55 protein-coding genes and 1 tRNA gene (1 of these 56 running past the window's edge) are annotated in these 56,450 nt (G+C 56.4%); 33 read left to right on the plus strand and 23 right to left on the minus strand.

Annotated elements, in window-relative coordinates; all coding sequences use genetic code 11:
• Positions 1–226 precede the first annotated feature (226 nt).
• A complete protein-coding gene (locus PQU98_RS15260) occupies positions 227–472 on the minus strand; it encodes a hypothetical protein (RefSeq protein WP_272745825.1) in 246 nt (81 codons plus the stop codon).
• 88 nt (positions 473–560) lie between these two features.
• Entirely contained in the window at positions 561–3,836 is a 3,276-nt protein-coding gene (locus tag PQU98_RS15265) for a tetratricopeptide repeat protein (protein WP_272745826.1), read from the minus strand.
• A gap of 545 nt (positions 3,837–4,381) precedes the next feature.
• Here PQU98_RS15265 and PQU98_RS17115 point away from each other — a divergent pair.
• Positions 4,382–4,597 carry a GH39 family glycosyl hydrolase gene (locus PQU98_RS17115; RefSeq protein ID WP_368408165.1) on the plus strand — a complete coding sequence of 72 codons (216 nt, stop codon included), beginning with the start codon at positions 4,382–4,384 and terminating at the stop codon, positions 4,595–4,597.
• Between the two features lie 16 nt (positions 4,598–4,613).
• Here PQU98_RS17115 and PQU98_RS15270 read toward each other — a convergent pair whose 3' ends face one another.
• Positions 4,614–7,319, minus strand: coding sequence for a cation-transporting P-type ATPase (locus PQU98_RS15270; RefSeq protein WP_272745827.1), 2,706 nt, complete (start codon positions 7,317–7,319; stop codon positions 4,614–4,616).
• Between the two features lie 239 nt (positions 7,320–7,558).
• On the opposite strand from PQU98_RS15270, the gene PQU98_RS15275 reads away from it, so the two are divergent.
• From PQU98_RS15275 to fabI, 4 genes are read left to right on the plus strand one after another with little or no spacing between them, the layout of a single operon-like run.
• Positions 7,559–8,383, plus strand: coding sequence for a universal stress protein (locus PQU98_RS15275; RefSeq protein WP_272745828.1), 825 nt, complete (start codon positions 7,559–7,561; stop codon positions 8,381–8,383).
• Positions 8,380–9,318, plus strand: coding sequence for a bifunctional enoyl-CoA hydratase/phosphate acetyltransferase (locus tag PQU98_RS15280; protein WP_272745829.1), 939 nt, complete (start codon positions 8,380–8,382; stop codon positions 9,316–9,318). The genes PQU98_RS15275 and PQU98_RS15280 overlap by 4 nt, the downstream gene beginning before the upstream one ends.
• Positions 9,315–10,436, plus strand: a complete 1,122-nt coding sequence (locus PQU98_RS15285) for an acetate/propionate family kinase (RefSeq protein WP_272745830.1) — start codon at positions 9,315–9,317, stop codon at positions 10,434–10,436. The genes PQU98_RS15280 and PQU98_RS15285 overlap by 4 nt, the downstream gene beginning before the upstream one ends.
• A complete protein-coding gene (fabI, locus tag PQU98_RS15290) occupies positions 10,433–11,179 on the plus strand; it encodes an enoyl-ACP reductase FabI (protein ID WP_272745831.1) in 747 nt (248 codons plus the stop codon). The genes PQU98_RS15285 and fabI overlap by 4 nt, the downstream gene beginning before the upstream one ends.
• Here fabI and PQU98_RS15295 read toward each other — a convergent pair whose 3' ends face one another.
• From PQU98_RS15295 to PQU98_RS15305, 3 genes are all read right to left on the minus strand, one after another.
• The gene (locus PQU98_RS15295; protein WP_272745832.1) at positions 11,180–11,851 is read right to left on the minus strand and encodes a hypothetical protein; all 672 of its coding nucleotides are present in this window, start codon (positions 11,849–11,851) and stop codon (positions 11,180–11,182) included. It abuts the gene before it with no gap.
• Positions 11,852–11,879: 28 nt separating this feature from the next.
• Positions 11,880–12,854 (minus strand): L,D-transpeptidase, encoded by a 975-nt coding sequence (locus PQU98_RS15300; RefSeq protein ID WP_272745833.1) that lies wholly within the window; start codon positions 12,852–12,854, stop codon positions 11,880–11,882.
• A gap of 163 nt (positions 12,855–13,017) precedes the next feature.
• Positions 13,018–13,611 (minus strand): murein L,D-transpeptidase catalytic domain family protein, encoded by a 594-nt coding sequence (locus PQU98_RS15305; protein ID WP_272745834.1) that lies wholly within the window; start codon positions 13,609–13,611, stop codon positions 13,018–13,020.
• Between the two features lie 403 nt (positions 13,612–14,014).
• Between PQU98_RS15305 and PQU98_RS15310 the strand changes: the two genes are divergently transcribed.
• From PQU98_RS15310 to PQU98_RS15325, 4 genes are read left to right on the plus strand one after another with little or no spacing between them, the layout of a single operon-like run.
• Positions 14,015–14,485, plus strand: coding sequence for a Csu type fimbrial protein (locus PQU98_RS15310; protein ID WP_272745835.1), 471 nt, complete (start codon positions 14,015–14,017; stop codon positions 14,483–14,485).
• Between the two features lie 22 nt (positions 14,486–14,507).
• Positions 14,508–15,233, plus strand: a complete 726-nt coding sequence (locus tag PQU98_RS15315; protein WP_272745836.1) for a fimbrial biogenesis chaperone — start codon at positions 14,508–14,510, stop codon at positions 15,231–15,233.
• 40 nt (positions 15,234–15,273) lie between these two features.
• Positions 15,274–17,628 (plus strand): fimbria/pilus outer membrane usher protein, encoded by a 2,355-nt coding sequence (locus PQU98_RS15320; protein ID WP_272745837.1) that lies wholly within the window; start codon positions 15,274–15,276, stop codon positions 17,626–17,628.
• Positions 17,616–18,089, plus strand: coding sequence for a Csu type fimbrial protein (locus PQU98_RS15325; RefSeq protein ID WP_272745838.1), 474 nt, complete (start codon positions 17,616–17,618; stop codon positions 18,087–18,089). Before PQU98_RS15320 ends, PQU98_RS15325 begins: the two co-directional genes overlap by 13 nt.
• Before the next feature lie 162 nt (positions 18,090–18,251).
• Here PQU98_RS15325 and PQU98_RS15330 read toward each other — a convergent pair whose 3' ends face one another.
• On the minus strand, positions 18,252–18,980 hold the full coding sequence (locus PQU98_RS15330) for a response regulator (RefSeq protein ID WP_272745839.1): 729 nt from the start codon (positions 18,978–18,980) through the stop codon (positions 18,252–18,254).
• Between the two features lie 348 nt (positions 18,981–19,328).
• Between PQU98_RS15330 and PQU98_RS15335 the strand changes: the two genes are divergently transcribed.
• From PQU98_RS15335 to PQU98_RS15360, 6 genes are all read left to right on the plus strand, one after another.
• Complete coding sequence (locus PQU98_RS15335) at positions 19,329–19,745, plus strand: response regulator (protein WP_272745840.1); 417 nt, start codon at positions 19,329–19,331, stop codon at positions 19,743–19,745.
• Positions 19,746–19,754: 9 nt separating this feature from the next.
• The gene (locus PQU98_RS15340) at positions 19,755–20,603 is read left to right on the plus strand and encodes a response regulator (protein ID WP_272745841.1); all 849 of its coding nucleotides are present in this window, start codon (positions 19,755–19,757) and stop codon (positions 20,601–20,603) included.
• A gap of 31 nt (positions 20,604–20,634) precedes the next feature.
• Positions 20,635–24,117, plus strand: a complete 3,483-nt coding sequence (locus tag PQU98_RS15345) for a PAS domain S-box protein (protein WP_272745842.1) — start codon at positions 20,635–20,637, stop codon at positions 24,115–24,117.
• Positions 24,114–24,503, plus strand: a complete 390-nt coding sequence (locus PQU98_RS15350) for a response regulator (protein ID WP_272745843.1) — start codon at positions 24,114–24,116, stop codon at positions 24,501–24,503. Before PQU98_RS15345 ends, PQU98_RS15350 begins: the two co-directional genes overlap by 4 nt.
• Positions 24,493–24,825 (plus strand): Hpt domain-containing protein, encoded by a 333-nt coding sequence (locus tag PQU98_RS15355; RefSeq protein WP_272745844.1) that lies wholly within the window; start codon positions 24,493–24,495, stop codon positions 24,823–24,825. Before PQU98_RS15350 ends, PQU98_RS15355 begins: the two co-directional genes overlap by 11 nt.
• Before the next feature lie 174 nt (positions 24,826–24,999).
• Positions 25,000–26,025: an alpha/beta hydrolase gene (locus PQU98_RS15360; RefSeq protein ID WP_272745845.1), complete on the plus strand. Its 1,026-nt coding sequence runs from the start codon at positions 25,000–25,002 to the stop codon at positions 26,023–26,025.
• A gap of 141 nt (positions 26,026–26,166) precedes the next feature.
• Here the strand turns inward: PQU98_RS15360 and PQU98_RS15365 are convergent, their stop codons facing one another.
• The 6 genes from PQU98_RS15365 to kdpF form a co-directional block, all read right to left on the minus strand.
• Positions 26,167–26,856: a response regulator gene (locus PQU98_RS15365; protein WP_272745846.1), complete on the minus strand. Its 690-nt coding sequence runs from the start codon at positions 26,854–26,856 to the stop codon at positions 26,167–26,169.
• A gap of 5 nt (positions 26,857–26,861) precedes the next feature.
• Entirely contained in the window at positions 26,862–29,573 is a 2,712-nt protein-coding gene (locus PQU98_RS15370; RefSeq protein ID WP_272745847.1) for a DUF4118 domain-containing protein, read from the minus strand.
• The gene (kdpC, locus tag PQU98_RS15375; RefSeq protein ID WP_272745848.1) at positions 29,574–30,137 is read right to left on the minus strand and encodes a potassium-transporting ATPase subunit KdpC; all 564 of its coding nucleotides are present in this window, start codon (positions 30,135–30,137) and stop codon (positions 29,574–29,576) included. It abuts the gene before it with no gap.
• Between the two features lie 182 nt (positions 30,138–30,319).
• Complete coding sequence (gene kdpB / locus PQU98_RS15380; RefSeq protein ID WP_272745849.1) at positions 30,320–32,386, minus strand: potassium-transporting ATPase subunit KdpB; 2,067 nt, start codon at positions 32,384–32,386, stop codon at positions 30,320–30,322.
• Between the two features lie 152 nt (positions 32,387–32,538).
• The gene (kdpA, locus tag PQU98_RS15385; protein ID WP_272745850.1) at positions 32,539–34,248 is read right to left on the minus strand and encodes a potassium-transporting ATPase subunit KdpA; all 1,710 of its coding nucleotides are present in this window, start codon (positions 34,246–34,248) and stop codon (positions 32,539–32,541) included.
• Between the two features lie 90 nt (positions 34,249–34,338).
• Entirely contained in the window at positions 34,339–34,431 is a 93-nt protein-coding gene (gene kdpF, locus PQU98_RS15390; RefSeq protein WP_272745851.1) for a K(+)-transporting ATPase subunit F, read from the minus strand.
• Positions 34,432–34,920: 489 nt separating this feature from the next.
• Between kdpF and PQU98_RS15395 the strand changes: the two genes are divergently transcribed.
• Positions 34,921–35,115 carry a hypothetical protein gene (locus PQU98_RS15395; protein WP_272745852.1) on the plus strand — a complete coding sequence of 65 codons (195 nt, stop codon included), beginning with the start codon at positions 34,921–34,923 and terminating at the stop codon, positions 35,113–35,115.
• A 10-nt stretch (positions 35,116–35,125) separates the two neighbouring features.
• Here the strand turns inward: PQU98_RS15395 and PQU98_RS15400 are convergent.
• Positions 35,126–35,201, minus strand: a tRNA-Lys gene (locus tag PQU98_RS15400).
• A gap of 132 nt (positions 35,202–35,333) precedes the next feature.
• Between PQU98_RS15400 and PQU98_RS15405 the strand changes: the two genes are divergently transcribed.
• The 4 genes from PQU98_RS15405 to PQU98_RS15420 all read left to right on the plus strand — a co-directional run bounded on the left by PQU98_RS15405 (position 35,334) and on the right by PQU98_RS15420 (position 37,655).
• A complete protein-coding gene (locus PQU98_RS15405; RefSeq protein WP_272745853.1) occupies positions 35,334–35,687 on the plus strand; it encodes an Hpt domain-containing protein in 354 nt (117 codons plus the stop codon).
• Positions 35,688–35,772: 85 nt separating this feature from the next.
• Entirely contained in the window at positions 35,773–36,096 is a 324-nt protein-coding gene (locus tag PQU98_RS15410; RefSeq protein ID WP_272745854.1) for a 2Fe-2S iron-sulfur cluster-binding protein, read from the plus strand.
• Between the two features lie 63 nt (positions 36,097–36,159).
• Positions 36,160–37,191: a phospholipase C/P1 nuclease family protein gene (locus PQU98_RS15415; RefSeq protein ID WP_272745855.1), complete on the plus strand. Its 1,032-nt coding sequence runs from the start codon at positions 36,160–36,162 to the stop codon at positions 37,189–37,191.
• Positions 37,192–37,196: 5 nt separating this feature from the next.
• Complete coding sequence (locus PQU98_RS15420) at positions 37,197–37,655, plus strand: NUDIX domain-containing protein (RefSeq protein ID WP_272745856.1); 459 nt, start codon at positions 37,197–37,199, stop codon at positions 37,653–37,655.
• Between the two features lie 105 nt (positions 37,656–37,760).
• Here PQU98_RS15420 and PQU98_RS15425 read toward each other — a convergent pair whose 3' ends face one another.
• Positions 37,761–38,294 carry a GNAT family N-acetyltransferase gene (locus tag PQU98_RS15425; protein ID WP_272745857.1) on the minus strand — a complete coding sequence of 178 codons (534 nt, stop codon included), beginning with the start codon at positions 38,292–38,294 and terminating at the stop codon, positions 37,761–37,763.
• 23 nt (positions 38,295–38,317) lie between these two features.
• Entirely contained in the window at positions 38,318–39,190 is an 873-nt protein-coding gene (locus PQU98_RS15430) for an SDR family oxidoreductase (protein ID WP_272745858.1), read from the minus strand.
• Positions 39,191–39,292: 102 nt separating this feature from the next.
• Between PQU98_RS15430 and PQU98_RS15435 the strand changes: the two genes are divergently transcribed.
• Complete coding sequence (locus PQU98_RS15435) at positions 39,293–39,727, plus strand: winged helix-turn-helix transcriptional regulator (RefSeq protein ID WP_272745859.1); 435 nt, start codon at positions 39,293–39,295, stop codon at positions 39,725–39,727.
• Here the strand turns inward: PQU98_RS15435 and PQU98_RS15440 are convergent.
• Complete coding sequence (locus PQU98_RS15440; RefSeq protein ID WP_272745860.1) at positions 39,718–40,170, minus strand: hypothetical protein; 453 nt, start codon at positions 40,168–40,170, stop codon at positions 39,718–39,720. The genes PQU98_RS15435 and PQU98_RS15440 overlap by 10 nt on opposite strands.
• Here PQU98_RS15440 and PQU98_RS15445 point away from each other — a divergent pair.
• The gene (locus PQU98_RS15445) at positions 40,169–40,711 is read left to right on the plus strand and encodes a hypothetical protein (protein WP_272745861.1); all 543 of its coding nucleotides are present in this window, start codon (positions 40,169–40,171) and stop codon (positions 40,709–40,711) included. The two genes, PQU98_RS15440 and PQU98_RS15445, sit on opposite strands and share 2 nt — an antisense overlap.
• 23 nt (positions 40,712–40,734) lie before the next feature.
• On the opposite strand, the gene PQU98_RS15450 is transcribed toward PQU98_RS15445, so the two are convergent.
• Genes PQU98_RS15450 through PQU98_RS15465 form a run of 4 tightly spaced genes read right to left on the minus strand, consistent with a single transcriptional unit; the run spans position 40,735 to position 44,478 of the window.
• Positions 40,735–42,012: an MFS transporter gene (locus PQU98_RS15450; protein WP_272745862.1), complete on the minus strand. Its 1,278-nt coding sequence runs from the start codon at positions 42,010–42,012 to the stop codon at positions 40,735–40,737.
• 30 nt (positions 42,013–42,042) lie between these two features.
• Positions 42,043–42,681, minus strand: coding sequence for a 2-dehydro-3-deoxy-6-phosphogalactonate aldolase (locus PQU98_RS15455; protein WP_272745863.1), 639 nt, complete (start codon positions 42,679–42,681; stop codon positions 42,043–42,045).
• 9 nt (positions 42,682–42,690) lie between these two features.
• Positions 42,691–43,587 carry a 2-dehydro-3-deoxygalactonokinase gene (locus PQU98_RS15460; protein WP_272745864.1) on the minus strand — a complete coding sequence of 299 codons (897 nt, stop codon included), beginning with the start codon at positions 43,585–43,587 and terminating at the stop codon, positions 42,691–42,693.
• Positions 43,588–43,605: 18 nt separating this feature from the next.
• Entirely contained in the window at positions 43,606–44,478 is an 873-nt protein-coding gene (locus tag PQU98_RS15465) for an SMP-30/gluconolactonase/LRE family protein (RefSeq protein ID WP_272745865.1), read from the minus strand.
• Between the two features lie 212 nt (positions 44,479–44,690).
• On the opposite strand from PQU98_RS15465, the gene PQU98_RS15470 reads away from it, so the two are divergent.
• From PQU98_RS15470 to PQU98_RS15485, 4 genes are all read left to right on the plus strand, one after another.
• Positions 44,691–45,911 (plus strand): acetyl-CoA C-acetyltransferase, encoded by a 1,221-nt coding sequence (locus PQU98_RS15470; protein ID WP_272745866.1) that lies wholly within the window; start codon positions 44,691–44,693, stop codon positions 45,909–45,911.
• A gap of 171 nt (positions 45,912–46,082) precedes the next feature.
• A complete protein-coding gene (locus PQU98_RS15475; protein WP_272745867.1) occupies positions 46,083–48,290 on the plus strand; it encodes a 3-hydroxyacyl-CoA dehydrogenase NAD-binding domain-containing protein in 2,208 nt (735 codons plus the stop codon).
• 141 nt (positions 48,291–48,431) lie between these two features.
• Entirely contained in the window at positions 48,432–48,797 is a 366-nt protein-coding gene (locus PQU98_RS15480; RefSeq protein WP_272745868.1) for an endonuclease domain-containing protein, read from the plus strand.
• 163 nt (positions 48,798–48,960) lie between these two features.
• On the plus strand, positions 48,961–49,332 hold the full coding sequence (locus PQU98_RS15485) for a hypothetical protein (RefSeq protein WP_272745869.1): 372 nt from the start codon (positions 48,961–48,963) through the stop codon (positions 49,330–49,332).
• A 91-nt stretch (positions 49,333–49,423) separates the two neighbouring features.
• Here the strand turns inward: PQU98_RS15485 and PQU98_RS15490 are convergent, their stop codons facing one another.
• A complete protein-coding gene (locus tag PQU98_RS15490) occupies positions 49,424–49,696 on the minus strand; it encodes a BolA family protein (protein WP_272745870.1) in 273 nt (90 codons plus the stop codon).
• Positions 49,697–49,766: 70 nt separating this feature from the next.
• Between PQU98_RS15490 and PQU98_RS15495 the strand changes: the two genes are divergently transcribed.
• The gene (locus tag PQU98_RS15495) at positions 49,767–50,435 is read left to right on the plus strand and encodes a J domain-containing protein (protein WP_272745871.1); all 669 of its coding nucleotides are present in this window, start codon (positions 49,767–49,769) and stop codon (positions 50,433–50,435) included.
• A 206-nt stretch (positions 50,436–50,641) separates the two neighbouring features.
• Complete coding sequence (locus PQU98_RS15500; RefSeq protein WP_272745872.1) at positions 50,642–51,091, plus strand: GFA family protein; 450 nt, start codon at positions 50,642–50,644, stop codon at positions 51,089–51,091.
• Positions 51,092–51,097: 6 nt separating this feature from the next.
• Here PQU98_RS15500 and PQU98_RS15505 read toward each other — a convergent pair whose 3' ends face one another.
• A complete protein-coding gene (locus PQU98_RS15505) occupies positions 51,098–53,134 on the minus strand; it encodes a hypothetical protein (protein WP_272745873.1) in 2,037 nt (678 codons plus the stop codon).
• Positions 53,135–53,400: 266 nt separating this feature from the next.
• Here PQU98_RS15505 and PQU98_RS15510 point away from each other — a divergent pair, with 266 nt between their 5' ends.
• The 5 genes from PQU98_RS15510 to PQU98_RS15530 form a co-directional block, all read left to right on the plus strand.
• Entirely contained in the window at positions 53,401–53,661 is a 261-nt protein-coding gene (locus tag PQU98_RS15510; protein WP_272745874.1) for a hypothetical protein, read from the plus strand.
• 60 nt (positions 53,662–53,721) lie between these two features.
• Positions 53,722–54,273, plus strand: a complete 552-nt coding sequence (gene ruvC, locus PQU98_RS15515) for a crossover junction endodeoxyribonuclease RuvC (RefSeq protein ID WP_272745875.1) — start codon at positions 53,722–53,724, stop codon at positions 54,271–54,273.
• Positions 54,270–54,884: a Holliday junction branch migration protein RuvA gene (gene ruvA, locus PQU98_RS15520; protein WP_272745876.1), complete on the plus strand. Its 615-nt coding sequence runs from the start codon at positions 54,270–54,272 to the stop codon at positions 54,882–54,884. The genes ruvC and ruvA overlap by 4 nt, the downstream gene beginning before the upstream one ends.
• A 15-nt stretch (positions 54,885–54,899) precedes the next feature.
• A complete protein-coding gene (gene ruvB / locus PQU98_RS15525; RefSeq protein ID WP_272745877.1) occupies positions 54,900–55,949 on the plus strand; it encodes a Holliday junction branch migration DNA helicase RuvB in 1,050 nt (349 codons plus the stop codon).
• 224 nt (positions 55,950–56,173) lie between these two features.
• Positions 56,174–56,450, plus strand: the 5' portion of a protein-coding gene (locus PQU98_RS15530) for a YbgC/FadM family acyl-CoA thioesterase (protein ID WP_272745878.1). 260 nt of this gene lie beyond the right edge of the window; only the first 277 of its 537 coding nucleotides appear in the window; the start codon lies at positions 56,174–56,176; the stop codon falls past the right edge of the window.

The raw sequence follows: 56,450 nt of genomic DNA on the forward strand, positions 1-56,450 counted from the left end.
CTGCGCCACCGCGTCCTGTTTGAACGCGTCCGAAAACCTATTCCCCGTCTTCATCTGTAGCTCTCCTTGCTTCCGTTTTGTAACAAGCAAAGCGTCTACAATTCTAGGGGCACCTCAAACGGGCCTATCTTGCTTCAAGGGAAGATGCGATTAAGCCAAAGCGGGCCTCTCACTGATGGACCGCGTTAACGTCGCGCCCAACATTTAGAGGTGTCAGAGGTTAGGTTCAGGACTCGTTGATCACAGCGGGCTTGAGCGTCCGGAAAGGGCGCAAACCGTCAGGATATTGTTCAGGCTGTACATAAGGTGTGCGTGAGGCGATCACATAGCCCCAGTCCCCAAATGCAGGCACAAGCGCATGGTAGGGCGTATTGATGAAACCTGAGGCGTTAAGTGTATTGGCAATACACCAAAATGACTTCGGGGCTAAAGGGGAGGTCGACTGAATGGCGGACAGAGAATTATCGCTCATGGCCTCCCTATATGTGAGGGATACAACATTGTGCACCCCTCACATATAGGGAGGTATCCGAAGGCAGGCCATAGCCGGAGATGACGGATTACGGCTTTAAGCCATATTCAGCAAAGTCCTGATCAATCAGGTGGCTTATTTTACGGGCGGCTATGAGGTCGGTATCGGCTCCGGCCTTATCGCCTTTTTGCAGTTTGGCCAGCCCCCGACCATAGAGCGATTCCGCAAGTTCCGGTTCAAGCTTCAGGGCTTCGTCGTAATCTGCGATGGCGTCATCAAGCTGACCCAGCCGCAGTTTTGTAAACCCGCGGCTGTCAAGGATGCCCACTGAGTTCGGCAGCAACTCCAGTCCGGTGTTACAGTCTTTCAGGGCGGTTTCCAGTTCGATATTATGGGTGGCCCGGCTCCAGCAGCTCAGATTGAAGGCCCATCCCAGCTTCGGATTATCACGCTTGAGGCGCTCCAGTTCGGCCAGCCCCTGTTCCTTGCGGCCTGTGGTGAGATAAAGATCTGCCAGCATGTCACGCGAATTAATGTCCTTCGGTGACAGGGTCAGGGCCTGCTCCAGAAGTGGCAAGGCCTTATCGTAAGCCTTATTGTCCATATAAAGCTCGGCCTTGGTAAGTAACGGCCAGCTTTCGCCAGGCTCAAGAGCGATTGCCGCATCGGCATCTTCAAGGGCCTTGGTCAGATCGGTTTTCGGCCGGGCCATGGCGCGGCCTGAATAGCTGTCCGGCGTCGGTTTGAGGGCGATTGCGGCATCGTAAGCGGCCACGGCTTCGATTTTTGACGCATCACAGGCCTTGGCGTCAAGATATTGGCAGTCGGCTAGAAAATTCGCCAGCTTGGTTTGCAGGTCGGTATCATCCGGATTGGCGGCGATCGCGTCCTGAATGACGGTCTTGGCCTCATCACGGTTCTGTGCCGCCAGAGCGATGGAGACGCGCAGATCAACCACATCAGACGGCTCCCCGCCCAGATCGGCCAGGGTGTCGGCATCCTGCCGCGCCTTATCCAGATCGCGTTGGGCAAGATAGGCCCGCGCCCGGTTTTCGAGCGCATATAGATCATTAGGATAGATGGTCAGCGCCTGAGTAAAGGCCTCTACGGCCTTATCGCGGTTATTGAGTTCCTGCTGGATCAGGCCGATGCCATTATAGATGTTCCACTGTTTCGGGTCCGTTTTAAGGGCCATTTCCAGATCGGTCATGGCAGCGGTAAGGTTGCCGCGCATCATGAATATGGAGGCCCGTCCCTGTAAGGCGGCAACATGGTTCGGGTCCAGACGCAGCGCCTTGTTCAGCAGGCGCAGGGCTTCGTCGGTCTTGTCCTGCTGGATATGGATATTGGCCTGTTCAATCAGGTCATCAATGGCGTCTGCATCCTTGCCGCCTGACACAGCAACGGTTGGCTTCGCGGATGTGGATTTGCGGTAGCTTTTGGGCGCGATCAGCCAGACATCCTTGTTCCACAGCTCCATCAGCAACGGGGCTGCACTTTGCGCGTCCTTATATGAAATTTCCGGCACAAGGGCGCGCTTTGACGCCTCAAGTGTCAGAACCCCGTCCTTGAGTGAGACCAGACGCTTAAATTCCGAGCCACCCAGTGTCTTGTCGACCGGGGCGCCTTCGACCGTGAACCCTTTGCCGCCTTTGGGCAGGATGATTTCCTGACGGGTGCGGTAATAGTAGGGGAAGTTAATAAAATAGGGCGCCAGCTTATGCGGGCCTTTTTCGCGTTCAACGCCGTAGGCCCAGCCGACGCTCATGATGTCGGTTTCATAGCGCCATGACTGGCCATCCTTGCTTTCGTCCCATGTCATGGCGGCTGTGCCGTCCATGGTGACCTTGGCCTCTCCCGTGGTTGGGTCGAAGGTGGCGGAAACCTTGCGCGGCTCTATCCAGTCATATTGCTCAGACCAGTAGGCTTTCAGGGCGTTATCGCGTTCGCCGGTCGGCACCGCCTTAAAGGCGGCGTCAAACTGAACCGCTAAGTCACCACGAAGGATTTTTTCAATGCGGGCGCGGGCCGGCACATCAAGACCAGAGGACGTATCAAAGCGGATAAACAAATCCTCAGTGGGCTGCTCAGGCGGCAGCATGGGTACGGCTTCCAGTCCGGTCCCTGCGGTGGTCATTGGCAAGGCCCACCGGACATAAGGTGGTTTCAGGCTGTTCAGGTCACGATCACCCAGACGGGTCCCGTCCATCCAGTATACTTTTCCATCGATTTCAGTGCGGACGATGACGTGATCGAACATTTCAATACTGGGCAGGCGTTCATCCAGCCCGTCGCCGCCACCGGAATTAACCGCCGCCGCTTCGGCCTTGATGCCGAGTTCACGAAGAATGGCCAGAAGCAGCGCGGTCTTGCCTTTGCAATCACCAAAGCGGCGTTGCCAGGTCGCATCGGCATCTGCCGGCACATAGCCACCCAGGTTCATGCCCAGAAAGACATACCGGACCTGATTTTGCACCAGATTCAGGGCCATGGCGGCCTGCACCTTAGGGTCATTGCTGGCCGCGCGGATTTTGGCGATTTCCTTGTGGACGGCGCTGTCTGCGGGCAAGGTTGCGGCTTGTGTGTACAGCGGGGCCAGCAGCGATGAAATCTCGTTCCACGTCTTAAACTGCGAAAACTCGACATAGCCCTTAAGGTTGAAACGGACCGGCGCACTGTCCTGAGTTTCGGCCTTAATGATCTTGCTGCGTTCGAGGAAATAGGTTTCGCTGGCGCCGTTCTTTACAATTTTGCCTTTGAGGTCGTCACTTTGGCGCCATTGAACCGGGGCGGATGCGTCCCAGGTCGCACGAACGCTCTGGCGTGCAGATGGCACCATGGACAAATTGGTCAGGATAGAGGCGGCGCGCCCGGCAAATACCGGATCGCGTCGTTTAATCGAGGTGCCGACCACAACAATGTCACCGACTTGCAGGCCCTCCGGCTGAAGGACGCCGGTCAGATAGCCGTCAAGCATGGCCTTGTCGAGGTTCTGTTCACGGCGCAGGGTCGTGAAGGTTTGCCCCTTGGCAAGGACATCTATAACCTGAGGCCCGCGCAGGATATGAACCTTGTTGATCGTGGCGACTTCGGTTGCCGGGTTCCAGGAGATATGAGACTGTGCGAACTGCAATCCGACGGTGGTTTGGATACGGACAGCAAACTCAGTGTAATAGGTCGCGCTGCCATCAGCATCAAACTTCAGTTGTATGCTTTGCAGCAGAATTTGCGCCGGGGCATCGGCATAGGCCGCATCAGGTTTGGCAACCTCTTCCGGCTGGACCCAGGCTTCGGCCGGGGCATAATGGAGCTTTTCATCGGCCTGTGCCTGTGCGGCAACAAAGGCTGATATCACGGCAGTCATTGCGGGGGCTAAAACAAACTCGCTGATTCTAGGATATCTGATCATATTCCCCCCAAAGGTAGCTTAGCACACCTAGTTCAACTAGGTATAACAATGGTGTGCATACACCTATAGCGCTATTAAATTCTTAAATTCTCTCGAGGGGTATGATTTTCCTCTGTACAGAACGGCACCGTCTTTTAAGCACGCCGCACAGTTTCGAAAGGCGCAGGTGCCGCGCCATAACTTCCATTTTGGGAACTCAAACTCTAACTGTAACGGGAATGCCCCCTACTTCCGCATTGGGCGCGAAGTCGTCAGAGCTGTAGCTGGAAACGATTTTAAGCCAGCCAGACTTTGAAGTGGCGATCATAGCCTTAACGACCGGGCAATAAGTGTCGTACAAGAAAAGCAGGAGTGGGAAATGGTGACCGCAACACGCCGGGACGTATTTACGTCCACGGCCGCTGCGGGTGTCTGGTGGCTGGCGAGACCTGATCGCCGCCTTCATGCAGCATCTGACTGAGCGCTACGGCAAGGCGGAGCTGCGCACCTGATATTTCGAGGTGTGGAACGAGCCCAATCACAAATCCTTTTTCGAGCGCGGGGATCAGAAGGCCTATCTCGACCTCTACAAGGTGACGTCACAGGTCGTACGCAGCTTCGATGACGGTTGTCGCATTGGGGGGCCGGCCACGGCTGGGAGCGCCGCACCTAACAATAGCCCGGCAAATTCATCGCCCGGAACCTTGACTGTACCTTCTGTTGATGCAGAAGAATAAGCATTATTAGAAATAACTAAACGGCGGTGGATTTTTGCAGTGAGAGGCGGATCTGTTTTTCCAGTTCGGTCAGGATGAAAACGCCTGCCCCTACGCCAACGACTATAACACCATCTATAAACGAGATCGGTTCTGTGCCGAAAATGGGTTGCAGAAACGGTACATAGGTAATTGCAAACTGTGCGATGGTGACAATTACGATAACGGTCCAGATCACTTTGGTGCCCTTGATGGCTTTCCAGGTCAAAGATGTCGAGTGAAGGTTGCGGATAAAGAACAGGTTGAAAATTTCCATGACCACCAGTGCGTTCATGGCCAGGGTCTGAGCCATAGCGAGATTGTAACCGCGGTTATGGGCATAGGCGGTCATGCCAAATATACCGGCACCAAACAGGATCGCAATGACAAGGGTTTGCCATACAAGACGCCCGTCCATAATCGCTTCGCCGCGCGGGCGGGGCGGGCGTTTCATGGTCTGATCCTCAGTCGGCTCAAATGCCAGTGCCAGCCCGAGCGTTATGCCGGTAATCAGGTTAATCCACAGGATCTGTATCGCTGAAATTGGCAGGGCCATACCCAGCATAAGCGCAAGCACCACGCATACAGCTTCGCCGGCATTGGTGGGCAGAGTCCACATGATAACCTTGCGGATATTGTCATAGACTGTACGGCCTTCGCGCACGGCGGCGGCAATGGTGGCAAAGTTGTCATCGGCCAGTACCAGCTTGGCGGCTTCCTTGGCCGCCTCGCTGCCCTTTTGACCCATAGCGATACCGGCGTCTGCGCGCTTCAGGGCGGGCGCATCATTCACACCGTCACCGGTCATAGCCACCATCAGGCCGCGCGATTGCAGTGCCATGACCAGTTTGAGTTTATGTTCGGGACTAGTGCGGGCGAAAATATCGCAATCTTCAGCGGCGGCCGCAAACGCAGCTTCATCCAGTCGGTCAAGATCGTTGCCTGTCAGTACGCGGGTTGTGTTTTTCAGACCGATGTCCCGTCCGATGGCGGCAGCCGTCAGAGCGTGATCGCCGGTAATCATCTTGACCCGGATGCCGGCCTCATAACATTCCGCCACGGCGGCGATGGCTTCCGGACGGGGCGGATCGATCATGCCGGTCAGGCCGATAAGTACCAGTTCGTCTTTCAGATCACTATGGGTCAGCACCGTATAATCAAGGGGTACAATCCGCATGGCAAAGGCCAGAACCCGTTGGCCGTTCGCCGCCATTTCAGCGCTCATGCGTTCCCAGTAGTCCCGTTGCAAGGACTGTGTGCGGTCATTGCCAGCCTCAAGCGCGCACATATCCAGCAGTTGCTCCGGGGCGCCCTTGACGAAAATTGCGGCATGGCCATCGTGGTCGTGATTAAGGGTCGCCATAAACCGGTGGCGGGAATCGAAGGGTATAGCATCGGTGCGGCGCCATATCTGCCGGGACTCGGTTATATTAATCCCGGCCTTGCCCGATAGGGCCAGCAGGGCCCCTTCCATGGGATCGCCCTCAACAGTCCATTGGCCGCCGGTTTCATTGAGGTCAGCATCGCTGCACAGGGCCGCAGCCAGAGCCAGTTGACTGATAGTTTTGTGGGCGTCACCTGTGGCATCAATATCCTTGGCATCAATCTGGCCATATGGGGCATAGCCTTCGCCGCTGACGGCAGATAGGCCCTGCGATGTCAGGACTGAGGTTACGACCATTTCATTGCGGGTCAGGGTGCCGGTCTTGTCCGTACAGATTACGGAAACCGAACCGATGGTCTCAATAGCCGGCAGTTGACGGACTATGGCGTTTCGCCGCGCCATAGCCTGTACGCCGACGGCCAGGGTGATAGTCATGACGGCGGGCAGTCCTTCGGGAATGGCGCTGACCGCCAGACTGACCACGATCATGAACAGATGTTCGAACTCATAGTTCATCACAAAGTAACCGTAGGCCATAAGCAGGACGGCACAGGCCAGCACCAGCAGGGTCAGCCATTTGGAAAATTGCGCCATCTGTTCAACCAGAGGCGTCGTCAGGTGGGTGACATTGGATAACATGCCGCTGATACGGCCGATTTCGGTGTGGCTGCCTGTTTCGACCACAAGCCCCTGACCCTGCCCGGCGGTTATGATAGTGCCGGAGAACAGCATGCCGCGGCGGTCTCCCAGAGGGGCATCTGCGGCTACAGGTTGTATGGTTTTCTCAACCGGCACCGATTCTCCGGTGAGCACGGCTTCCTGTGCCGACAGGCTGTGGCTGACGATCAGACGCAGATCGGCCGGCACCTTGTCGCCAGCTTCAAGCAGAACAATATCACCGGGCACCAGAGCCTCGCCATCAACGGTGATCCTGTGTCCATCGCGTATAATGGCGGCCTTTGGGGCCAGCATGGTGCGGATCGCGCTCATGGCCTGGGCGGCACGGCCCTCCTGAATGAAGCCGATAATGGCATTGGCCAGAACAACCGCCAGAATGACGACCGTATCCAGCCAGTGATCGAGCAGGGCCGTGATCGCAGCCGCCACCAGCAGCACATAGATCAGGACATTGTGGAAATGCGCCAGAAACCGTAGCCATAAGGGCGTCGGTTTGGCTTCGGGCAATTTGTTGGGCCCGTAACGGATAAGGCGTTCAGCCGCGTCTTCCGGCGATAGTCCCGTGCTGCGGCTATCCAGAGCGTGGATGCAGTCATCGGCGCTGAGGTTATGCCATGAGCGGTTTGGTGTTGCGTCGGTCATATGCCCCCCATATCCGGCATTTAAACCGAATTAATGTTGATAAAATATTCGCTTGCAATCAGGTAAAATAATCCGTTTAGTTGTAACATTCCCGCAATGACATACCAGTAATATTCCTGTGAGAGCCGGATATTTAGCGTGAGCAGGGTCTAATTGTGTGTAATCTGAAACCGTGTGGGTACCGGTATCCGGCGGCAGCATGCTCTGAGCCGGTTTTGAGGCAAAGCAATAGGCAAAATATGACCACATCCAATGAAATTCTTTTGGCCAGCGACTTCACGCCCCGATCGGATCTGCCACAAAAACAGGCGATGATGTTGGCGCAGGCAATGGGTGCGGCACTGGTGATTGCGCATGTTTTTGATAAACATACCGCAGTTGAAGCTGAGGCCGGTGAGGTTACCGACTTTCGACGATCCCTTCCTGAGAGCCTTAAGCATTGTGAGGTCATAACCGCACGCGGCCGTGCGCCGCATGAGCTGGCGCATCTGGCCGAGGCGCGCAGCAGCCGGCTGATTGTCACCGGTGTGGCGCGTCACAACAGTCTGGGCGATGAAATCCTGGGCACCATGGTGGACTATCTGGTTCGCAGGGCTCCGGTACCAGTACTGGTGGTCAAGCGCGATGAGCGTCTTTATCAGAACATAGTGGTGGCGACGGATTATTCACCGCCGTCCTTACAGGCGCTGCTTATGGCAGCGGAGATGTTCCCGCACGCTTCGTTTACGCTGGTTCATGCCTTTTCCATACCGTTTGAAAGCTGGATATCGTCGGACGAAGCTCTCGCTGAGTTTCGCAAGATGGCCGAAGATGACATGGAAAAGTTCATGTCCAGTGAGCTTATAACACAAGCGTTGAGATCGCGGCTTCGCACCGTCGTGGCTCATGGTGAATCCGGCTCTATCGTATCCTTGCAGGTGATCGTCAGTGACGCCGATCTTCTCGTTCTGGCCTCAAACGGACGCAGCGCGCTGTTTCATGCGGCTATCGGCAGTATATCGGCGGCCCTGCTGGAGCGGGCCAAATGTGATGTTCTGATGGTTCGCGCAGGTAAGCCCAAATGAGCGGCTTGATCTCAAACTATGATGCGATCCTCGAAAAGTGCCGTAATCTGGCGCCGGTAAAAACAGCGATCGTGCATCCGGTCAAATCCAATGTGATAGAGGCCGCGGCGGATGCTGTAAAGGAAGGTTTGATTGTACCGGTACTTATCGGGCCGAGGAAGCGTATTACGGCTGCTGCGGCAGAGGTGGGGGCCGATATATCCGGCTGGGAACTGATCGATGTGGAACACAGCCATGAGGCCGGAGGGAAAGCCGCAGGTTTAGCGGCGTCGGGCAAGGTCGATGCGATTATGAAAGGTGCGTTACATACAGATGAACTTCTGGGGGCCATCATCCGTTCTGATGCCGGATTGCGCACCGAACGGCGTATCAGCCATGCCTTTATGATGGAAATCGGCAGTTACCCCAAGCCCTTCATTATAACTGACGCGGCGATTAACATCGACCCGGATCTGACTGCCAAGGCCGACATTATCCAGAATGCCATTAATCTGTGGCAGGTGCTGTTCGATGGTGACGCCCGCCCAAAGGTGGCCATTCTGGCGGCCGTGGAAACGGTAAACCCTAAGATGCAGGCGACGCTTGACGCGGCAGCGCTGTGCAAGATGGCTGATCGGGGGCAGATCACGGGGGCTATTATTGACGGGCCTCTGGCCTTTGATAACGCCATAAATCTGGCGGCGGCTAAAGAAAAGGGTATTGTCTCACAGGTGGCCGGAGCGGCGGATATTCTGCTGGTGCCGGATATCGAGTCCGGCAATATGCTGGCCAAGCAACTGATCTTTCTGGGCGGGGCGGATGCCGCCGGTATTGTGCTGGGGGCACGGGTGCCGGTTATCCTGACTAGTCGCGCTGATGGTCTGAGGGCGCGGCTGTTGTCATGTGCGCTGGCTGTACTGCTGTCGCACGCACGCAAGGCCGGACGGCTTAAATGATTGAGGCCCTGCTGGTGCTCAATGCCGGATCGTCGAGCCTGAAGTTTCAGGTCTTCGGATATCAGCGACTGACCGTGCTGGCTGAGGGCAAGGTGGTGCGCATAGGGGCAGAGGCCCATCTGTCGGCACGGGCTGGCACTGACGCATTAAACCGCGATCTCACTATTGGTGCGGATCATGAAGCGGCCCTGAAGGCGGTGCTGGAATTTATCGATCTTCATGATGATAACTGGCGGGTTCGGGGCGTGGCCCACCGCATCGTCCACGGTGGCACCGCCTATACGGAGCCAGTTTTGGTATCGCCGCAGGTTATGCGTGATCTTGAGGCGCTGATCCCGCTGGCACCGCTGCACCAGCCGCATAATCTGGCGGCAATTGCGGCGTCGGAGCAGTTGGTCGGGAATGTGCCGGATGTAGCCTGCTTCGATACGGCATTTCATGCACATCACGATGAGCGCTTTAGTCGGTTTGCGATACCGCGCGACTTGCACGATCAGGGGGTGCGGCGCTACGGATTTCATGGTCTGTCCTATGCCTGGATTGCGCGGGAACTGGCACAGCATCACCCGCGTTTGCATGGTGGCAGGGTGATTGCGGCGCATCTTGGGAACGGGGCCAGCCTGTGTGCCCTGAGCGGCGGGAAAAGTGTCGACACCACCATGGGTATGACGGCTCTGGATGGCCTTCCGATGGGGACACGGGCTGGCGCGATAGATGCGGGCGCGGTCATTTACATGATGCGTGATCTGGGGATGGGGATCGAAGGGGCAGAGACCATGCTCTATGAACAGTCGGGCTTGCTGGGCCTATCGGGGCTGAGTAACGATGTCGAGGCCCTTATGACCAGCACTGCCCCGGACGCCGCCTTCGCCCTTGATTATTTTGCCCTGAAAGTGGCGCAGTTTGCGGCTGCGCTGGCGACCTCTATGGGCGGGTTGGACGGATTTGTGTTCACGGGCGGTATAGGCGAACACGCCGAACCTGTGCGCCGGGCCGTAATGAACCATTTGCGGTTTCTGGGAAATTTTGAGGTTCTGGTTATTACGGCCAATGAGGAACGGGAGATGGCCATTCAGTCCAGAGCCGTTTTGGCTCAGGCCGATCAGGAGGGATTATGAAAGGATTGATAGTCGGTCTTGCCAATGACCAGTCTCTGGCCTGGGGTTGCGTACAGGCGCTTAAGGCGCAAGGCGCGGAACTGGCCATTACCTGGCAGAATGATAAGGCGCGGCCTCATGTCGAGCCTCTGGCCAAAGCCGTGGGGGCTGAGATAGTCCTGCCGCTCGATGTTCGTGATCCCGTGCAAATGGCAGAGGTTTTCGAGGTTATAAGACAGAGCTGGGGGCAACTGGATTTCCTGCTGCATTCCATTGCCTATGCCCCAAAAGACGATCTGCATGGCCGTGTCACCGATACCTCGGTTGAAGGCTTTACCATAGCTATGGATGTTTCCTGTCACTCCCTGATCCGTCTGGCCAGACAGGCTGAACCCTTGATGACGGGCGGCGGTTCGGTGCTTACCATGAGTTTTTATGGATCGGAAAAGGTCGTGCCGGGCTATAATCTGATGGGGCCGGTCAAGGCGGCGCTGGAATCGAGCATGCGCTATCTGGCGGCGGAGCTTGGGCCCAAAGCCATTCGCGTCAATGCCTTGTCAACCGGGCCGGTCAAGACCCGCGCCGCATCGGGCCTCAGTCATTTTGACGTTCTTATGGAAAAAGCGGCAGACGCCGCACCACTGCATCAGCTTGTTACCATAGAACAGGTGGGGGAGGCGGCGGCGTTTCTTCTATCGGATAAGGCTCGGTTCATTACCGGCCAGACCATATATGTAGACAGTGGTTATAATATTTTGGGATGATCAGCGTTTGATATTGGCTTTGGATGTTGCGGCCTTTTTGGGAACAAATCCGGCCGGGGCCGCCGGTGGCGCACAGTTTTTGGTAATTCCGACCCCTTTGAGGTAGGCCCGTCGGGACTGCCCGGCCTCGATGGCTGAGTCAACCTGTTGCTGATGTTTTTCAGCGCCGGTCATTTTGCGCACCAGCCCCCGGAAAGGCAGAATTCCGGTAGTTGTGCTCCTCACGGCACCTATGGCCGCACGGTTGGCCATGGATTCCCCTTTTTCAGTGAGGCTTTGGTCATCGATAGACTTGTTGGCATCAATATCCGGCCCCAGAACCTCATCAAGGCGACTAATTTCTGCGGCAATGGTTTTGCAGGTGCGAAGCCCGGTCAGGTTATAGGGTTTTTGAGTCGCTATGATTAGAATTTCAGGTATCTCCAAGCGACGCAGATTCAGGTCTTCCAGAGGTGCGACGGCCGCCCCTTTAAAACCTTTATTTTTCTCAAGCCAATCGGGATCGTTAGTAGGCGACGCAGGGGCGCTGACACTTTGTGACGCGGTTTCATGACTTTTGGAGGCCTCAGTGGAGGTTGGCGAGGGGCTGGACTGTGCCGTGGCATAACCCGTTGATCCCAACGTAAGGACTATGCCTAAAAGACTGGAAGTGCGAAAAAACCGTAGTTCCATAAATTGATACCTACCTATAACCGGCGCTTTATGACGGCGCTTTTTCGCCACTGAGGATCGTAAGCTTTTCACCGGTTGAGCCGGAATTCAAAGGCGATTGGGTAACCAGAAGCGTGGTTCCGGGCTGAAGAATCGCGGAAACTTTTGAATAAAAGTCCTTCGGGATATTTACGTGGTTACGCACAGCCTCATCCAAAGAGGCGCCAGCCTCCGCAGTATGCCCGGCAATACCGGCATAGATCCATTCGGTTTGTCCATCCGCGGTTTTGGTGAGGGTCAGGACGTGGGTGGATTCGTTCTGGTTGGGGATCTGGATTGCAGACCTGCCGATTTCGACACCATTACGCAGAACAACCGCCTGTTGATCCGTGCGCGACAGGATAATTGTAACGGGTCCCCACGGGGCACGTTCCGGAGCCCAATAGGTTCCTGCGGGTGCCAGGGCGTCGGTCTCAGCTACGGCGGGCGCCAGAACTTCGCCAAGACCTGTTGAGACAGGATGGGCTGCATTTCCGGCCACAACCACGGTGGCCCCCAGCTCAGTTGTACGAAAGAGTTCCCGTGCAAAATTGTAAGGTAAGTGGACACAGCCATGACTTTCCGGATAACCGGGCAGACCGCCAGCGTGCAGAGCCACCCCACCCCAGGTCAACCTTTGTTGAAACGGCATAGGGGCATTATTGTAGATGTTGGACCTGTGATCGGCATCTTTTTGCAGAATGGTGAACACGCCGGTCGGTGTTTCATGGCCAGGTTTCCCGGTTGATACCGTGCTTACACCGATACGGACCCCGTTGCGATATATAGTGGCGAGTTGCTTTGATAGGTCGACATAGACCAGCAATGGGCCTTTGGGAGCTATTTCCGGCGCCCAGACCCACTGGCCGGGTTTCAATTTATCCGCCTGCCGTGCCAGTTCGACCGGAGATGATACTTTTGCGCCTTGTGCGATTGCGGAGCCTGAAAGTGCGAAAAAGGCAATAAGATAGAAAATGATCCGCATAATCCCCCTCAGGAATCCGACACAGATACACCGAATTTGGCGTAACTGCAGGTGTTTGTGTTCTAGCCATCCTATGGAGCAATGATAGCCTGACGGCTAAAATCTAGGGGACAACCGGTCAGGTTGTACAAACAAGATTATGTGAATTAGAACGTGGTAAAAATTAACCCTGTATCCGCGTCGAAAGCAGTAGCCGTCCGGCCCCAAGGCTCTCCAGTATTGATGCGTAATCATTAACTGAAAAGGCAAAACAGCCCTGACTGCGCCCAAGTTTTCCGGCGCGCGCCATGTCGTCGCTGACATACCATGCGCTATGCATGACTATTGCCCGTGAATAGGCATTGGAATTTTCATTGTCCAGCCCAACGAGGCGTCGTGAGACGCCGTGCCTGCCAATATAGGTATCGGCTGTCAGATAGGCACCTTCGGATGTGGCTTCGGAACCCGGCACATTAGAAAATGCCCGGAGATAGCCCGTATGTGAGGGGTCTGAACCTTTACCATGCGCGACCAGAAAGCTTTGTGTCTGTCCAGTCTCTATATCAATGAGGTGAAAGCGGGGGCGAGAGGAGTTCAGGCTGAAATCTGCAACGGCTATACGATCAAAGTGCTTGATGTGTGCCTGATGCTGCATCAATGCGGCTTTTGCCTGAGAGGCAATCTTGTCCATTGACGCGCGGGCCTCTGCCGGGGAGATGCCTGGCTGTGCAATGAGAACGCCCGCAGTTGCGCAAAGAATCTGACGACGGTTAAACATGAACGCATACCTGAATTTTGCGCCTTATCGCCCCTAAACATGGCTTTATCGGGGCTGGGATCTCAACCGATCATCCGTCACCTAGATGGATTGCCGCAGTTTTGCGGCCATACTGTTTCCTCTTTAACTCAACTGTTTGTGAATAAAGATTATGCGGTGTATCTGCGATTTTTTTTGAAATTAACCATTTTCGGGTTAATTTCAAAAAAATAACCGGTTTAATTGAACAGTTACTTGCCTAACAGCTGTTAATACTCTTGTTGGCGAGTAGGGAAATTAACCATTTTACCTGTGTAACGGTATTTTGATCTTCAAATATCGCGCTTGAGTGGTTATTTACGTGTGGGGTACATGTATACATTGTGCCCTGGATGCTGACGGGGCCTCGTAGAGGGAGCCTTACATGCGACGATTGCTAATTGCAGCGGTGTTTGCCAGCCTGTTACCGGCGTCCGTTTCCGCTCAGACAAAAACAGGTCAGTTCAATGTCAGGGTGCAGGTTCAGACAGTATGTTCCATTACAACCCAGGATCTGGATTTTGGTACCTACACATTGTCGGCGGCAGCGACCGCGTCAACGCCGCTTAGCCTGAAGTGTACGCCCGGAGCGACAGCGACTTTGTCGCTGGATGGCGGCTCATCCGGCAATCCTCAGCAACGCTATATGCAGGGGCCAGCCAATCTGAATTACCAGATTTATCGTGATGGGGCTTTGGCCGAGCCTATCAATACCGGCGGCGCGGCGTTTCAATTGTCACCTTCCGAAAACACAGGGCAACTGGTTACCTATACCCTTTATGGGCAGGTTCCGGCAGGGCAGTCCGTTCCGGCCGGAGGCTATGTCGATACTATTATCGTAACGGTCAGTTACTAAGCCGATCCGGCGGGAGAATGCTGTGAAAACGAAATCGCTTATATCTGCGCTGGCTCTGGTCAGTGGACTATTTTTTGTGGAAGACATGGCTGTGGCGGGCTCTCTGGAAATCGGGCCGACACGCATTCAGTTAATGGGCCAGGAACGAACCTCAACCCTAACGATCCGCAATACATCCGACTCACCAGCGAATATTCAGGTGCGTACGTTTGACTGGTCGCAAGCCGAAGGCACGGATAGCCTTAAGCCATCGGCGGCCTTGCTGGCCAGTCCTGGCCTCGCAACCCTGAAACCCGGAGAAAGTCAGGTGATCAGGGTCGTGGTGCCGTCAACTGTCAGTGCGTCCAAAGGGGAGGTATCTTACCGGTTGGTTCTGGATGAAATACCGGACAATAACCCAACTCAGGATATGGGGGTGCGTCAGGTCGTGCGCGTTCTGGTGCCTGTGTTTATTACAGCCTCATCGGCGGCGCGCCCCAAAATCGTATGGACCGCAACCCGCACCGCGGACACGATTACACTCACAGCCACAAACACCGGCACAACGCGTGAACGTCTTACCAATGTCAGGCTGACGGGTGATGATGGCGATATCGGGCAGGGTGCGATTGAGGGCTATGTTCTTAGCGGGGCCGAGCGTCGATGGTATATTCAGGTTGGTGCGGTGCCAATTAAATTCCTCAAACTGGCCGGTGAAGGTGATTTTGGCAGTGTTGAGGCCGATGTCCCGGTCATCCCAAAGTCATAATATTCAGAACCATAAACCCCGGAACTGGCGGTCGCGTCTCATGTTTGGTGGTATTGTGGCCGGTGCGATGGTGGTCTCATCACTTTTGCCGGTTTCAGCCGCTGAAAACCTAAATGATGAAACGCACTTTATGTCCGATGAAAGGGCGGGGCTATTATTGCTTGAGGTCAGCATTAATGGTGCGCCTACAGGCTATGTGGCAAATTTTCACCAGGATGCTGACCGGCTTTATCTGCCGGCGGCGCAGTTCGATGGGCTGGGGTTCAGGCTCGACAGTGCATCTGTGAGAACGGCAGGCACTGAAGCGCGGGTGTACCTCGATCAGGTTTCCGGGCTGAGTTGGATCGTCAATCAAGCGGCTCAGACAATAGATATTACCGCACCGTTTGCTGTTTTGAAACCCAATCGCATCAGAGTGGCACCACGAACACCAAAGGTCGATAGCCGCGCAGATACAGGCGTAGTGCTGAGTTATTCACTATATGGTGAATGGGGAAATGGCCGCCGCGATGCTGTCTATTCCCGCTCTCTGACAGGTCAGTATGAGGCCCGCGGGTTTACACCGCACTTTACCGCGACGACAACCGGTTACACTACATTTGTGGAGGATGAAAAACCGCGTTCCGTCCGGTTTGAGACACGGGTAGATTTTGACAATCCGGACAAAGCCTGGCGATTGCGACTTGGTGACAGCTATGCCGCAGGCCCGTCATGGGTTCAGCCGGTACGGTTTGGGGGCATCCAGTGGCGGCGCGATTATTCGATCCGGCCGGATATCGTGACTATGCCCACCCCGCAGATGGATCAGAATCTGTCGGTGCCATCTACGGTCGATATCTTCATCAACGGTATTCAGCGTTACTCACAAGGTGCTAACGCAGGGGTGCTGCAACTCACCGATCTGCCTGTGGTCACCGGTGCTAATACCGTGCGGGTGGTCGTCACTGATCAGGCTGGCCGTCGCACCGAAATGAATCTGCCGCTTTATAGCTCGACCGAACTCCTTGCACCCGGGCTGACGACGTTTTCGCTAGAAACCGGGGCGCAAAGGCAAAACTATTCGGTCGACAGCTTTAATTACGGAGCCGGTTTTTTTTCGGGCAGCCTGGCCTATGGCCTAAACGACCGCATGACGCTTACCGGTTATAGTGCCCTGGCGCATGCCTATATCACGGCAGGCGGCGGGTTTGCCGTGTCGGTCGGGAATGCCTTTCTCATCAACAATGCCGTGACCTTCAGCCGTGGACCTGAAGGGACTGGTTGGTCATGGTATATTGGCGGGGAACGCACCTCAGGTAATTTCAGCCTTGCCGCCCATTATCAGCGCTCGGATTCGGATTACCGCGATCTGAGCGGGCGCTTTGGCTACACACCTGTAACAGAACGCACGGTAATTAGTGCGGGCCTCAACATGGGGCGCGCCGGGACAACCACACTGGCCTATGCCTATCAGAAGCCGTTGGCTCAAAGGGGCGCGGGTGTCATTTCCGCCAATCACAGCGTCAGTGTTTTCCGTAACCAATTGCATCTGAACACGATGATATATTCCGATCTGCGTAAAGACAGGGCCGGTGAAAAGCGTGATTGGGGGGCGATGATCCTGCTGGCTTTCCCGTTCGGCCGTCAAGGGAGTGGCTATGTGGACCATAGCTGGCGGGAGGGGCAGAGCGCAGACAGGGTACATGTCAACGGCTACGCTCTTGATCAGAAACTACACTGGTATGTCGAGGGGGGAAATGATCCACAGCGTGAGGATTCAGTGCAGGTCGAGTGGCGGGGGAAGCATGTTGATCTGATGCTGAGGGCCGGTGAGGTGGAAAATCAGCGGGGTGGCAATCTGGAAATAGCTCAGTCCTTTGTCATTATGGGCGGACAGTTGTCTGTCGCGGGACGTATTGACGACGGTTTTGCTCTGGTCGATGTGGAGGATTCCCCCGGCGTCAGTGTGGCGCTGGAAAATCATGTGATCGGCCGCACAAATGTCAGGGGTCGCTTGTTTGTGCCGGGACTAGTCTCCTATGCGGGCAATGCCATTTCTATAGACCCACTTGATTTACCGGTGGATGCCAGCACGGGGGATACGTCTGTTCTGGTGGCACCGAGGGCTGGCGCTGGCCTGATTGCCCGTTTCGCGGTCCGGCGCGAACGGACGGCCATCGTCATGGTAAACTTACCGGATGGACGTGAGCCCCCGGCGGGGGCACGGGTCAGTCTGGAAGGAAGTGATGAAAGCTATCTTCTGGGGTATGGCGGTGAAATTTACCTTAGGGGTATCCGTGAGGGCGAGAACCGGCTGCAGCTTGACTGGTACGGCGGTCATTGTGACTTAAGCTTTACGGCAAATGTTCAGGCGGCTTCGTTGCCGCGTTTAGGGCCATATATATGCACACCGTGATCTCTCCAGGGCTGATGGCCTTAGCGGCCGGCATAATGCTGGCGAACACGGCGCAGGCCCAAAGTCAGGCCACAAGCTGTAACCTTAACTCAGCTGATATTGACTTTGGTCAATATAATTTTGTTGACGCCACGGCGCGCACCGCCATTGGCAAGGTCGTCGTCAATTGTCAGCCTGTGCCGCCTATGGGCATGGTCATTAAAGTCTCTGCCGGTTTTTCCGGGCAACCGCTTGATCGTTATATGACAAATGGCAATCATCGCTTGCGCTACAATCTCTATGCCGATCCGGCGCATCAGGTGGTGGCTGGCAATGGTTTGGGCGGCACCCAGCCCCTGTCGCGCCCTCCCAGCCGCGAACTTGGGCCGGTTACCTACCGCATATTTGGTATGATACCACCGCGTCAGGCAGTGCCCGCGGGAGGATATTATGACACGCTCATCATCGAAGTGGAATTTTAACGCGTAGTCAAAGATGTTGCGTATTATGGTGTGTTCAGACCGACAACGGAAGAACTGAGGAGGCACTGAGCCGTGCCATGCGAACGTTAGAGGATCGGTTGGAGGGCGTCTGCTTATGGGGCGGTTGACACGACAATATATATATGACTGCCAAAGTCTTGGTTACTTGAGCACTTCAGAATTGGGCCGCAACATATAACCAACGCCGTAAACAGTGCGGATCAGGTCGTCGGGTTTTCGTGTGCCAGCTTGCACCTTAGTAAGTCGGCGGCGTAACCGAGAAATGATTGTATCAAGAGCACGTGGCGTAGGAATTTCTATTACGGCCGCCATTTTTTCGAGCATAAATTCACGCCGCAGAGGACGGTCCGGATAATCGAGCAATACCTTCATGGCCGCAAATTCCGCCGCTGATAAGGTCAGTCCAACCCCATGAGGCGTGATAAGCTGACGTGTCGCACTCTCAAGACTCCAGCCGAAAAATAATTTCTTGACCCACGCCTGACGCACCGATCTTAACCGGCGCCTAAGAACAACGTTTATTCGAGCTATCAGTTCATCCGGGTTGAAAGGTTTGGCCATATAATCTTCGGCGCCGAGATCGAGGCCTTTGATGCGATCAATGTCCTCACCTCGGGCGCTTAACATGATCACCGGCGGGTGCTCATCACCCTGTAGGCGGCGGCATATCGACAGGCCATCTTCGTCAGGCATCATCGTGTCGAGAATAATCAGATCTACCCTGTGCTGTTTCAGGGCCGCGTCCATCTCGACGCCCCCCGCGGCCGTCAGCGGAAAAAAGTCGTGCTGCTCCAATATCAGCGACAGCAACTCGCGAATGTCGGGAGTATCGTCAACAATCAGGACGGTTGCATGCATTTGAGCCGACAAACTCAGCCTCAATTCATCAGACTGTTCGGAGTTTCGTGTTGCGGGATATGCACGTTACTAGAGTGCTTTCCTCAACGTGTGAAGGGCCTTTTTGACTACAGATGCGACACCACATTTGGTGGGCATTAGTCACCATATTCATCATGGCAATCAAAAAGAGCCTGTCTTTCAGGTCAGGTTGTGATTTCAAGCCGATTGTGACGTGGCCGTCGCAATTGATTGGGGCTCGATTAAGCTAAGGGCGCTAGTCTTGGCTGACTAGAGGAACTGCCCGCACCATACCGGTATGTGAGGTTCCGACTCCGATCCAGTGAATGTGGTGTAGGTGTGATGAGAGTTAATCAATCTATGGCTGAGCGCCCGCGTATTCTTGTTATCGATGACGACGAGGATGTGCAAATCCTGCTAAAAACGGGTCTGGGGGGATTAGGGTTTAAGGTTGAAACAGCCGATAGCGGCATGATGGGGTTGGCGTCGCTTTTACAGTTTCTGCCGGACATGATCCTGTTGGATATGGAAATGCCAGATATGGACGGACTGACTTTTCTAAAGCGTCGTAATGAATTTAATGCGCTGAAAGCTATTCCTGTGATTATTGTCTCCGCCAAAGGGATGAATAGCGATGTCGCCGCCAGCTTAGACGCTGGCGCAAACTATTACATCACTAAGCCTTTCGAACTCCATCATTTGAATTTAGCGATTACCCGTTTTTTAGCCCGCCGTCGGCCATCAACGCCGAACGAAACGACGCAGGTTTATTGGTAGGTTGGTATTATGAGTGAATGTGTCGCCCTCATTCTTGAAGACAGTGTTACCCAAGCGAATATCGTTAAGCGCATGATCGCGGCGCAGGGCTGGACCACAATTCATTGTGAAACCTCGAATGAGGCCGTCAACACGCTAAAGACGGTTCAGGTTGATGTGCTGTTTGTTGATGTGTTTGTAGGGTTTGAAAACAGCTTGCCGCTTTTGCCGACGTTTCGGCGCTTGGCACCCTATGCTACGATCGCCGTCATGACGGCCGGGGGCAGCCATGAGGCTTTGGAGACAACGCTTGCCAACGCCCGCCGGGCTAAGGCCGATTTTGTCTTAAGAAAACCTTTTGCTGAGGCCCAGATAAAACAGGTTTTATCGGCGCGAATGGACGCTAAGGAAGGGCCACGGCGCCGGCATCACGTGTTGATCATAGATGATAGTTTAACGGTTCGAAGCCTTGCGCGCGGTATTTATGAAGCGGCGGGGTATCGTGTGTCTCTGGCGGCGGACATGGAAGATGCGTTCAAGAATGCCGATATCGCTCACGTCGATATGGTGTTGTGCGATGTCTTCATGCCGGGCATGGGAGGGCTTAAAGGGATGCGGCATATACGTAAGGTTTGGCCGCACGTGCTGATCGTCGCTATGTCGGCGGGCGCTGGAAATTATGTCTCTCAGGAGGAAGCCCTGTCGGCGGCGCGCAAATTGGGCGCCGACGCGCAGATTCAAAAACCCTTTCCGAAAGAAGCTATTCTAGAGTTATCGCAACTGCTAATTAATGAGCATGATCAAAGGCATGCGCCCGAGTTAGAGGCACACCCCCGGTTTGGGCACGCACCACCAGATCCTCACTCCACCTACATCTGAATTACCTTGTATGGCTGAGCCCAAATTTTTTTTGAAAACCAAACTAAGTCTGCAAACCTGGCAACCGGGATATCTGTCACTGTGTGCCATCCTGGCGGTGTTGTATTTTTGCACAGGATGGCTGGGGCTATTTTTAGCGGTTCCGCCCGGCTATGCGACCTTGATCTGGCCGCCGTCCGGGATCGCGCTTGGGTTCCTCATGCTGTACGGACGTCGTATTTGGCCCGGCGTGCTATTGGGTTCATTTGCCCTGAATGCCTACAATGGTCAGGCGCTCACATCAGAGGGAATTGATCATTTAAAACTGCTGGTAGCGCTGGGCATAGCGACAGGGTCTACCCTGCAAGCGACTTTTGGGCAGTATCTGGTCGGGCGCTTCATCGGTACGCCCTTGCATCTGAACCGTCCCGCTGACCTGTTAAGGCTGTTTGGTCTGTGCGGTCCTTTGGCGTGCATTGTTGCGGCAACGATCGGTGTTGGCACTCTATATTCGGCTGGACTGGTTCCGGTTGAGAGTCTGACGTCAAATGCCTTGGCCTGGTGGGGAGGGGATCTCATTGGCGTCGTTGTGTTCTTACCTCTGGTGCTGATGCTTCCGGGCCATAGCTCGCTGATCGTCTGGCGCGGGGAGGCTATGGGCAGATTACCGGCCTTTGCCGTTCTGATGATCCTTCTGCCGCTGGGGTTGACGTTTTACGCCTGGAAGGTCGTGTCTGAAGCGGCCTATATCCAAAGGGACGCACAATTTGAAGCCTTAACCCGTGAAAGTGAGAAGGCGCTTCAAAACCGCGTTGATGCTTATGCCAATGCTCTGGTGTCTGCGTCAGGCTATATGAAGGGTTCCGATGATGTTTCGGACGCCGACTGGAAAAATTATGTCGGGTCATTGCAAATTGAAAACGCCTATCCGGGTATGAACGGTATTGGGTGGATAAAGCCGGTCAAGGCGGCGGATGTGCCGGCCTATGAGCGCCAGCAGCGACATGTGGGGCGGGCCGATTTTACCATCCATCCGCGCCCCGCTGCTGACAGCGCCTATATCATCACCTTTATCGCCCCCATAGAGGTTAATCGTCAGGCTCAAGGGCTTGATCTGGGGTTTGAGACCACCCGCAGGGTCGCAGTAGAGGCTGCTCGCGATACCGGCATGATCACTCTGACCCATAAGATTACTCTTGTGCAGGATACGCAAAAGACACCGGCTTTTCTCATTCTGTACCCGACATACAGGCCAAATGCCCGGGTATCGACAGTTGAAGAGCGTCGGGCCGCGTTGATCGGATGGACCTATGCGCCGTTCATTGCCCGTAATTTCCTAAAAGCCCTGACAGCCAGTCAGGGAGACACTTTGAATCTGAAGATATATGATGGGGAAACCGCGACATCTTCGGCCCTGATCTACGAGAGTGGCGACGTGGCGAATGCGCCGAAAGTGGCCACGTTTTCCCGTAGGAAGACAATATCGGTCGGCCAGGCGAAATGGTACATTGTGTGGGAGAGCACGCCGGCCTTTGAGCGCCAGGGAGGACAATTCAATCCCCTGTTCGTTTTGATCGTGGGCTTGATCTTTACGGCCATGTCTGCGGCCTTTGTCTCCATCGCCATATTACGTCGTGTTGATGCTCTGGTCGCCAGCGAAGCCCGCTATGATCTGGTTGTGCAGGGTATGAGCGTCGGTCTGTGGGATTGGGACATCAAAAACCATACCGTATATTGGTCAGAAACGCTAAACCATATGTTGGGCCTGAGCGGGGCTTTGTCCAAACACGGCACGGACGATTTTTTTGAACGGTTGCACCCCGATGATCGTGGCTGGGTTTCGGCGCGACTGGACAGCCATCTGGCAGCGCAAAGTCCCTATGATGTAGAATACCGCTTGCGCAATGCCGAGGGAGACTATCGCTGGATGCATGCCAAGGGGCAAGCCCGGTGGGATAAGGATGGCCAAGCGGTTCGCATGGCAGGGTCACTAGATGATATTACCGACCGGAAACTGGCTGAAAAAGCCGTTTTTGAATCAAACCGCCTGATGCAGGCTGTGTTGTCCAGTACCCGTCACATGGTCGTGGCGACGGAGCTTGATGGTACAGTTATTGTCTTCAATCAGGGGGCTGAATTGTCGCTTGGCTACGCCGCAAATGAGGTAATAGGCCTTACGACGCCCCTGCACTGGCATGATGCGGCTGAAATTGCCACTCGTGCCCATCAACTGGGTAAAGATCTTGGCGAAATTATACCTCCCAGTTTTGACGTGTTTATACGTAAGGCCGATTTGAGCGGTCTTTACGTGGATGAATGGACACTGATCCGAAAAAGCGGAGCCCGTTTTAAGGCAAGCCTGATGGTCACTTCGCTCCGTGATGCCGAAGGGCAGGTTTCCGGCTATCTGGGAGTCATGGAGGATATTACTGAGCGGAAGGCCCAACAGGAAGCCTTGCTGAAAAGTGAAGCGACTTTCCGCTCAGCTATGGAGCATGCCTCTATCGGTATGGCGCTGGTTGGCCAGGACGGGCGATGGCTGAAAGTCAACGAAGCCTTGTGTAATCTGCTGGGCTATTGCGAGCACGAATTTTTAGCGGGGGATTTCCAAACGCTTACACATCCGGATGATCTGGAGGCGGATCTGGGTAATGTGCGCCGGTTGCTGGCTGGCGAGATAGAAACCTACAGCATGGAAAAGCGTTATTTTCACAAGGCCGGCCATGTGATCTGGGGGCTGCTTAGCGTCTCACTGGTTCGCCATCCTGATGGAGAGCCGGATTATTTCGTGTCACAGATTCAAGATATCACTCAGAGACGCGAAATGGAGCGTATCAAGAGTGAGTTTGTGTCGGTCGTCAGTCACGAATTGCGAACACCCCTGACTTCGATCAAAGGATCACTCGGCCTGTTATCGGGTAAGATGGCTGCCACCCTGCCTGAAAAAGCCAACCGTTTGGTGCAACTGGCGTTACAAAACAGTGACCGGCTTTTGCTGCTCATCAATGATATACTCGACATTGACAAGCTGGCTTCGGGCCAGATGCGCTTTGATATTCAACCCCAGAGCCTGCAAGAACAAGTCGCCCTGGCTGCCGCGACAAACCAGCCATTTGCAGATCGATTCAGTGTCAGGTTCGAAGTTGGTGATATCAATGCCGCCGCTATGATTTGCGTTGATGCTGCCCGTTTCCAGCAGATTATGGCTAATCTTTTGTCCAATGCCGCCAAGTTTTCTGCGGCCGGTCAGGTAGTACAAGTCGCATGTGCGATTAGCGCGGACCGGACACGTATTGTTGTCACCGATCATGGGGTCGGCATACCAGAGGCGTTCCGAAGCCATATCTTCAACAAGTTCTCACAGGTTGACTCGTCGGCGACCCGCGCCAAGGGAGGCACCGGATTGGGATTGAACATCACGCGGCAACTGGTTGAACATATGGGCGGCGAAATCGGATTCAGCTCAATTGAAGGGCAGGGCGCTTCTTTCTGGGTTGAGTTTCCCACGGCGTTATCAGACGAGGATGGCCGATGAAGCCATTGAAACATATTTTGTGCATCGATGACGATCCTGACATTTTGGCCGTCACCCAATTAGCGCTCGAAGACGTCGGCGGGTATCGTGTTTCCTGTCTGGAAAGCGGTAGGCGGGCGATAGATGAGGCCGCGGCACTTGAACCCGACCTCATTCTCATGGATGTGATGATGCCGGAAATGGATGGTCCGTCGACCTTGACTGGGCTACGTAAGCAATCGGTCTTAGCCTCTGTTCCTATCGTCTTCATGACGGCCCGAATTCAGCTCGTCGACACCGAAGGCTATCTGAAACAAGGTGCAGACGGTGTAATCGCCAAGCCTTTCGACCCTCTGCTCATACCTGATCAAATAAATGCTATCTGGGAGCGGCGGAATGTGCCGTGATGCGTTTCATACAAATGCCACTCCAGCGGTAAAATCGCCAGAGATGGAGATATTGAAGCGTCGGTATGTGGAGAAACTATCCGCTCTTCACCGCCAAATTGCCGCGTTAGTCGAACGTCTGGAGGCCGACTTTGATTCTGTGGAGGACATAGATAACTTGAAACAACATGCTCATAAACTGGCAGGCAGCGGTCAGCTATATGGTTTTAGAGATATTAGCGAAGCGGCACGAGAGTTGGAAGAGAACCTGTGCGGTTGGGACCCAAAATGGAAAAGAACAGCTCGTAGGCTAATAACAACCCTTCGGGACAAGTCAGTCTAAAAGATGTAGTTCTGTTTAATTTCTAAATTTTTTGCCAACGGTCTCAGAGACTACGCTTAATCAGGTGTTTGTGTATTTACACTACTTTAGAGACTTTCCTCGTTGATTTGCCTGTTTTCGGAAACCACAATAAAGCACCACAAATAGGGGTGATTCACGTTTGAGCAGGGGGAAATGCGCAAAGTGAAAACGTCGGTTTTTGTCGCGCTGACATTGAGCTTCGTGGCCGCAGGCGCTCTCGCCGCGCAACCCGCGATCCCATCCGAAAATTATGCTCATCCGCAGCGCTTGATCGCCATTGACGGCAATCGCCGCATTAATTTGTTCTGCCTAGGTCAGGGCGCGCCGACTGTCCTTTTCGATTCCGGCCTCGGCGACACGACTGCGTCGTGGCGCTATGTCCAGGGCGAGGTCGCGAAGACAATGACGGCTTGCAGTTATGATCGCGCCGGCTATGGCTTTTCCGATCCTCCGCCGGGCGCGTCGGATGTGAACGCGAATGTCAGAGACATCCACCTGTTGCTTAAGGCTATGGGTACGGACGGACCGATCGTCTATGTCGGCCATTCGAGTGCGGGGCTTTACGGTGTCGGTTTGCAGGGAAAATATCCCGACGACGTCGCGGCTGAAGTCCTGGTCGATCCGTCTTATGCCGACATGGGCAGGTGGATGGCGCCGCCGGATACGACGGATCAGCTCCCGCCGCCGTGGGCTCCGTTAGAGGCCTGCCTTGCTCTGGCGAAGTCTGGCGAGTTGCAGGAACCTAAGACGGATGCCGCCAAGGCATGTGTTCGTGAAAACCGTTCGCTTGACGACGTTCTGCGGCGCACAGACAAACTGCAGCAGGCGAACCCCGTAACCATCAGCACGAAAATTTCGGAAATTCAAAGTATTACGCCGTCGGCACCAAGCTGGATATCCGTGAATACAGCCCAAATTGACGCCCTCAACCCGCAATTTGGCGATAAGCCGCTGATTATCCTGACGCACGGCAGTATGCCAGCAATGCCGGGCCAGACTCCGGACCAGCATAAGCGAGGTGAAGACAACTGGTTAACCGCGCATGCAAGGCTCGCCGCCCTGTCAACCCGTGGCAGCCATGTCGTGGTTCCCGACAGCCGTCACTATATTCAGATTAATCAGCCTAAGGCGGTCATCGATGCTATTGAAAAGGCTGTTGCCGATGTGCGTGCAAAGTAGAGCCCGTGATTAGTCGTTGCGGCTTAACACCGCCGTTGCCCACAATTTAATCGAGCAGTACGGAGTTAGGCTCTTGGCATCGATGATGTCCGGTTTCGGGTTGAAACGCACATTACGCCAAGAATGACCGGATTGGGTGCATTAGGGCAGATAGTCGCTGAATCTGTAACCGATACCGGGTTCGGTAAAGATAAAGGTCGGGGACAGCGGATCGTCTTTGAGCTTTTCACGTAAGTGCTGAGTGTGGATGCGCAAGTAATGGTTCTGGTCGCTCGAATGACGGCCCCAGACGGCTTTCAAAAGTTGCGTGTGGGTCAAGACCTTACCGCGGTGGCGGATAAATTCTGACAACAGCTTGTATTCAATCGGGGTCAGATGCACATCGTCGCCGTTTAGCCACACTCTGCGGGCGGCCAGATCGACCTTAAGGCCCGCATATTCGATGATTTCAGTAGCACCCGCAGGGCTTTGGGCCGCATGACGCAGGGCGACCGTCACCCGCGCCAGCAGTTCTCCGGCGGCAAACGGCTTGGTCAGATAATCGTCAGCACCGTTTTCCAGCGCCTCAACCTTATCGGACTCTCTGTCACGTGCCGACAGGACGATGATCGGGGTCTTTGACCAGTCGCGTACCTGACGGATAAACGCCTGACCGTCCTGATCGGGCAGGCCGAGGTCGAGAATGACCACATCGGGCCGGTTCACGGTCAGTTTTTGCAGGCCTTCCTTGGCGGTCGGCGCTTCAAGCACCTCATAGTCACGCGCCGTCAGAGTGGCCCGCAGATAGCGGCGGATATCGGCTTCATCTTCGATGATCAGAATAGTGGTCATAGAATTTATTTAGCTATGGGCAGGGTAAAGATAAAGCTGGCGCCGGTGGGGGCATTGTCTTTTGGCGGGTTATTTTTGGCGTAGATCATGCCGCCGTGGGCCTCAACGATACCTTTGCAGATGGCAAGACCTAAGCCTGTGCCCGACCCGTCGCGATCCGTCGCAGGTTTGCCGGAGTGAAATTTGTCAAAGATACGCGTCTCATCGCCGGGTTTCAGCCCTTCGCCGTCATCGCTGATGCGCACGCGCACCCGGTCGGCATCGGTCTCTAAAGTTATGGTGATCACGCCGTCTTCATTTGTATGAGCAATGGCGTTTTCGATCAGGTTGATCAGCACCTGTTCGATCAAAGCGCCGTCGATTTGCACCATCGGCAACTGACCGCTGACCGTGGTGCGGATCTGGCGCGCCCCCTTTTGTGGTTCGACGCGGGCGATTGCGGCCCCGGTGATTTCCTGGATGAGGTAGGGCTCAAGGTTTAGCCGCATCTGGCCCGATGTAATGGCGGCCATACGCAACAGATTGGTCACGAATTTCTGAAGCCGGGCCAGATGGCCCCACAGGGAGGTCAGTTCATCCACGGCTTCGCGCGGCAACCTTTTACGCATTTTGAGCAGGGATGACACCGATCCGTTCATAATGGTCAGCGGCGTTTTCAGATCATGCGACAAGGATGCCAGCAGGACATTGCGCAGTCTTTCGTTCTCAGACTCCACGCGCGACGTTTCGGCGTCCTGCGCCTGACGGGCGCGCTGAAAGGCCCCGGCGATCAGGCTGGCGACCGTCTCGAACACCAGAAGATCTGCGCCTGTAAACTGGCGGTCAGGGGTGCGAGGGGTGATCGACAGAACGCCCAGAGGGCTGTTTTCCGCCATGACCGGCAGATAAAGCGCGCTGGCGGACGGCATGGTGTCGGTGTTACGGCCGGCGATATGATGATTTTGCATCACCCACTGGCGGACTCCAACGTCTTTGGCTCCGGTTTCTTTGGCCTCGTCAAGCGGCGCACCGGCGATCTGGCGCTCTCCGGTCCACAGGCGGATATCGGCATCAAAGGCCGGTTCCAGATGGCGCACGACCACTTCGGCCATATTATCTACACCGCGCACGGCGGACAACTGCCGCGACAGGTCGTATAGTAGGCGGGTCTCAGATTCGCCCTTGCGCGCCAGCCTGGCGTGGCGCGATAACTGTGCTGTCAGCGACCCGACAATCAGCGACGTCATCAGCATGACCACAAATGTTACCGCATAGCTGACGTCATCAAAGGTGAAGGTGTAGTAGGGCTTGATGAAAAACCAGTTGAAGGCCGCGACCGACAGAACCGAGGCCAAGACCGCCGGGCCGATGCTGAAACGCGCAGCGGTGATGACCACACCGATCAGGTACAGCATGATGAGAGTGTCAGGGTCGGTCAGGCTGCGAAACGGCAAACCCAAAAGCGTGCAGGCCGCAACGATAACTGCGGCCATGAGGTGGTGGCGGGGGCGGGCCGCCCAGATCTCCCAGCCGGTGGTGTCGTCGCGCGGGTTTGCTGACGTCTCGGAATCGGCATTAAGCGTAGTGATTTCAAGACCGGCGCCACGCTCAATCAGCTTTTGCGACAGGGACGCAGCCCCCGCAAGTCTGCGCCACCACGGCTGGTCGCTATGACCCAGCACCAGCCGGGTAAAACCGTTTTGACGGGCATGATTGAGGATGGCGGTGGCGGCACGGGCAGCATTCAGGCGCACAACCCGTCCGCCCAGTTTTTCAGCCAGCCTGAGATTATGCTCGACCCGCAAACGGGCCTTAGGCGACAGGGTTTCATGCCGGTCGGTGTGCAGGTAAAGCGCTGACCACGGCGCGCGAGTGCGGTCGGCCATACGCTTGGTGTGGCGGATCAGGCGCGACGACAGGGCGTCCGGCCCGACCAGCACGAGGATCTTATCACCGGTGGCGGCTTCATCGTGGCCTTGTGCCGCGTTCAACGCATCGTTCTGGGCGTCGACCCGCTCGGTCGTGCGGCGCAGGGCCAGTTCGCGCAGGCGACCGAGATTGCTCTTTTTGAAGAAATTCTCGGCGGCCCGGCGGTTGGCGCCTTCGGCCACATAGACCTTGCCGTCATGGAGCCGTTTGAGCAGATCATCGGGCGACAGGTCGATCAGGGCAATCTCATCGGCGGCATCGAACGCCGCATCGGGCACGGTTTCCTTAACCCACACGCCGGTCAGGCGGGCGACCATATCATTGAGGCTTTCCAGATGCTGAACATTGAGGGTCGTATAGACATCAATGCCGTGGTCGAGCAGTTCTTCGATGTCCTGCCAGCGCTTGGGGTGGCGGGAGCCTCCACCTTTATCTGAAACGGCATTGGTATGGGCATATTCATCGACCAGAATGAGGTCGGGGTGTTGGGCCAGCGCCGCATCAAGATCGAACTCGCGCACCCTGACGCCGCGATGATCGATCTCCCGCAGCGGAAGGGTCGGTAACCCGTCGATCAGGGCCAAAGTCTCCGCCCGGCCATGATGCTCAGCCACGCCGATGACGACATTGCGGCCCTCACTATGGAGGCGGCGGGCCTCGGTCAGCATGGCGAAGGTCTTGCCGACACCTGCTGACGCGCCAAAGAAGATTTTCAACCGCCCCCGACGCTTACCGGACGCGGATTCGCCCCCATCCGTGCGGATGAGGGCGAGGAGTTTGTCGGGGTCGGGTCGGGTATCAGCGTTCACTTAAAGCTTGCCATCCAGTCGGAGATTGACCTCTAACACATTGACGCGGGCTTCGCCGAAAATTCCAAGCGTGGGACCTTCGGTTGCGGCGTCAATGGCGGCGCGCACAGTGGCGGCGGGGACGGCGCGGGCGGCGGCGATACGGGCGACCTGAATCTCGGCCGATGCGGGGCTGATGTGCGGATCAAGGCCGGAACCGGACGCGGTGATGATATCGACCGGCACCGGCCCATCTATGCCAAGCGCTGTCTTGCGGGCGGCGGCGGCTTCATGGAGGGCCGGGTTGTTGACGCCGTAGTTAGAGCCGGACGAGGCCGCGGCATTATAGGGCGCCTCGGCCGTGGCCGACAGCCGGCCCCACAGATATTCAGGCTTGGTGAAGTTTTGCCCGATCAGGCGTGAACCCACCACGGTGTCACCATCCTTGATCAGAGAGCCTTGCGCTTTGTCAGCAAAGGCAAGGCTTGTGATGCCGGTGACGGTAAGGGGATATACCCCGCCGAACAGAACGGTAAACACGCCAAGTGTCACTAAAGTCGGGCGAATGTGTGAAGTGAATGACATGATAAATTCCTTGTTTTTATAGGCCCCCACCACCGCATCGCCTTCGCTGTGCTCAGTTGTGCGGTCCCCCTCCCCAGTAAACTGGGGAGGTATGATCGGCTATTTTCACTACCCCTCCCCAACATGTTGGGGAGGGGAACCGCCGCGATTTATCGCGGGGGTGGTGGGGGCACTTTCTTTCCTTAAACTAAACCGACAGCGGTCAGGCCAAGATCAATGATCTTGATACCGATGAACGGGGCGATGATCCCGCCCAAGCCGTAAATCAGGGCATGGCGCGTCAGCATGTTCGATGCGGATTCAGCCCGGTATTTGACGCCTTTGAGGGCCAGCGGGATGAGGGCGACGATGATCAGGGCGTTGAAAATTACAGCCGCCAAAATTGCACTTAACGGTGACGACAGGCCCATGACATTGAGCACGCCTAATGCCGGATAGGTGGTGGCAAAGGCCGCCGGGATAATGGCGAAATACTTGGCCAGATCGTTCGAGATGCTGAAGGTCGTCAGCGCTCCGCGCGTCATCAAAAGCTGCTTGCCGATCTCGACAATCTCGATCAGCTTGGTCGGATCGCTGTCCAGATCGACCATATTGCCAGCTTCCTTGGCGGCCTGGGTGCCGGAATTCATGGCCACTGCCACGTCCGATTGCGCCAAAGCGGGGGCGTCATTGGTGCCGTCACCGACCATCGCCACCATCTCGCCACCCTCTTGCATCTTGCGAATATATTTCAGTTTCGTTTCCGGTGTGGCCTCGGCAATGAAATCGTCAACTCCGGCTTCACTGGCAATGGCAGCGGCGGTGAGGGGGTTGTCGCCGGTGATCATCACCGACTTGATGCCCATTTTTCGCAGTTCCGCCAGACGGGTCTTGATATCCGGTTTGACGATATCCTTGAGGTAGATCACGCCCAGAACCTTGGGCCCTTCGGCGACCAGCAGCGGCGTGCCGCCCTTGCGGGCAATGTCTTCGACGGCCGCATTCACACCGGACGGCACCTGTCCGCCTTTGAGGGCGACCAGTTTGGCGATGGCGTCACCCGCACCCTTCATGATGTGGCGCTCATTGATGATAACGCCCGACGCGCGGTGTTCCGCCGAAAACGGAATGAAGGTGGCCTCAATATCGGCGGCGGCGCGGACGGCAATATCAAATTGCGCACGGGCAAGTGTGACCACTGAGCGGCCTTCGGGGGTTTCATCGGCCAGTGACGAAAGCTCTGCGGCCTCGGCCAGTTGACGGGCCGTGACATTGGGGGCGGGGAGGAACTCGACCGCCTGACGGTTGCCAAACGTAATGGTGCCGGTCTTATCGAGCAGCAGGACGTTGATGTCGCCCGCCGCTTCGACCGCACGGCCGGAGCTTGCTATGACATTGGCCTTGATCAGGCGCTGCATCCCCGAAATGCCGATGGCTGACAACAGACCGCCGATAGTGGTGGGTATCAGGCACACCAGCAGCGCGATCAGGACAACGATCGAAATCACCGTACCTGAACCGGCCTTTTCGACGCTGAATAGCGAGAACGGCAACAGTGTTGCACAGGCCAGTAAAAACACCAGAGTGAGCGCCGCCAGCAGGATCGACAGGGCGATCTCATTGGGCGTTTTCTGACGCTTGGCCGATTCGACCAACCCGATCATTTTATCGAGGAAGCTCTCGCCCGGATCGGCTGTGACGCGCACGATGATCCAGTCTGACAGCACCCGCGTGCCACCGGTCACCGCATCACGATCGCCGCCGGATTCGCGGATAACGGGGGCGGATTCGCCGGTAATGGCGCTTTCATCGACCGAGGCAATGCCCTCAATGACCTGACCGTCGGCGGGGACGGCATCGCCCGCTTCGATGATGATCAGATCGCCTTTGCGAAGGGTGTTGGCGGCCACGACGGTCTGTCTCTTGGCCTTATCGAGCTTTTTGGCAGAGACATCGCGGCGGGCTTTTTTGAGACTGTCGGCCTGGGCCTTGCCCCGACCCTCAGCAATGGCTTCGGCAAAGTTGGCAAACAATACGGTGAACCACAGCCAGAAACAGATCAGGCCGACGAACCAGACCGGCTGGCCGCCACTGATGAGGGTGCCCGGATTGGCGAACATGACGCCCAGGATCGCGGTGGTGATGACCGACCCGACCCAGACCAGGAACATGACCGGGTTGCGGATCTGATAGCGCGGATCAAGCCGCTTAAAAGCCGCCAGGACGGCCCCCATCATGTCGGGTTTATAGGTTTGAGATTGTGTAGTCATTGTGTTTTCTCTTTCCTCCTCCCCTGCATGGCGGGGGAGGTGTCGCAACTTGTTTGCGACGGAGGGGGCATTTTGTGGTCGGGTTGCCCCCTCCGTCAGCTTCGCGAAGCTCGCTGCCACCTCCCCCGTAGTTACAGGGGAGGAGAGTGAATTTAGCCTTTGATCATTATGAGATGTTCGATGACCGGCCCAAGGGCGAGTGCCGGGGCATAGGTCAGCACACCGACGAGGACGATGACCCCGATCAGGATGGCTACGAACAGAGGGGTATGGGTGGGCAAGGTTCCGGCGGAGGCGGGGACGGTCTGCTTAGCCGCCAGCGATCCGGCAATGGCCAGAACCGGCAGCAGGACAAAGAACCGGCCAAACAACATGCACAACCCAAGCAGTGAGTTATAGAACGGGTTGTTGGCACCCAAGCCTGCAAAGGCCGAACCGTTATTATTCGCGGCAGACGTGAAGGCATAAAGCACCTCAGAAAAACCCTGCGCTCCAGGGTTATAAATGCCGGCCTGACCTAGTGGTGACAGTACCGCCACAGCGGTGCAGATCAGCACCAGAGCACACGGAAACAGCACGGCGATTGAGGCCATCTTGATCTCATAGCCGCCGATCTTTTTGCCGAGATATTCAGGCGTGCGTCCGACCATAAGCCCGGCGATAAACACAGTCAGGATGACAAACACCAGCATGCCATAAAGCCCTGAACCCGCACCGCCATAGATGACTTCGCCGAACTTCATCAGGATCATCGGGATCATGCCACCCAGCGGCGTAAAGCTGTCGTGCATGGCGTTAACCGAACCGTTGGACGCGGCGGTGGTGGCTGTCGCCCACAGGGCCGAATTGGCGATGCCAAAGCGGGTTTCCTTGCCTTCCATGTTTATGGCGCTATCCGCGCCCGCCGCAATCAGATGAGGATTGCCCGATTGCTCAAGCGCGATACAGGCGACCGTCATCGGTACGAACACCAGCGTCATGGCCGCAAAGATCGCAACACCCTGACGCTTGTCGCCGACCATCTTGCCGAAGGTGAAACACAGCGCTGCCGGAAGGATCAGGATCGAGATCAGTTCGACAAAATTGCTGAACGGTGTTGGGTTCTCGAACGGGTGGGCAGAGTTGGTGTTGAAGAAACCGCCGCCGTTGGTGCCCAGCATCTTGATGGCTTCCTGTGAGGCCACCGGCCCCAGCGCCAGGGTTTGCTGGCCACCTTCAATCGTTTGAGCCGTGATATAGGCGCTAAAGGTTTGGATAACCCCCTGCGAGCCCAGAATGACCGCGACGATCAGCGCCAGCGGCAACAGGATGTAGAGATTGATCCGCACCAGATCGGTCCAGAAATTACCAAGCTTATCGGTGGATTGCCGCGATAAGCTGCGCATCAGAACCGCCAGCACGGCAATACCCACCGCCGCCGACACAAAGTTCTGCATCGTCAGGCCGACCATCTGGCTGAAATAGCTCAGGGTCATTTCGCCGCCATAGGACTGCCAGTTGGTATTGGTGACAAAACTGACCGCGGTGTTAAACGCCAGATCAGGCGTCAGGCCGGGCAGGCCCTGCGGATTGAGCGGCAGGACGCCTTGGGCCAGCAGCAGCCCAAACAGCAGCAAAAAGCCGCCGAGCGAGAAAGCAATGACCGCGCCCGCATATTGTTTCCAGGTCATGTCCTCACTCGGACGTGACTGGCTGAGGTTTAAGAACGCGCGTTCAACAGGACCGAGCAGAAAGGACATAGTCGTCCGCTCGCCTGACAGGACGCGGGCGATATACCCGCCTAGCGGCACGGCCAGCGCCGTCAGCACACACATATAAAAGCCAAGCTGCAACCAGCCGCTTGGTGTGACACCGAGCATCATGTCGGTTTCTCCGGATAAGCGCATTCCAAAAAGTGCCAAGAAAGTTTCAAGGCGGTTTTTGGATATAAATGCGCGTTAAAATAATTCTGTTTATGGGAAGAGTTCAGGCTTGATCAAAGCGACGATCAGATAGCCCGCCAAAGCGACGGTCACTATGCCCGCAGCGATATAGAGCGCGATCATGATCCGCCCTCACGCAAAGCGTCGGCGAAACCGACAAAAGCCAGGCACAGGCCGAAAAAGCCTGCCCCGGCCAGACAATAGACGATGGCCATATAAAAAGCCCTCCGTTCACATTTAAGGTGGGAGGGCTTTAGGCCGATCGGCATATAGGCGGTGTATGATTGCACGTCGGCGGCATATAGATTTTATATAGGCCTTGGACGGTAAGCGTAATTTACAGGTTAAGTTGCCCGGTACATTTCCAGAGCGGTATCAACCTGGATGCCCAGACACCTCTTTTGTCCGCTTTGAGGCGAATTACAACTAACGGCCCTTCTCACAATTCTATTTGCGCTCAGGGCGCCCCTGCGACTGAGCCGAGGGCCAGGCAGTTAATCAATTCTGCGCGGAAAATTTTTCAATTGTGCGATTTGGATAACGGTTTACTATCCGTTGGCAGGGGGCTTCATGCCAAGAAATGTATTGATTGTAGCGCTGGCTTTCTGAGCTATGGCTGGATTGACCGTGGCCCAGACTATGGTTCCGGCAAACCCGCCGACTGTTGCTTCGGCCGCCGCCGTGCAGGCAGCTACGCTTCCACCGCTTACCGACTTCGTTGGTACTCACGCCTATCAAGGCGGCGCCATGGAAATCGTTTCCGGCCTCTTCGACGAAACCTGGCCAGACGTCGATTCGTTGAATTAAAAGGAAGAAGTGGTGGGTGGGCACGGACTCGAACCGTGGACCCGCTGATTAAGAGTCAGCTGCTCTACCAACTGAGCTACACACCCACACTATTTTCAGACCGGCGTTTGGTATCCACCGGCAGCAGAGCGGCGGAAAATACGCATTTTCCTCTGGGATTCAAGCACAAAATCAGTCTATGACCCTTTTTATTGCGCAATCATGGGGAAAAGACCGATATGGCTCGCCGCGATCTTTCAGGTGCCGTTGAGTTTTCACGACTGGAGGCGTTTACCCTCAATGATGCGGTGGTGATTGAAGAGGTGCTTAATCTGTTTCAACAGCAGGCCCAGCTTTGGACGCCGCTGCTGGAGGTCAGCCACGAAGGCTGGCGCGATGCCGCCCACACCATTAAGGGTGCGGCATCAGGCATCGGCGCCATGAAGCTGTCCGAACTGGCCCACGCGGCCGAGCATGGCGATGTCGAGGGGGCGCCGACCCGTCTGGAGCGCCTGAAAACCGGGCTGGATGAGGCGCTGATGGATGTGTCGGCCTATCTGCATGAATTGCAGCTTAAGTCGCTGAAAGGTTAGTTTTAGTTGGATTTTGGGGCGGGACTGTCTTAAAGCGGGGCTAAATTCCCACGAAACCTAAAATATTGCGAACCCTGAAAATATCATGAGCGAAGACCTTCATATTCTGTGCACTGACCGTGACGGCGTGATCCATAACCTGCCGGCCATTGATGGCTGGCGGATCATGGAAATCATCCGCGACAACGGTTTGCCGATCAAGGCCGAGTGCGGCGGCGCGCTTGAGTGCGCCACCTGTCATGTTTATGTTGCACCGGAGTGGTTGGATAAGCTGGTCGAAAAGCGCGACGAAGAGGATGAAAAACTCGACGAAGCGTTTATGGTCAAGCGCAACTCGCGCCTGTCGTGCCAGATTTTGATGAGCGATGAGCTTAACGGCCTTGAAGTGACCTTGGCCCCTGAGGGCTAAGGGACGGGGGCTGAGCCGCGGCCAAAGTTAAAGTTTTTGTGTGTAAATCAAGGGGGATGCCCGATGTCGAAATGGTTTAAGTCTGTTGCGGTTGTGGCGGTTGTGGTTGCGGCATGTGGTGCATCGCAGGCGCTGGCCTGGGGATCGCACGGGCACCGCCTGATCGGGGAGGAGGCCATGCGGGCCTTGCCAGCGCATCTGCCGTCCTTTCTGAAGACGCCGCAGTCGATTGCCGATGTCGGTGAATATTCGCGCGAGCCTGACCGCTGGCGTGATGCCGGTTTCGTCCATGATTCCGACCGTAACTCGGCACATTTTATCGATCTTTATGACGACGGCACGACCTTTGCCGGCACGACCATGGATAATCTGCCACGCACCCGCGCTGATTATGACATCGCCGTGGTCGCCAATGGCAAGAAGCCTTGGCACGCCGGTTATCTGCCCTATGCGCAGATTGATGCGTATCAGCAGGTGGTCAAGGACATGGCCTATTGGCGCGTGCTGCATTATCTTGAGGTACGCGAAAAGGATGCCGCTAAGCGTGCCTGGTACAAGGCCGACCGCATCCGTCGTGAGCAGTTAATGCTGCGCGATATCGGTGTTCTGTCCCATTATATGGGCGATTCCACCAATCCGATGCACCTGAGCATCCATTACAATGGCTGGGACAAGGACACGGCCAATCCGCAGGGCTTTACCTCTGAGAAGGTACACGGCCCGCTCGAGTCCGATTTCGTCAGCGCCCACATCAAGGTTGTCGATGTGCGCAGCCATATGGCGGCTCCCGTAACCTGCTCGGCCAAGATCGAGGTGTGCATGGCCGAGAAGATAAAGCGCAATTTTACCCAGTTGGTACCGGTCTATGAGCTTGAAAAAGAAGGTGTGTTCAAGCTTGACGATCCTGCCGCGCAGACCGGTAAGGGCCGCGAGTTTATGGCCAAATTGCTGGGGGCTGGGGCTTCGGATCTGCGCGATGTGGTGGTTGATGCCTGGCGCGAGTCCAAGACTATGAAGGTCGGCTATCCAGGTGCTACCTATGATGACATCGTCGCCGGTAAGGTGCCGGACATCTATATCTATCTCAGGGATTAGGTTCGATGGCGGGGACCTTGACGTTCGGCGAACGTAACCCCGCTCTTGAGCTGGTCAGGCGCACGACCGCGCACGGCATCTTGATCCGTGACGGGCAGTTAGCCTGCGTGGCCATCGGACTTGGTGATCTGATTTACGATATACCGGGCGGAGCCGTCGATGGCGATGAAACACACCATCAGGCGCTGGTGCGGGAGTTCCTTGAGGAAACCGGACTTAAGGTCACGCCGGGGCGGCTGGTCACGGATGTGCGCCAGTATGTCGTCAACCGCAACGATCCGCGCCAGCAGTATCTCAACCATGCCCATATCTTTGAAGTATCGCTGATCGGTGAGCGGCTTGAGGCCAAGATAGAGGATGATCACGAACTGATCTGGCTGGAGCCGCTGGAGATCATAAAGTGCATCCGCAATGACGGCTATGCCTGGGCGATCACCAAGTGGCTGCGGAGCGTGTCCTCTTGACTCATTAGTTGGAGTGCGGTGATAGGCCGCGCAATCTTCTCCTCCCCATTGCTTCGCAACAGGGGGGAGAAATAAGGTGCTGACCTATCCGTCTTCGCCCGTTTTTCAGGGGGCGGGGGCTGTGTCCCTGCCTTTGCGCAGGATAAATTCGTGGTCGATGGTTGAGCCTACCGGAAAGCCGTATTCGCCGACCTTCTCAAAACCGTAAGACTGGTAAAGGTTCAGGGCTCGGTGGTTTTCACTCCACACGCCAATCCATTGCGGGGCGTTGCCATAGCGTTCCGAAAGGTAATCCAGACCGATGGTCAGAAGCTGTTTGCCTAAGCCCTGACCTTGCTGAGAGGTATCGATATAGAGCCGCTTGATTTCGCCCTGAGCGGTCTTATCCGCATCGGCGTGGGGCAGGCCGACGGGGCCGGCGTGCAGGTAGCCAACGGCTTTGTCATCCGCCCACGCCATGCGCCAGAACTGGGCCGGATCAGCCACCTGCGGGGCCAGAACCTCCGGCGCATAGGATCCGCGCAGGAACGCCTCTAAATCCGCAGGTGGATAGAGATGGGCAAAGGTGTCGCAAAAGCTGCGTATCGCCAGATCAGACAGGGCCTGAACCTGATCAGGGGTTATGGGGAGAATGTGCATAGTCTCCCCATAGCCTGAGTAGTTTAGGCCAGCAAGGCCCCCTTGGCGGCGGTGATAAATTCGCGGAAGGTGGTCGGGGCCTTACCGGTCAGGCTGTACAGATCGGTGGTGACGCCCGACAATTGACCGGCGCGAATGGCGGCCTCAGCCGAGGTCAGCATATCGGCCACAAAATCGGGCAGGCCTGCCGCGATCAGACCGCCTCTGAAATCGGCATCGGCGACATCGACCACGCTTAAGGGTTTACCCGTCACTTCGGTCACGAGGGCGGCGACCTCGGTGTGACTTAAGGCTTGCGGGCCTGTGATCGTATAGATGGCCTTGGTGGCGGGCGGATTGGCGAGGACGGTGGCAGCGGCGATAGCGGCATCTTCGCGGGTCACGTAGCCAATTTTACCTCCTTTAGTGGACGTGAACCACTGGCCGGTCGCAACGGCATGGGGCAGGGCCATCAGGCTGTTTTCGGCATACCAGTTATTGCGCAGGATGGTGTAGTCAAGCCCGCTGTTGATCACCGCCTGTTCGGTGCCGTAGTGGTCGGGCGCAAAGCTGATCAGGTTGCCGGGCTCGGGATTGGGCAGGGAGGTATAGACGATGTGCTTCACACCCGCGGCCTTGGCAGCGGCAATGGCAGCCTGGTGTTGCTTCAGGCGCTGACCGGGGACGGCGAGGGCGTCGGTCGAGATGATCAGCAGGCGGTCGACGCCTTTGAAGGCTTCGGCGAGCGTTTCCGGCTTATCGAAATCGGCGGCACGGGTTTCAAATGCCGTGCTGAGTTTCGACGGATCGCGGGACGCGGCAATGACTTTAGCGCTGGTCTTATCCGCGATATGTTTCAGAACCAACTGGCCCAGTTGGCCGCTGGCGCCGGTGATGAGCAGGGTATCTTGTGACATGGGTAGGTATCCTATATAAGAGACATGGTCTCTTTCCGAGACTAGATGCAAAATAGGAACTTATCGGGGCCTGTAAAGACGGCAGGTTTTCGGGAGATAGGCATGTTGAAGGAACTACCCCAAGGTGAGGGGCTTATGGGTAAAGGTGTCGATACCATCGTTGAGGCTGTGCTCGGCGGCGTCACGGTTGGCATGAACCCGTCCGATTGTCCGGTGCGTGATGTGCTTGATCACATAGGCGGCAAGTGGTCGAGCCTGATCCTTCTGAACCTCAAGGCCCGTCCGCACCGCTTCGGAGAGCTTAAGCGGGCCATTCCTGATATTTCCCAGCGGATGCTGACCCAGACCCTGCGTGATCAGCAGCGTGACGGTCTGATCAGCCGCCATGTCTTTCCGACCAATCCGCCCAGCGTCGAATATCGATTGACCGATCTGGGCGACAGCCTGATTGTGACCCTAAGCCCGCTGATGGCCTGGGCAGTCGACAACCACAGCCATATACTTAAGGCGCGGGCGGTGTTTGATGATCATGGCTGAAGATTGAAATTTCTTGGCGGGTGTCTTTTATGCATTATTTGCCTATTAATAATCGGTAAAAGATCCTCATGAGTTTTTGGCGTAACCAGATAGGTTTCAAAGTCATCGGAATTATTAGGATTACGTAGTGTGATGGTGGCCGGAGCCTGAAAGATACTACTTATTTCACGAAGATTATTGCGAAGTTTTTCAAGCTCTTCAAGGTTAAGCGCACTAATATATTTTGCAATGTCGCCTTTCAGGCTTTGCGACACTACCAAAGTGGTCAGGGCGCAAAAATACCATATCTGTGTTGCTTCGCTTTCATGCGGGATATCCAAATGTTTACGACACGCAGAGAGCATTGCTTTCGGGTTAGTGCTGTAGCCGTTCGACTTTAGCCAAATATCGAATACGGCATTTTTTGCGCGCCTGGGTGGAGTTGGGTGTGTTATAGATGTCATGGCCTATATCAACTCTGGGGAGGGAATTATGTTAGAGGTAAAACACAGTCTGGGGGAGGGGACGCATTGCGCCTTTCGCATCGATGCCCATTACGGTCAGTTTGATGAGCAGACGGTCGCCTATACCGTCACAGCCACTGTCGAAAGAGGCGACGCAGATACAATCAGCAAAAGTCTATACCTGAAAGTCCATACCGGCAATGGAGAGGGTGGGGAAGGGGACTTATGGGTAGATATTCTTGACGGTGATGTGCGTCTATTACATCAGCCAGTGTCTGAGCTGCCTGATGTGGTTGATGTCATTGATTTTATCATCCCTGACTGGGTTACGGGCGACCCTTTGATTACCTGCGCGATAAAGGCAGGACTGGGGGCGATAATCAGGCAACTTATGCAATGTCACCGCGCGCACCGAGACGCGCCTCTCAGGGGAAGGATAATGCCGGTCTTGCGCTGCCTGCGTGATCATGCCGCACAGATAGGTCTTCATGCCTTGACACGATTCCTGAACTGTTTGCGGCGGGCTATTCTGGGCGCTTAACCGTCAGTGATAGTGGATAAGGTTTAAACCTCGTCCTTACCTGACAGCAGGATACAGACCAGCGTAATGATCGCGGCGACCAGCATATAATAGCCGACGAAGTGCAGGCCGTAATTGGCCTGCAACCATGTGGCGGCATAGGGGGCCAGAGACGCGCCGACGATACCGGCGAAATTGAACGTCAGTGACGCACCGGTGTACCTTACCCGTGTGGGGAAGGGGGCGGCCAAAGCCGTGCCGATCAGGGCGTAGGTCATGCCCATCAGCGCCATAGCCAGTATGGAAAAGCCAGCGATTTCAACGCCGGTGCCGCCCATCAAGGTCGGCAGGAAGAAAGAAAACACGCCGATGGTGACGGTGGTGCCGATCAGCACTTCGCGTCGGCCATATTGCTCGGCCATCTTGGCCGAGATCGGAATAAAAATACCAAAAGCGATCGAGCCCAGAATCTGAATACCGAGGGCATCGACAAACGGAATCTGACGGATTTTGACGTTATACGACAGAAGATAGGCGCTGCCGATATAGAACAGTACAAAGGTCACCAGCGCCACAAAGGTGCCTAAGAACAGGCTGCGCTTATATTTGCTGAAAATCTCGACCAGCGGCACTTCGACGCGTTCGTGCTTATCGATGGCCTGTTGGAACTCCGGGGTTTCGGTGATCGACAAACGTACCCACAGGCCTATGGCGATCAGGGCAATAGACGCGATAAACGGTATGCGCCAGCCCCAGCTCAGCAGATCTTCCTGTGAGATGAAATGCAGCAATATCCAGAAGGCGCCGGACGACAGCAAAAGCCCCAGCGGCGCCCCAAGCTGCGGGAACATACCGTACCAGGAGCGCTTGCCTTCGGGGGCGTTTTCGGTGGCAAGCAGTACCGCGCCGCCCCATTCACCACCCAGGCCAAAACCCTGACCGAACCGGCACAGCGCCAGCAATAGAGGTGCCCACACCCCGATCTGGGCATAGGAGGGCAGAAGACCGATGATAACGGTTGAAATCCCCATGGTCAGCAGGGCCGCGACCAGTGTGACCTTACGGCCTATCCGGTCACCGAAATGGCCAAAGACGATAGCCCCGACCGGCCTGGCGAAAAAGGCGATGGAGAAGGTCGCAAACGACTGCAAAAGGGCCGAAGTCGGGTCGCTGTTGGGAAAGAACAGGGTCGGAAACACCAGAACCGCCGCCGTGGCATAGACATAGAAGTCGAAAAATTCGATGGTCGTGCCGATCAGGCTGGCGACCAGCACCTGCGCGGGAGAATTCACCGGCTTGGCCGGTGTCAATGTAGCGGTCATGTATTTTAGCCCCTGAAGCCCTTTACAGGCTTAGCCCTTTAGTCCCTGCCAGGCGGTTACGAATGCCTTGGCCTTTTCATACACGATTTCGGCGGTGTCGCCAGGCTTATAGACGCTGGAACCGATACCAAAACCGCGCGCGCCGACGCTGAGGTATTCGCCCATATTGGTGGGTTCGATCCCGCCGACCGGAAAGACCGGCGTCGTGCGGGGGATAACGGCGTTCATGGCCTTAAGCCCCTTGGGGCCCGCAAGCTCTGCCGGAAACAGCTTGATGGCGTCGGCACCGGCCTCAATGGCCGCAAAGGCTTCGGTCGGGGTGAAGAAGGCGGGGAATGAGATCAGGCCCAGTTCCTTGGCCTTTTTGATCACGTCTACATTGGTGTTGGGGGAGATGCAGATCTGCCCGCCGACGGCGGCTAAGGTTTCGACATCGCCAACTTTCAGCACGGTGCCGGCGCCAACGATAGCGCGTTCGCCCAAACGGCTGGCCAGCATCTGGATCGATTTGAACGGATCGGGCGAATTGAGCGGGACTTCGACGATCTTGAAACCGGCCTCGATTAGCGCATCGCCGACCGCCTCAGCCTCTTCGGGCTTGACGCCGCGCAGGATCGCCACCAGCGGCAGGGTATTCAGCGCATCGCGCCATTGTTCCATAAGCGACATAAGAGATTCCTATCGTAACGAATTGATGGCCCACAGGCCGCGGCTGGAGGCGGTATCGCCGTCATGTTGGGTCACGCGGTCGAAACCGGCAAACTTAAGCGCAGCCTTGTAAAGCTCGATCAGGGCGCCGTCACCGACGATGCCGACCGGCTTGTTGCCGTGTTTTTCCTTCTCGGCGGCGATTTCCGAACCGATCAGAATACCCGACATATAGGACGACAGGCTCTCCGGCTTGATATTGTTGAACAAAGCCTCAGTCCGTACCGAGAAAATCAGCGACAGGAAGGCCTTATCGTTCAGGGCGCGTTCAACCCCTTTCAGGAAGGCGGCTTCGTCGTCGGTGTCATTGTCCATCAAAAGGCCGAGGATCGAATTGGCCTTAAGCACCTGGAACATTTCGCCGGTCATGTGGGTGGAGAATGTTTTGACCTCGCCGCCTTCGACCTGCGCCCACTTGGAATGGGTGCCGGGCAGGATGACCAGCCCTTCGGCCTCATCGCCCAAGCCATAGATCTGCGTTTCTTCGCCGCGCATAACATTGAGCAGGCCGGTATCGGGCGACTTGGCATAAAGCCCCGGCACAATGGCCACATCCAGACGCGGGTGCGGGGCGCGCACCAGATGTCCGGCAATGTCCTTCACCGTCGACGGGCAGGCGGCATAGGGCGCTTCGACCCAGCCCTGACGCGAGCCGACCATGCCCGACAGGATGAACGGCAGGTGATCTAATCCCGCGAAATCGTCCTTAAGCACGCTCAACAGGGCCTGCTCAAAGCTTAAGACACCAAGGTTTTTCAGGCCGATATTGGCGGCGTGCTTGGCGATGACCGCGCCTGTCTCATCATAAAGGAACATGCGGAAGTTGGTCGTGCCCCAATCGGCACCGATCAGCGTAGGTGTGCTCATGAATATGTACCTTTGAATTTATCCGCCAAATTGCAGCGTCGGTAATCCGGTGTGGCCGCGTAATAGCGGAGTTGGCACCTCAAATAAAGTCCCGGCCTCTTTATCATCCGGCTGATCGACGGCGGCCGAGGTCACAAACAGGCGGTCAAGGCTCTTACCTGCAAAGGTCATGGAGGTGATTTGCTTTGCGGGCATAGGAATGGCGAAATCAAGCGTGCCATCAGGCTTAAAGCGGCTGATACGTGACCCGCCCCAGTGGGCGATCCAGATGCCGCCTTGCGCGTCCGTCGTCATACCATCGGGCGAACCATCGGTATCTTCGTTAAAGGCCACAAACAGGCGTTTATTGGATTCGTTACCGTCGGCATCCAGATCAAATACGTAAACCTCACCCGCGCCGGAATCGGTGTGGTAGATTTTTGTGTGATCCGGACTGAACGCCGGGCCATTGGCGACCTGATAGGGGCCGTCGATATGTTTAAAGGTCAGATCGGCCTCAAGGCGGTGCAGCCCGCCGCTTTTTTCGGTCTGCGGCATGTGCAGGCTGCCCGCCCAGATGCGACCCCACTTATCGGCCTTGGCGTCATTGAGGCGGTTGTCGGGGTGCTGGGGTTCCGGATCGCCGATATGTTTCAGAGTGAAGGGCTCCAGCGTCAGTTGGGTGAAACCGGACTTAAGGCCCGCGATAAACCCGCCCTTTTCGCGCTCAATGACCCAGCCGATCGGCTCGGGGAATACCCAGTGTTTCAGGGATTTGTCATCAAGGCGATAGCGATGCAGCTTATGGCCTAAGATATCGACCCAATAGACGGCATTATCGCGCGCCGACCATAACGGCCCTTCGCCGAGAAACGACCCTGGCGGTGAAATGCGGATAATGTCATCAGTCATGGTCATGCCCCTGTTTATTGATTTTGTCGGACTTTATTTAACGCATACGCTTCAAAAATCCAGTCTGGAAACGATGATCGGTAAAATAATTGTATGATAATTATCGGGGTGAATTTCAGGCTGGTAGCGTGAAGTTTACCAACATCGTATCTTGACGTTCGCGTAAAGTTGGCGCACACCTTTCACCAATTAAAAGCTTCGGAGGACGCTACATGGCCGACAGTGCTAATGCCGCCTATATCTATGACACGCTGCGCACCCCGCGTGGTAAGGGTAAGAAAGACGGCTCACTTCATGAAATCACCGCCCTTAACCTGTCGGCGCAGGTGCTGACGGGGCTGGCGGAGCGTAATGGCCTCGATACGGCGCTGGTCGAAGATGTGGTCTGGGGCTGCGTGACGCCGGTGGGCGAGCAGGGCGGCGACATTGCCCGCGCGGCAGTTCTGGCGGCCGGCTATGCGCAAACCTGCGGCGGGGTGCAGATCAACCGGTTTTGCGCGTCGGGCCTTGAGGCTATCAATATGGCGGCGGCCAAGGTGATATCGGGCGAAGCCGATATGGCCATTGGCGGCGGCGTTGAATCGATGAGCCGTATTCCGATGGGCTCGGACGGTGGGGCCTGGGCGATCGATGTGGCGGCGGCGTTCCCGACCTATTTCGTCCCGCAAGGGGTGTCGGCCGATACGATTGCGACCAAGTGGGGCTTTTCACGCGATGACGTTGATGCCTACGCCGTCGAATCGCACAAACGCTCGGCCAAAAGCTGGGCCGAGGGCCGGTTCAAAAAATCGGTGCATCCGGTGAAAGATCAGTTGGGCGTCACCATCCTTGACCGCGACGAAACCATCCGCCCCAATACCGATATGCAGGCTCTGGCGGGGCTTAATCCGTCCTTTGCCATGATGGGTGAAATGGGCGGGTTCGATGCGGTCATCAATCAGCGTTATCCTGAACTTGAGCGCATCAATCACATCCATACGCCGGGCAATTCCTCGGCCATCGTTGATGGTTCGGCCGCGGTTCTGATCGGCAATAAACGCGCCGGTGAGGCGGCGGGGTTGAGGCCGCGCGCCCGCATCAAGGGCATGGCCTCGATCGGGTCCGAGCCGTCGATCATGCTAACGGGGCCGTCGTACGTGACGGAAAAGCTGCTGAAACGCTTAAGCATGAGCGTGGCCGATATCGACCTTTATGAGTTGAACGAAGCCTTTGCGTCGGTGGTTTTGCGCTACATGCAGGCGCTCGATATTCCGCACGATAAGATCAATGTCTGCGGCGGGGCGATTGCGATGGGCCACCCGCTGGGGGCTACGGGAGCGATGATCCTCGGCACCGTGCTGGATGAACTGGAGCGTACCGGTAAATCAACCGCGCTGGTGACCCTGTGCGTCGGTGGCGGCATGGCCACGGCCACGGTTATTGAGCGTATTTAACAAACGGCAGGAAAGAGTACCCCTCCGTCAGCTTCGCCTGATGGCTCGCTGCCACCTCCCCATCTGCGCCGAAAGGCTTGATAGGGAGGAGGGGGCGCGAAATCTCCTCCCTACGCAGTGGGGAGGTGGCCCGAAGGGACGGAGGGGTAGTCCTTAAAGAGGATGGAAACTATGCAAAATTTTAAAGTTGAACTCGATTCCGACGGCATTCTGGTCTGCGCCTTTGATACGGTCGGCAAGACCATGAACACCTTCACCAAGGCCGCGCTCGATGACCTGATGGCGATTGCCGAGCGCGCCAAAACCGATGGGGCGGTCAAGGGGGTGGTGATCACCTCGGCCAAGTCCAACGGCTTTTGCGCGGGGGCCGACCTTGAGGAAATGCTGGGCGGCGCGTGGGAGGCTGAGGGGATTGATAAATCTGACCCCGAAGCCGAGCTAAAAGGCGCCTTTGCCGCCGCATTTGAGATGAACCGTGTCTATCGGGCGCTGGAGACCTGCGGCAAACCGGTGGCAGCCGCGATCAACGGGCTGGCACTGGGCGGCGGCACGGAACTGGTGCTGGCCTGCCATTACCGCGTATTGTCGGATGGCCCGAAGGTTCAGATGGGCCTGCCCGAAGTCAAGATCGGCCTGTTCCCCGGCGGCGGCGGCTCGCAGCGTTTGCCGCGCTTGATCGGCGCGCAAGCCGCCCTGATCGCCATGTCGGAAGGTAAGAACTTTAAGCCGAAAGAGGCTTTGGCCGCCGGTATTGTCCACGAAGTGGTCGCCGACGATCAGGTGGTTGAGGCGGCGAAGGCCTGGATCAAAACAAAAGGCGATCCGGTCGCTCTGTGGGACAAGAAAGAGTTCAAAATCCCCGGCGGCGGGCCGTACCATCCGGCGGGCGCGCAGGTCTTTATGATGGGTAACGCCCTGCTGCGCAAACAGTCCTATGGCAACTATCCGGCGGTTATCAACCTGATGCACGCCGTCTATGAAGGGCTGCAACTGCCGATCGATTCGGCGCTTAAGGTCGAGACGCGTTATTTCGCCAAGACCTTGATGACACCTCAAGCTAAAGCCATGATCCGCACCCTGTTTTTCTCGATGCAGGCGGTGGGTAAGGGCTCAGGCCGTCCGGTGGGGGTGCCCAAGACCGAGTTTTCTCAAGTGGCTGTGCTGGGCGCCGGCATGATGGGGGCGGGGATCGCCTATGTCACGGCTATGTCGGGCATCAAGGTCGTGCTTATCGACCGGGATCAGGCCGCCGCCGATAAGGGCAAATCCCATTGCGAAGACCTGCTGAAAAAGGCCGTGTCTCGTGGCAAGATGACTCAGGATAAGGCGCAAGGCGTGCTCGATCTGATTGCCGCCACGCCGGATTACGGCCTGATCAAGGGCTCCGATCTGGTGGTCGAGGCGGTGTTTGAAAACACCGAACTCAAGGCTGGGGTTACAAAGCTGGCCGAAGCTGAACTGGCGGACACAGCGGTATTCGGCTCCAATACCTCGACCATCCCGATTTCCTTGCTGGCCAAGGCGTCGGTGCGGCCGGAAAACTATATCGGCATCCACTTCTTCTCGCCGGTCGATAAGATGATGCTGGTTGAGATCATCATGGGCGAAAAGACCTCGGATGCGACTCTGGCCAAAGCGATTGACTATGTGCTGAAGATCAAAAAGACCCCGATCGTGGTCAATGACGAACGCTTCTTCTTTGCCAACCGCTGCTTCATCCCGTTTACCGCCGAGGGTCTGCATATGTGGGCCGAAGGGATTGCCCCCGCCATTATCGACAATGTCGGACGCGCAACGGGTATGCCGCGCGGGCCGCTTGAGATGATGGATGATGTCGCGCTTGATCTGCTGGTCAAGATCACGTCGGAAACGGCCAAGGCCGAAGGGGCGAACTATATCCCTATCCCCGGTGAGGCCGAGGTCGCCAAGATGGTGGCCGACGGTCGTCTGGGTCGCAAGAACGGCAAGGGTTTCTATGACTATCCCGAAGCGGGCGGCAACAAAGCGCTGTGGGCGGGCACCAAGGATATGTTCCCCGTGACCATGTCTGAGGCCGATCCGGCGCAGGCCGAAGAACTGAAAAAGCGTCTGCTCTATATTCAGGCAGTGACGGCGGCGCGCTGTTTCGAGGAGGGCGTCATCACCGACCCGCGTGAAGCCGATGTCGGCTCGATCCTCGGTTGGGGCTTTGCGCCGTGGTCGGGCGGGATCATCTCCCTGATCGACTCGATTGGTACTGCGACGTTTGTGGCGGAGCTGGATCGCATGACCGGCCTTTATGGTGACCGCTTTGCCCCGCCGCAGCTTCTGCGCGACATGGCGGCCAAGGGGGAAACCTTCTATGGCCGTTTCGGTAAGGTAGATAGGAAGGCGGCTTAGTCTTAGAACTCCCCTTCAGCTTGCTGAGGGGGAGGTGGGCCGGAGGGGCGGAGGGGGTGACTGAAGGTTCCGTAAACCCCACCTGTCACTACGTGACATCCTCCCCTTATATTAAGGGGAGGTTCTTATGTTGAGGATATCTTGTTAAAGCCGCCGAGAGACAAAGCCCGCGCCCTTAGAAAAGATATGTCCCTGCCCGAAATGCTGATCTGGGGGCGGCTTCGTGTACGTCAAAAGGGCCAGTCGCAGTTTCGGCGTCAACACCCGTTGGGTATTTATGTGGCAGATTTTTATTGTGCCAAAGCCAAACTGGTCATCGAAATAGATGGTATGGCGCACAGTCTTTACGGTCGCGCGCGCAGAGATGATATCCGGGATAAATGGATGGCGGCTCAAGATCTCATGATCGTGCGAATAGCTGCAGGCGATGTTCTGAACGACCCGGGCGAGGTGGCGGATGGTATTTACCGTATGGCCACTGAGCGGCTGAAATCAACGCAGGTTTGAAGGCGTAATTCAGAATTTCATGGGCGGTCGCCTTTGCATCTGCGAATAAATCCCGTTCACATTGTGTTGCAATGCAGCATTTTGCATTGACCTGACTCATCCTGTTTTTTAACAATGACAGCGCTGACATTGTTGTTAGCGCTAACTTATGGATGTGTGTGTCATGAAAAATTTCTCCCTCGCCTTTGCCGTTGCGATCTCCTCGGCCCTTATCGGCGGCTCGGCCTTAGCTGAATGTGATCAGGCTCAGTTCCTGGAAACCGGTCGTCTGACGACCCTGGCCGTGTCTGAAAAGCTCGGCATGAGCGCCACCGATGTGTCGCGCAAGACTATCCGCCTCAAGGAATGTGTGGCTGAAGCCAGCACGATTTCTTCTGAATTTACCTACAGCTATGTCGAAGGTTCCGACACCAAGACCGTCAATGGCTCGGTCAAGATCGCCGACGGCAAGGTCGCTTCGGTAAATCTGGGTGGTCGCGATATCTTTGTTGCCTCCGATGACCGCCTGTTCTCCAAGGCCATAAAGCTGAACTAGGTTTGGCTTAACCTTTGAAACGCGAAAGGCACCGGCTCCCCCCGGTGCCTTTTTTGCCGTAAGTGCCCTACCGCTACGCTGCTTGAGGGCTTTAGACCTCGGCAGGGGTTTTTGCCTGTATCGACAAGGCGTGGACCGGCCCGGCCAATTCCTCACGCAGCGCCTCATTGACCTTGCGCTGGCGCGCCACGCGGTTGAGGCCTTCAAAGGCGTCTGAGACGATCAACACAGAAAAATGACTTTCGCCCCCTTCACGGGCGCCCGAGTGTCCACTATGTTTGTCGCTGTCATCATGAATCTCCAGTCGTTGCGGTTTGAAGGCGGTTTCCAGCTTGGATTTCAGCCGCTCAGTGACTATTCCCATGATTTTGCCAGACCTTTCTGTTAAAGTGTTCGGCCAGTTTTTTTTAGGTTTCAGGATCACAGTTCATACTATGAGCGACGGTTACAAATATACCCCCAAATTCGGTCTCGACATGCGCATCCGCCCGCCCAAAGAAGGCGAAGTGCAGGGCAAGCGTCCCGAAGATGACGTCTTGTCGCTAAAGCCGGGTCAGATTCGCTGCGAATGGCCGGAGTGTCATCGCGCGTCGACGGCCAAGGCGCCTAAGTCGCGCGAAATGATGAACGAATACTATAACTTCTGTCAGGCGCACGCGGGCGAGTACAACAAAAACTGGAACTTCTTTTCCGGCATGTCTGAGGGCGAAGCCAAGCAGCACCGCGAAGCCACCATTACCGGCGGCCGCCCGACCTGGCAGTTCCGTGCCTCCCGCGTCAGCCGCGAAGCCGCCAACTTCGCCACCAAGGGCGCGAAGATCGGCAATGGCATGTACGATCCCCACAGCGTCTTTGGCGCCGGTGCCAGCCCTGATCGCAGTAAGGCCGAACCCTCTCAGCGCCAGTATGGCAAGATCGAGCGTCAGGCCTTTGCCGATCTCGACCTCGATGTCGGCGCCACCGCCGAACAGATCCGAGTGCGCTACACTGAGATGCTGAAACGCTGTCACCCCGACAACAACGGCGGTGACCGCTCCGCCGAGGACAAGCTGCAACGCGTCATAAAGGCTTATAAAGTCCTCAAAAAAATGTCTCTGGCCTAGGCGGGTCTTTTGCCCTGTAAGTTCGTCGGCTGCGGCTTGCAGGTACTATGTGTACCTGCGGCGCTTGCCTCCTGTTTACATGACAAAATCCCTCGCCTATGCGCGCGGTGGTGCATAAAAGAACCTCCCCGGCGCGCTCAAGCAGCGAAGCGGTAGCGCACTAAAAAGCCAGGGGAGGGTGGCGCGAAGCGCCGGGTGGGGTGAAAATGCCAGCAGTCAAAACCGGTGGATGCCAATGCGGCGCGGTGCGATTCATAGTCGAAGGCGAACTCGGCCACGCCTCGATCTGCCATTGCCGCATGTGCCAGAAAGCTTACGGCAATTTCTTTGCCCCTCTGGTCAGTGTGCGTGAGGCGACCCTGATCTGGACCAGAGCCGAACCCGCTCGCTTTCAAAGCTCAAACCTTGTGCAACGCGGGTTTTGCAGTGGGTGCGGCACACCGCTGACCTACGAAGCGCCGGACGGGGTCGCGGTATCCATCGCCGCCTTTGATGACCCTGCGACCATTATACCCGAAATCCAGTTCGGCGTTGAAGCCAAACTGTCCTATGTTGATAACCTGCACAGCCTGCCGACGCGCGCCACCCTCGAAGACATCGACTCTGCGCCGTTTTTAAATGACCTGATAAGCTATCAGCACCCTGACCATGAATAATGGGGGCTATGCCCCCAGCCGCTGAACATCGCGCAGGGCGTTGTCAGCCATAGCTTTCAGGCCGGCATGGCCTGGCATCTGGGCGGACAGTTCAGCAAACACCTCATGGGCCTTACGGTATAGTGGCGCTGCCCTGAGGTGTTCCCCCTGCATTTCACGGATTTGGGCCAGACGCGCCAGCGCAATCCCACGACCGGAACGCACCTGAAGATTGGACGGGTCAAGATAAGCCAGGCTCTCATTGATCAGGCTCAGTTCCTCAAACGCAGTGGCCGCTGTCGTCAGATCACCGACCTTGAACTTCAGATCGGCATACTGGGTCAGAAGGCCTGAACGGGTCTGCGGATCGCTGACCACGGCCAGAGCCCGACCGATAACCGGTGCTAACACATCTGTGCGGCCATCCATCTGATAGCGGCGGGCCAGATAAAGGTGAATATTAGCGTCCGATGGATCAAGTTCAGAGACCTGCTCATAGGCCATCATGGCCTTGGGGTCATCGCGGCCCATATGCAGAGCGCCATATACCCGCCATAACTCCGCCGAATGGGCAAAAGCACCGGCATTCATCAGTTCATTGGCCATGCCCTGCAACCGGCTGGCGGCGACTGACAAATCCCCAGCCGCAATCAGGTCAAACACTTCGCGGCTCTGGGGGGATTTATCGTAATAGAGATAGCTGATGCGTACCGATAATTCCTCGGCGGCGATCGGGCGCGTGGTGTCTGGCCAGACGGACAACGCCGTCGATACCGTCTGACCGATCTCTTCTTCCGGTGTCAGGACAGGAACTGCAACTGCAGCCGGAGCTGGAGCCTGATCCTGAACCGTCACAGGTGCGGGCACGACTGGGGCATAGGCGTCATGCGCCGCAGGAGCCGGCGTGTCGATAAAGCGCATGGCGGACGTGACTACGGCATTAATATCGCTGGGAGGCAGGTCACGGACAGCCGTTTCAGGGGCCTCCGCCAGCAGAGCCGCAGCAATGGGATCGGACAGCGTATCAGGTAATGGGGCGGGGTCAGGCTCAGTGAAAACAACCGGGCCAGAATCGAAACCAGAATCGGGCGCACGCTCTTGTGCCGTAAGTGGTGATTCAGTGGCAAGGGCGACTGATCCGGTGGCCACCGGATCAGATCCGATTGGCTCTTGCGGGGCTTGCATCACCTCAGGTGCAGGCTCAGGGGCGGGCCGTAATGGAATGACCTGGGCGGTGGGGGGGGGCTCAGGCATTGCCTCAGGCGCTGGGGAGGCTGGCTTGGGTCTCAGGCCGGAAATGTGCAGGCCATGCTCAGGCGACAATACGTCTGTGTCCACGACCGGACGAGCGGGTGTCTCGGCCTCCGGTTTAAATTCCGCAGGTCTGGGCTGCGGGTTGTTCAGATGCGGGTGGGACAGATGGGGTTTCGGCAGGCCAAAGGCGTCGGCGGCATTGTCACCATAGTGCGGGATCAGTTCATGGCTGGACGGCGTGGCCAGAGGGGCCTGAGATTGCGACAGCCCGGCCTGAGTGGTGGCCGGTGGGGCCTCAAAGCGCAGGGCGGCGCGGTTACGGTTCGTCTGGTCGGGTGTATCTGTGCTCAGATAATGGACACTGGCGACCTTAAGGCCGTCCCCGCTCATCTGGAGTTGGGTTTCCGGTATGGCCAGATCGAAATCATCGCCACCAGAAGGCGCAACAGCAGCAGCGACTTTGGACCTGCGCTTCACCGGAACCGTCAGGCGGAACAGGCATCCCACGATACCGATAAGAATAACGGCAAGGCCCACCACCAGCAATCCGGAGGGAATAGTCTCAATGCGCGCCCAGCTTATCCAGTCTTCGCTGTATGGGCTTGATACAGGGGCTCCGCCCGTGAAGACGGCGAGTGCGCACATTAAAAGGCCGGCCAGCATCAGCACGACAAACCCGGTCAGGGGCAAGCGGTTTCCGGATTTGGACGGTTTCATGGCCTCAGCCCTGACCTGAGCGGAATCAATAGGATGTCCGCTGGAACCATAGTCTTCACCCTCAAAGGCCTTGCGCGTGTCCACCTGTGTCACCTCTGCCCCCTCATGCAGGCCATTCCGGCCTGCTCCCCGCAGCAGGGAGTTAAGCCTAAGCTTGGCCGTCTGGCAATCGTGTTGAAGGCAATATGTCCCAAAAAGAGGACTCATAAGCCTTAGCGGTGGCTGCCTTGCAACTATGCGGCCATTTATTGCGACCCCTCACGTGCGCTTGCGGCCTCTGACGGTTAACTATAATCTCGTTATGACAGAATTAGGACAATGCCCCATATCTGCAACCTTACAATACCGGTGACTTTATAATGCCTGTGACCGTCGATCAGTTTTTGAATGCGGCCCTTGATCGTGATATCGACGCAAGTCGGGCCACAGGTGATTGCCAGACCTATTTCGACCTGTTGAGGGATCTTGACTTTTTTCAACGCACCCTGGCTCAGCGGGCGCGTGCCTGCCGCGGTCAGACCGACGACGATCTGTCGTATCAAAAGACGGCGGCGGCCCTGGCGCAGGTCAAAAGCCGCCTGCAGGATATCGAGCAAGTCTATGGGCTAGTGTCGCATTAACCGCCATATTAACCAATGTTCGGTTGCGCACCGGATGAAGACCTGTTTTATATCGAACATATGAAGAACACGATTCGGATCATCGGACTTGATCCCGGTCTGCGCAGGCTGGGGTGGGGCGTTATCGACGTTGACGGCGCGCGTCTGTCGTGGGTCGGGCACGGGGTAATAACACCCGATGAAAAGCAGGCCCTGTCGGATCGCCTGCTGGATTTATTTGAGGGGCTGACGCAGGTGCTTGAAACCTATCACCCGGATGAAGCCGCGATCGAAGAAACCTTTGTCAATATGAATCCGGCCTCGACCCTTAAGCTGGGTCACGCGCGAGCGGCCGCGATGCTGGCCCCCGCAAAGCTGGGCCTGAGTGTGGCGGAATATGCCGCCCTTGATGTCAAAAAATCGGTAGTCGGGGCCGGGCGCGCCGATAAGGATCAGGTTCTGTTCATGGTCAGGCGCCTGTTGCCGCGCGCGGGGGCTGAGGCTTCGCTTACAGCAGATATGGCCGATGCGCTGGCGGTGGCGATCACCCATGCCCATAAGCGTAAGATGGCTATACTGCGCTCAAGCAGCGCAGCGGTAGCGCAACTTAAAACCAAGCGGAGCGTAGCATGATCGGGCGTTTGCGCGGCCTTGTGCTGGAACTGAGCGACGAAGAGGCGCTGATCGAGGTCGGGGGTGTCGGCTATATCGTCCGTTGCGGGGTGCGGACGCTTGCCAATATGCCGGAACTGGGCACCGAGGTTATCGTCCACATCGAAAGTGTCACCCGCGAAGACGGCACGCGCCTGTTCGGATTTTTGACCAAGGATGAACGGCAGGCCTTTGTGTCCCTGCAAGGGGTGCAGGGCGTGGGGCCTAAGGCCGCTTTGGCGGTACTCGATATCATGACGCCGTCTGAACTGGCACAGGCCGTGGCGTCTGAGGATAAGGCGAAAGTCGGGCGGGCGTCCGGTGTCGGGCCAAAGCTGGCCCAGCGCATTGTGATTGAACTTAAAGGCAAGCCTCTGACCGTGGCGGGCGCGTTTGAGCCGGTCGGCTACAGTCCGGCGGCGGTGACGACGATTAAGCCGTCGGTGAATGGTGAAAGCGTGGCCGCCCTGATGGGGCTTGGGATGTCTGAGCAGCAGTCGAGACAGGCGGTAGAGGCAGCGGTAAAGGATCTGGGGCCGGAGGCGGAACTGGCGGCGGTGATCCGCGCCTCGCTTAAGGCGCTAGGGCGATAGAGAGTACAATACGACATGAGTAGACTGATCTCAGGCGAGCGGCAGGACGATGAACACGGATCGCTGATCAGCGAACTGGGCATTGACCGCGCTCTGCGTCCGCAAACCTTTGACGATTTTGTGGGGCAGGCCCCGCTCAAGGCCAATCTCAAGGTGTTCGTGGCCGCCGCCGCCGCGCGTCGTGAATCCCTTGATCACGTGCTGTTTTATGGCCCGCCCGGTCTGGGCAAGACAACCTTGGCGCAGATTGTGGCCAAGGAACTGGGGGTTGGGTTTCGCGCCACCTCCGGGCCGATGCTGGCCAAGGCGGGCGATCTGGCGGCGATCCTGTCCAATCTTGAGCCCAACGATGTTCTGTTTATCGATGAAATTCATCGGCTTAATCCGGCGGTTGAGGAAATCCTTTATCCGGCCATGGAAGATTATGTTCTCGACCTCATCATCGGGGATGGCCCCGCGGCGCGGACGGTGCGCATTGACCTGGCACCGTTTACGCTGGTGGGAGCCACCACGCGGGCGGGGTTGCTGTCGCAGCCCCTGCGCGACCGGTTTGGTATTCCGCTCAGGCTTGAGTTTTATACCCCCGAAGAACTGACGCGGGTGGTGATCGGGGCGGCGCGTAAACTGGGTACGCCCGTCAGCGAAGACGGGGCCATGGAAATTGCCTCACGCTCACGCGGGACGCCGCGGGTGGCGGGCAGGTTGCTGCGGCGGGTGCGCGATTTTGCCACCGCCGACGGGGCGACCACGATCGATAAAAAGGCGGCCTCAAAAGCGCTGGCGCGGCTTGAGGTCGATCAAGTCGGCCTTGATCATTCCGATCGGCGGTATTTGAGGGCATTGATTGAAAACTATTCCGGTGGGCCGGTAGGGCTGGAGACCATTGCGGCTGCCATTGCCGAAGCCCGCGACGCTGTTGAGGATATGATCGAGCCTTATCTGTTGCAGCAGGGCTTTATTCAGCGCACGCCGCGCGGACGCATGGCCTGTGCACGCGCCTATCTGCATCTGGGCCTTAATCCGCCAGCGGCAATACCCCCCACAGGCGATCTGTTTGACGGGTAATATTTGCTTTTATAGGACGCAACTGTGCGTTGCTAATGACTACGTTGAATTTTTGGCGACAGCTCTTCCCTGTGGTTAAATAAGTCTTTACGAATCGTGACCGGGCGCGCAAGGTTTTCATATTGCGTTGCGGCAGAGGTAGCTTATTATTGGTATGGGCGGTGTGACCAGCGTGTCGGGCATAATTGTGTGTGTGACCTGAGCGCTTTTTGCGTAGGTGGGCTATGAAAGATATCGATTTTCTGGTCGAGGGCGCGTTATCGGGCTTTATCGACGGTCGTACCCATAGCTTGCCGATTCGTGTCTATTACGAAGACACCGATTTTTCCGGTGTGGTCTATTACGCAAACTACCTGAAATATTTTGAGCGCGGTCGTTCCGACTTTATGCGCCTGTTGAACATTCCCCATTCTGATCTGGCGGCGCGCGAAGACCCGCTGGCCTTTGCCGTGGCGGAAATCAACGTTAAATACCATGCCCCGGCTAAGATCGATGATGTCC

Origin of the sequence: Asticcacaulis machinosus (genome assembly GCF_028550435.1) — a bacterium.
GTDB classification, from domain to species: domain Bacteria; phylum Pseudomonadota; class Alphaproteobacteria; order Caulobacterales; family Caulobacteraceae; genus Asticcacaulis; species Asticcacaulis machinosus.

Excerpts from the sequence above, each read along its gene's own strand:
- PQU98_RS15260 (WP_272745825.1), bottom strand. The coding sequence starts at position 472 with ATGAGCGATAATTCTCTGTCCGCCATTCAGTCGACCTCCCCTTTAGCC.
- PQU98_RS15265 (WP_272745826.1), bottom strand. The coding sequence starts at position 3,836 with ATGACTGCCGTGATATCAGCCTTTGTTGCCGCACAGGCACAGGCCGAT.
- PQU98_RS15270 (WP_272745827.1), bottom strand. The coding sequence starts at position 7,319 with ATGACCGACGCAACACCAAACCGCTCATGGCATAACCTCAGCGCCGAT.
- PQU98_RS15275 (WP_272745828.1), top strand. The coding sequence starts at position 7,559 with ATGACCACATCCAATGAAATTCTTTTGGCCAGCGACTTCACGCCCCGA.
- PQU98_RS15280 (WP_272745829.1), top strand. The coding sequence starts at position 8,380 with ATGAGCGGCTTGATCTCAAACTATGATGCGATCCTCGAAAAGTGCCGT.
- PQU98_RS15285 (WP_272745830.1), top strand. The coding sequence starts at position 9,315 with ATGATTGAGGCCCTGCTGGTGCTCAATGCCGGATCGTCGAGCCTGAAG.
- fabI (WP_272745831.1), top strand. The coding sequence starts at position 10,433 with ATGAAAGGATTGATAGTCGGTCTTGCCAATGACCAGTCTCTGGCCTGG.
- PQU98_RS15295 (WP_272745832.1), bottom strand. The coding sequence starts at position 11,851 with ATGGAACTACGGTTTTTTCGCACTTCCAGTCTTTTAGGCATAGTCCTT.
- PQU98_RS15300 (WP_272745833.1), bottom strand. The coding sequence starts at position 12,854 with ATGCGGATCATTTTCTATCTTATTGCCTTTTTCGCACTTTCAGGCTCC.
- PQU98_RS15305 (WP_272745834.1), bottom strand. The coding sequence starts at position 13,611 with ATGTTTAACCGTCGTCAGATTCTTTGCGCAACTGCGGGCGTTCTCATT.
- PQU98_RS15310 (WP_272745835.1), top strand. The coding sequence starts at position 14,015 with ATGCGACGATTGCTAATTGCAGCGGTGTTTGCCAGCCTGTTACCGGCG.
- PQU98_RS15320 (WP_272745837.1), top strand. The coding sequence starts at position 15,274 with ATGTTTGGTGGTATTGTGGCCGGTGCGATGGTGGTCTCATCACTTTTG.
- PQU98_RS15325 (WP_272745838.1), top strand. The coding sequence starts at position 17,616 with ATGCACACCGTGATCTCTCCAGGGCTGATGGCCTTAGCGGCCGGCATA.
- PQU98_RS15335 (WP_272745840.1), top strand. The coding sequence starts at position 19,329 with ATGGCTGAGCGCCCGCGTATTCTTGTTATCGATGACGACGAGGATGTG.
- PQU98_RS15340 (WP_272745841.1), top strand. The coding sequence starts at position 19,755 with ATGAGTGAATGTGTCGCCCTCATTCTTGAAGACAGTGTTACCCAAGCG.
- PQU98_RS15350 (WP_272745843.1), top strand. The coding sequence starts at position 24,114 with ATGAAGCCATTGAAACATATTTTGTGCATCGATGACGATCCTGACATT.
- PQU98_RS15355 (WP_272745844.1), top strand. The coding sequence starts at position 24,493 with ATGTGCCGTGATGCGTTTCATACAAATGCCACTCCAGCGGTAAAATCG.
- PQU98_RS15360 (WP_272745845.1), top strand. The coding sequence starts at position 25,000 with ATGCGCAAAGTGAAAACGTCGGTTTTTGTCGCGCTGACATTGAGCTTC.
- PQU98_RS15365 (WP_272745846.1), bottom strand. The coding sequence starts at position 26,856 with ATGACCACTATTCTGATCATCGAAGATGAAGCCGATATCCGCCGCTAT.
- kdpC (WP_272745848.1), bottom strand. The coding sequence starts at position 30,137 with ATGTCATTCACTTCACACATTCGCCCGACTTTAGTGACACTTGGCGTG.
- kdpB (WP_272745849.1), bottom strand. The coding sequence starts at position 32,386 with ATGACTACACAATCTCAAACCTATAAACCCGACATGATGGGGGCCGTC.
- kdpA (WP_272745850.1), bottom strand. The coding sequence starts at position 34,248 with ATGATGCTCGGTGTCACACCAAGCGGCTGGTTGCAGCTTGGCTTTTAT.
- kdpF (WP_272745851.1), bottom strand. The coding sequence starts at position 34,431 with ATGATCGCGCTCTATATCGCTGCGGGCATAGTGACCGTCGCTTTGGCG.
- PQU98_RS15395 (WP_272745852.1), top strand. The coding sequence starts at position 34,921 with ATGGCTGGATTGACCGTGGCCCAGACTATGGTTCCGGCAAACCCGCCG.
- PQU98_RS15405 (WP_272745853.1), top strand. The coding sequence starts at position 35,334 with ATGGCTCGCCGCGATCTTTCAGGTGCCGTTGAGTTTTCACGACTGGAG.
- PQU98_RS15410 (WP_272745854.1), top strand. The coding sequence starts at position 35,773 with ATGAGCGAAGACCTTCATATTCTGTGCACTGACCGTGACGGCGTGATC.
- PQU98_RS15415 (WP_272745855.1), top strand. The coding sequence starts at position 36,160 with ATGTCGAAATGGTTTAAGTCTGTTGCGGTTGTGGCGGTTGTGGTTGCG.
- PQU98_RS15420 (WP_272745856.1), top strand. The coding sequence starts at position 37,197 with ATGGCGGGGACCTTGACGTTCGGCGAACGTAACCCCGCTCTTGAGCTG.
- PQU98_RS15425 (WP_272745857.1), bottom strand. The coding sequence starts at position 38,294 with ATGCACATTCTCCCCATAACCCCTGATCAGGTTCAGGCCCTGTCTGAT.
- PQU98_RS15430 (WP_272745858.1), bottom strand. The coding sequence starts at position 39,190 with ATGTCACAAGATACCCTGCTCATCACCGGCGCCAGCGGCCAACTGGGC.
- PQU98_RS15435 (WP_272745859.1), top strand. The coding sequence starts at position 39,293 with ATGTTGAAGGAACTACCCCAAGGTGAGGGGCTTATGGGTAAAGGTGTC.
- PQU98_RS15445 (WP_272745861.1), top strand. The coding sequence starts at position 40,169 with ATGGCCTATATCAACTCTGGGGAGGGAATTATGTTAGAGGTAAAACAC.
- PQU98_RS15440 (WP_272745860.1), bottom strand. The coding sequence starts at position 40,170 with ATGACATCTATAACACACCCAACTCCACCCAGGCGCGCAAAAAATGCC.
- PQU98_RS15450 (WP_272745862.1), bottom strand. The coding sequence starts at position 42,012 with ATGACCGCTACATTGACACCGGCCAAGCCGGTGAATTCTCCCGCGCAG.
- PQU98_RS15455 (WP_272745863.1), bottom strand. The coding sequence starts at position 42,681 with ATGTCGCTTATGGAACAATGGCGCGATGCGCTGAATACCCTGCCGCTG.
- PQU98_RS15460 (WP_272745864.1), bottom strand. The coding sequence starts at position 43,587 with ATGAGCACACCTACGCTGATCGGTGCCGATTGGGGCACGACCAACTTC.
- PQU98_RS15465 (WP_272745865.1), bottom strand. The coding sequence starts at position 44,478 with ATGACTGATGACATTATCCGCATTTCACCGCCAGGGTCGTTTCTCGGC.
- PQU98_RS15470 (WP_272745866.1), top strand. The coding sequence starts at position 44,691 with ATGGCCGACAGTGCTAATGCCGCCTATATCTATGACACGCTGCGCACC.
- PQU98_RS15475 (WP_272745867.1), top strand. The coding sequence starts at position 46,083 with ATGCAAAATTTTAAAGTTGAACTCGATTCCGACGGCATTCTGGTCTGC.
- PQU98_RS15485 (WP_272745869.1), top strand. The coding sequence starts at position 48,961 with ATGAAAAATTTCTCCCTCGCCTTTGCCGTTGCGATCTCCTCGGCCCTT.
- PQU98_RS15490 (WP_272745870.1), bottom strand. The coding sequence starts at position 49,696 with ATGGGAATAGTCACTGAGCGGCTGAAATCCAAGCTGGAAACCGCCTTC.
- PQU98_RS15495 (WP_272745871.1), top strand. The coding sequence starts at position 49,767 with ATGAGCGACGGTTACAAATATACCCCCAAATTCGGTCTCGACATGCGC.
- PQU98_RS15500 (WP_272745872.1), top strand. The coding sequence starts at position 50,642 with ATGCCAGCAGTCAAAACCGGTGGATGCCAATGCGGCGCGGTGCGATTC.
- PQU98_RS15510 (WP_272745874.1), top strand. The coding sequence starts at position 53,401 with ATGCCTGTGACCGTCGATCAGTTTTTGAATGCGGCCCTTGATCGTGAT.
- ruvC (WP_272745875.1), top strand. The coding sequence starts at position 53,722 with ATGAAGAACACGATTCGGATCATCGGACTTGATCCCGGTCTGCGCAGG.
- ruvA (WP_272745876.1), top strand. The coding sequence starts at position 54,270 with ATGATCGGGCGTTTGCGCGGCCTTGTGCTGGAACTGAGCGACGAAGAG.
- ruvB (WP_272745877.1), top strand. The coding sequence starts at position 54,900 with ATGAGTAGACTGATCTCAGGCGAGCGGCAGGACGATGAACACGGATCG.